Source organism: Brevibacillus ginsengisoli, assembly GCF_050113715.1.
In the GTDB taxonomy this organism is placed as follows: domain Bacteria; phylum Bacillota; class Bacilli; order Brevibacillales; family Brevibacillaceae; genus Brevibacillus_H; species Brevibacillus_H ginsengisoli.
In genome coordinates, this window is the sequence record NZ_JBNJQR010000003.1 from 284,070 (window position 1) to 341,740 (window position 57,671).

The window sequence follows — 57,671 nt, forward strand, 5'->3', positions numbered from 1 at the left end:
AGCGGTTGGACTTGAATATGTAAGCAAACACCACCAAGAAATCGGCAAAAAGGTTCTGAATGTTCCATACGAACTTGACGAAATGGTGGCAACGTATAAATTGGAAGCGCTCGGAATCAGCATCGACAAATTAACAAGTGAGCAAAAAGCTTATCTGGAGAGCTGGGTCGAATAATCCAAAACTGCGCTGACAAAACAATTAAAAACTTGAAGAAAAAAAACCTGCATACAAATGCAGGTTTTTTTTTATAATAGCAAATAGGTAATTGAGTGGGGAAAAGTGGGGGAAAGTGGTGCCCCTTGGGAGGAAAGTGGGGGATGGGCCGTGTTCATGGGAGAATATCAACATACCATTGACGATAAAGGCCGTTTGATCATCCCTGCGAAGCTCCGTGAGGGACTAGGATTTTCTTTCGTGATTACCCGTGGTCTAGATCAATGTTTGTTTGTCTACCCGATAGATGAGTGGAAGGCATTGGAAGAGAAGCTCAAGTCCCTTCCTTTTACCAAAGCAGACGCGCGAGCATTCACCCGGTTTTTCTTTTCCGGTGCAACCGAATGCGAGTGGGACAAGCAGGGAAGGGTAACAATACCAGCCAATTTGCGAGAGCACGCTCGTTTAGCCAAAGAGTGTGTGGTGATTGGCGTATCCAACCGCGTGGAAATATGGAGCAAGGATTCTTGGGATCATTACTTTACAGAATCGGAAGGCTCCTTCAGTGAAATCGCGGAAAAACTCGTCGACTTTAATTTGTAATCAACAACGGGGGGAACAAACTTGTTTCATCATATTACGGTATTAAAAGAAGAAGCTGTAAATGGATTGGCGATCAAACCAAATGGCGTGTACGTGGACTGTACCTTGGGTGGAGCAGGACACTCTAGTCTGATTGCTTCTCGTTTGGGAGATGGCGGACGATTGATTTCCATTGACCAGGACGATGTTGCCCTAGAGAATGCCAAGAAGGTATTAGCCCCATACATGGATCGTGTCACACTGGTCAAAAGCAATTTTCGCTACATAAAAAATGTGATCCAAGAGCAAGGACTCTCAGAAGTTGACGGCATTTTGTTTGATCTGGGCGTCTCCTCTCCTCAATTGGACGAGGGAGAGCGAGGATTTAGTTACAACGCCGATGCCCCACTAGACATGCGAATGGATCGAGATGCTTTTCTTACAGCTTATGAAATCGTGAATGAGTGGGATGAGCAGGAGATTGCCAAGATTATTTGGGAATACGGTGAAGAAAAATTCTCGCGCCGAATTGCCCGGCAAATCGTGACGCAGCGTGAACAATCGCCCATTGAGACGACCGGACAATTAGTAGAATTAATCAAAGCGGGAATTCCTGCCCCAGCTAGAAGAACGGGTGGACATCCAGCCAAACGGACATTTCAAGCGATCCGTATCGCCGTAAACGATGAACTGGGCGCATTTCGTGATGCGATTCACGAATCCATTCAATTGTTGAATGAGGGAGGAAGAGTAAGCGTGATCACCTTCCACTCGTTAGAGGACCGCATCTGTAAGCAAGTGTTTCAATCTTTTGCGCAGGGATGTACGTGTCCGCCTGGATTTCCACAATGTGTATGCGGGAACAAGCCAGTCGTGAAGATCATCGCCCGCAAACCGATTTTGCCAAGTGAAGAAGAATTAGCGCTTAATCCTCGTGCTCGCTCAGCCAAACTACGCATAGCCGAAAAACTATCCGATTAAGGGGAAGGAAGAAGGGAGATTACTTGTGAGCTATTATTACCGAGGAAATTTAGCCGTCGAGTTGGAATCGAAATCAAAATCAAAAACAACAACGCGCAAAAAACGTACGGTTGTGATCAAGTCAGCCATCCCGGTGCAGGAAAAGCTCTTATATATTCTTTTAGTTTGTTTGATTGTTTCTGCGGCAGGGTTTGTTGGCTACCGATACGTTCAAATTTCCGAATTAAATTACCAAATCCAAGCGACCAAGATCGAGATCAAGGATATACAAGAAAAGAATGCGGCTCTCCAATTGAAAGTAGATTCGATGAGTAGCCACGATGAGGTTGCCAGAGGGGCGCAAGAGATGGGGATGACATTTTCTCCAGGAGCTGTACGGGTGATCTCTCTGGATGGTTCTCAGTCCAAGAAGACAGTTGTTCAAGCAAATAACTAGCTACGATACTCTCGCGATCATTGTGCGGGAGTACTTTTTCTATCGGCACCATTGTTTCATGCTTGTAAATCATTGACGATCAGTAGTTTCAAGCGATGAACTACTTTTTTTGAGGTGAAGTGAGTGGATCCAAAAAGACGAATTAATAGTCGAGCATTATTGTTTGGAGCAGGACTGATTGTGCTGTTCATGGGACTTTTGGTCAGGGTATGGTGGATACAGACGGTGGAAGCCTCTTCAATTTTGGACAAAGCCAAGGACCAGTGGGAGCGGAACAAGAATATTCATGCGCAGCGCGGTTCGATACTGGATCGAAACGGCGGGATTCTGGCTTATGAAGGCAGGGCCTACACGGTGAACGGCGTCCTTCATCCGCGTAATGAAGACGAGGCCAAGCGTATCGGAGACGATTACGTGAAGGACCCGTTCGAAACAGCGCGGAAATTGGCTCCTATTCTCGGAGTCCCCATGGAGAATCTGACCAAAGTCTTAACACGACCTAATTCGCTTTACGTGACGTTCGGGCGTGAAGGGAATAAAATCACGGAGGACCAAAAAAATCAGATTGAGAATCTTCAATATCCAGTCGGAACTGATGGTAAGAAGAGTAAAGTGAATCAGATGCCGGGAATTTTCCTGACTGATACGACTCGTCGCTATTATCCGAATAACGCGTTTCTCTCCCATGTGCTAGGGTATGTCAACTATGAGGACAAGGGAGAGATGGGGATTGAGAAGCAGTTTGACAAGCAGTTAGCGGGAGAACCAGGGCAGCTTTCGTTAATAAAAGACGGAGCGGGCTATATTTTGCCAAACGGTGAACAACAATACAAGCCTGCAAAAGACGGCTCGGATGTGGTGCTCACCATCGACCAAAATATCCAGGGGTACGTCGAGCAAGCCATTGATATTACCGCCAAGGAGTATCAGCCACAGCAGATGACCGTTGTGGTGGCCGACCCCAATACGGGTGAAATTCTGGGGCTGGCTAACCGCCCTCAGTACAACCCCAATAAATATTGGGATATTAAGGACTACAAGGAACAACGCAATGTGGCCATCACCAGTATGTATGAACCAGGTTCCACCTTTAAGATCGTAACGCTGGCGGCTGCGATCGAAAAAGGCCTGTTTAATGAAACCGAAACCTATCCATCCGGTCAGTACACCAAATTAAAAGGTAAGCCCATCAAGGATCACAACGGTCGCGGATGGGGTACGATTAGCTTCTTGCAAGGGGTGCAACATTCGAGTAACGTTGCCTTCGTTATTCTGGGATACGAACGTTTGAAAAAAGACTTATTGAACACCTATTTCAATCTATTCGGTTTTGGCAAAAAAACCGGAATTGATCTGCCGGGAGAAACCGAAGGAAACATGGAAAGCTTCCTTCACCCGCGTTCCCAACGTGATATTGCGGTTACGACATTTGGACAAGGGATTGCCGTAACGGCGATTCAGCAGGTAGCGGCGATTGGAGCCATCGCGAACGGTGGCGAACTGTTGAAGCCTCTCATCGTCAAAGAATTGCGTGACCCGCATACAGGAGCGGTTGTAAAGAGTTATCCCAAACAGGTGGTTGGTCGAGTTGTCACAGAGGCTACCGCAAAACGCACAAGAGACATACTCGAGACTGTCGTGACCAGCAAAGAAGGAACAGGGGGCGCCTACAATATCCCTGGTTATCATGTTGCGGGTAAAACGGGTACAGCTCAGAAGTACAATGAAACAACAGGCAAGATCCTGGAGGGCCACTATATTGTGTCATTTATTGGATTTGCTCCAAAAGACAAACCTCGTTTGCTGGTCTACGTCATGGTGGATGATCCAGTAACCGATCAAGGTTATGGCACCTGGGGTAGACTGATGGTCGCGCCAATCTTTAACTCCGTTATGGAGAGAAGCTTGCAGTACCTGCAGCAGTCGCCAGATCTTACCCAGCCGAAAGAGGTGAGTGAGAAGCCACAGGAATTGACCATGCCTGACTTTAAGGGGATGGCCACTAGTGCTGCAGTTGCCAGAGCCAAACAGCAAGGACTTGATGTAGAGTCTGTTGGTACTGGCACCAAGATTGTCAGTCAGTATCCAAGCGCCTTGGAAAAGGTGTATCCTGGCAATAAGGTGGTACTGATTACCGATCGGGTAAAAGACGTACGCATGCCAGATTTTAAAGGAAAGTCCTTGCGAGATGTCATGGAGTTTGCTTCAATCGTCAACTTGAATGTCAACGTCACGGGGAATGGATATGTAGATACGCAGAGCATTCCACCTGGAACGGTGATCCCGCCCAAAGGGAATCTGCAAGTGACGCTTGTACAACCCGCTCCATAGTGAAGTCTTAAGACGAGGCTGTGAATAGTTCTAACAAGCCCCCTTGGCGAATAGGGTAAAGAAGACAAACCTATTCGTAAGGGGGTTTCTGCTGTGCGGGTATCGAATGTTACCGTACGCCGTAGAATCTTTATCGCTTTGGTCATTGGAATTGTCTTATACTCCGCCTTGATTACCCGGCTCGGTTACATCCAACTCGTTATGGGTCAGGATCTGCAAGATAAAGCGAATGATTTATGGAGGAGAAACATCCCGTTCGAAGCGAAGCGTGGCTTGATCACGGATCGCAACGGGAAGGTGCTGGTGCAAAATGTCAGTATGTTGACCGTTATCGCCATCCCCGTTCAAATTCAGGACCCGGCGAATACAGCGCGACAGCTGGCGACGGCACTCGGGCAAAAAGAAGTGGACATCTACAAAGCGATTACACAGCGGGAATACATTATTGATAAAATCCCTGGCGGTCGCAAAATTTCGCCGGAAAAGGCAAAGCTCATTCAGGAACTGGCGCTGCCTGGAATCTATTTGACCGAAGATTCGAAGCGGGATTACCCGTTAGGCGAGTTTGCTGCCCATCTGCTTGGGTTTACAGGAATAGATAATCAGGGGTTAACGGGTTTGGAGCGTGTCTACGACAAGTTTCTGCAAGGAACAAAAGGACATGTATCCTATCCCGCAGACGCCAGAGGCAAGATTATGCCAGGTGAATCGGAGCACTATATAGCGCCCATCAACGGAATGGACATGTACTTGACGATTGATGCCCAGATTCAATCATTTATTGAACGGGAGTTGGATCAGGCGGTTGTCGCCTACCAACCGGATGACGTGTTAGCTATTGCGATGAATCCCAAGACGGGTGAGATCCTGGGGATGGGCAGCCGCCCTAGCTTTAATCCGGCGGACTATAAGAACTACCCGGTTGAGAGCTACAATCGTAATCTGCCGATCTGGAAAACCTACGAGCCTGGTTCTACGTTCAAAATTGTGACGCTGGCCGCGGCCTTAAATGAAGGTAAGGTTGATTTGAAGGAAGCCTTTTTCGATCCCGGTTATATCACGGTAGCAGGCAGACCTCTTCGCTGTTGGAAGCGTCAAGGGCATGGCTCGGAAACGATGCTGGAGGTTGTCGAGAATTCCTGCAACCCGGGGTTTGTCACGATGGGGCAGCGTTTGGGCAAGGAAAAACTTTTTGAATATATCAGTAAGTTTGGTTTTGGGAAGAAAACAGGCATTGACCTTTTAGGGGAAGCAACCGGCATTCTATTTAAACTAAGCCGCGTAGGTCCGGTGGAATTAGGCACGACGTCGTTTGGGCAGGGTGTTTCGGTTACTCCGATTCAGCAGATGGCTGCGGTCGCGGCGGCGATCAACGGCGGCAAGTTGATGAAGCCCTACATCGCCAAAGAGTGGCATGACAGTGTCACCCACGATATTATTGGAAGAACAGAGCCGACAGTCGTGCGTCAAGTGATCTCAGAAGAGACCTCAGCCAAGGTTCGGTATGCGCTGGAGAGCGTCGTAGCCCAAGGTACAGGGGCTAAAGCGTTCATTGAAGGGTACCGAGTAGGGGGCAAGACCGGTACCGCACAAAAGGTTCGTAACGGTGCCTATTCACAAGGCGAATATATCGTTTCCTTTATTGGCTTTGCGCCAGCGGACGATCCGCAGATATTGGTGTATACAGCGGTAGATAATCCCAAAGCCCAGGCGTTTGGCGGATTAATCGCGGCGCCAATTGTACGAAATATAATGGAGTCCTCCCTGCACTATCTGAAAGTGCCGAAACGTCAGGGACAAATTGAACGCGAGTATAAGTATGGCGACAAGCGTTATCTGGAGGTCCCAGATTTAGTTGGGTTGAGCACCAAAGATTTAGCCGCATATGACTATACCATTCCACTAGATGTTTCCGGTAAAGGGACTTTTGTGGTGAAGCAATCTCCATCTCCTGGGGTAAAAGTTGAAGAAGGCTCAAAAATTCGCATCTTCCTTGGTGACAAAACCGGTAATTAGCTATACAATAATTCTTCGTGGAGAGGGTCTCCCTTCTGGAAGACGCTCTCCCGTCAACCAAACGCTCTTATCGGTTTGGTTTTGAAATGAACGTACTTTTGTCTATACTAGGTGGAGAATGGGGTGCCATACACATGCAACTGAAAGAATTACTCGCTCCTCTACTACTCGTACAAGTAAGTGGCGACGATAATAGAACCATCACTGGAATCAGCATGGACTCGCGAAAAGTAAAACCAGGGGATTTATTTATCTGTCTGACTGGTTTTACTGTGGATGGCCATGTATACGCAGAACAAGCGGTAGCCAAGGGAGCGGTAGCGATCCTTTCGGAAAGAAAATTGGATGTGAATGCTACGGTAGCAATTGTTCCTGATACGAGACGAGCAATGGCGATCGTGGCTGATTTATTTTTCCAATCCCCAACGAAAGCGTTGAAACTGATCGGGGTGACGGGGACAAACGGCAAAACGACGACCACTCATCTGATTGATAAAATTCTGAGTGATCAAAAAAAGCGAACCGGTTTAATCGGCACGATCCATATGAGAATCGGAGAGGTTTATGAGGAAGTAAAGAATACAACTCCTGATGTTTTGGATTTGCAAGGCGCTTTTGGGCGAATGAGAGAGATCGGAACCGAATATGCCATTATTGAGGCTTCTTCCCATGCTCTGGATATGGGACGTTTGCGTGGTTGCAACTTTCATACCGCTGTATTTACCAACCTGACGCAGGATCACTTGGACTACCATGAGACGATGGAGAGCTACAAGCAGGCCAAGTCGTTGTTATTCTCCCAGTTGGGCAATGACTACGATGTTCAAACGATGAAAACGGCTGTGCTTAATGCGGATGACCCGGCTTCTGAGTTATTTGCGCGTGTCACTGCCGCGCGAGTGATTACTTATGGAATCGAAAACAAGGCAGATGTATCTGCTACCGATATACGCGTTACGAGCAAAGGTACCTCCTATACGTTACATACATTTGCAGGCACTACGCAGCTTAACTTGCAATTGATCGGTAAATTCAATGTCTATAATACGCTGGCGGCAGTCGCTACGGCGCTCGCTGAGGGTATTTCCCTCGCCGATATTAAACAGAGTCTGCAAGAGGTAAAAGGGGTCAACGGTCGTTTTGAGGCTGTAGACGCTGGACAACATTTTACTGTGATTGTCGATTATTCCCACACCCCAGATAGCTTGGAGAATGCGCTGGGAACCGTGAAGGAATTCGCTCAAGGAAAAGTCTTTTGCATTGTCGGCTGTGGTGGAGATCGGGATAAAACGAAACGCCCAATTATGGCCAAAATTGCAACGAACTATGCGGATCTAACCGTCTTAACGTCAGATAACCCTCGCTCCGAAGAACCAATGGCGATTCTTCGCGACATGGAGGAAGGACTGAAGGATGTTGCGAGCGACAAGTACGTATCCTTGGTTGATCGACGTGAAGCCATTCAGTACGCCGTAAGCCAGGCGCAAGAGAATGATGTGATCCTCATCGCGGGTAAAGGACACGAAACCTATCAAATCATCAAAGGTGAGGTTCTTCCGTTTGATGATCGCGAAGTTGCTCGTACGTCAATCCTCTCCTTGAAGGAGAATTCCCAAATAGAGAAAAAAGCTTAGGTTAGGTGGAAAGGAGGTTGGGGCATGCCTTTTGACAATGTCCTCATCATCACGATTATTGCCTCGTTTTTAATTGCAGTACTAATCGGTCCTTTATTCATCCCGGTGCTAAGAAGGCTGAAATTTGGTCAAAGCATTCGAGAAGAAGGCCCCCAGTCCCATCAAAAGAAAGCGGGAACACCAACCATGGGAGGGACCATCATTTTGTTGGCCCTGGTGTTTACCGTCCTGAAGTTTGCGAATACCAATATTGAATTGATGTTCTTATTATTACTTACTCTCGGGTATGGACTTATTGGATTCTTGGATGATTACATCAAGATCCTAAAAAAGCGGAATCTTGGTTTAACCGCAAAACAAAAATTTGCGGGTCAAATTCTGTTGGCTATCATCGCGTATTATTTATTGATACGAATGGGACACGATACGTCTCTTCATTTGCCTGGAACTCCTTGGAATATTGAGTTGGGGTGGATGTACTTCCCATTCTTAATCTTTCTTTTGGTGGGAACGACGAATGCGGTCAATCTCACCGACGGTCTGGACGGCTTGCTAGCGGGGACAGGGGCTATCGCATTTGGAGCATACGCCATTATCGCTTGGCTTGCATATGATCCTGACACGGCGATCTTTAGCGCAGCAGTCGTTGGGTCAGTTCTTGGCTTTCTGGTGTTCAACGCGCACCCTGCCCGCGTCTTTATGGGGGATACAGGCTCCCTGGCGTTAGGCGGAGCGTTGGCTGGTATCGCGATCATGACCAAAACAGAGCTACTTCTCGCAGTCATCGGCGGCGTGTTTGTCGTTGAGACGCTTTCGGTCATTTTGCAGGTGATTTCGTTTAAAACCAGAGGAAAACGAATTTTTCGCATGAGTCCCTTGCATCACCATTTCGAATTGACAGGCTGGTCCGAGTGGCGTGTGGTTGTGACGTTTTGGCTGGTTGCCATGGTGTTTGCAGGATTAGGCGTTTATTTAGAGGTGGTACAATAATGGACACTTACAAGAATCAACAGGTTGTTGTAGTAGGTCTCGCCAAAAGCGGTGTAGCGGTTGCCAAACTGTTGCACCGCTTTGGTGCGCATGTGATTGTCAATGATAAGAAACCGCGCGAAGAATCAGTTGGTATAGAAGAATTGGAAGATTTGGGCATTCAAGTGATTACAGGCTATCACCCAGATGATCTGATCCATACGGGAGTTTCATTAGTGGTGAAAAACCCGGGGATTCCTTATGAAGCCCCTCCAGTCAAACAAGCAATCGAGCAGCAGATTCCAGTCATAACCGAAGTGGAGATCGCCTATCAGCTGTCAAAAGCGCCGATTATCGGAATTACCGGCTCCAATGGGAAAACCACCACGACTACACTGGTTACATTGATGCTGCAAGCCTCCCAGGTAGATGCGGTGGCTGGCGGCAACATCGGTACGGTATTGTGCGAATTGGCGGAGCAGATGAGTGCTGACCAGTTCCTGGTGGCGGAACTAAGCAGTTTTCAGTTAATGGGTACTTGTACATTTCGTCCGAAGATTGCGGCTCTCCTTAATCTTTTTCCAGCCCATTTGGATTACCATCACACGATGGAAGAGTACTTTGAGGCAAAAACGAAGATCTTTGCCAATCAGACAAGCGAAGATTTTGCCGTGCTTAATTATGAGCAGGAGAATGTTCGCCAATTAGCTGATTCGATCAAGGCGACACCTTACTTTTTCAGCCGTTTGCGGGAAGTTCCTGCTGGTGCTTTTGTAAGGGACAACCACGTGATTTTCCGCTCTCATACAGGCGAGGAAGAAACCGTTATTAAACTCGACGATATCGCTTTGCAAGGCAAGCACCATCTGGAGAACATTCTCGCTGCCGTGATCATGTGCAAGCTGGCGGGAGCCACAGCTGCTGGAATGGCGCAAGTATTGTCCACCTTCCAGGGTGTAGAGCACCGGACGGAATTTGTGACGATTGTTGAAGGGGTCAAATATTATAACGACTCCAAAGCCACCAATCCCCAAGCGGCGATTCAAGCGATCTCTGCTTTTCAGAATCCTGTTGTGCTGATTGGAGGCGGACTTGATCGGGGCATCGATTTTCAGGAGCTTGTGCCTTATTTATCCCAACACGTTCGGGCAGTGGTTACCTTTGGAGAAACTGCTCAGATTCTGTTGGATCGAGCCTCTGATGCGGGGATTAGCGACCGTGTTCGCGTCGATACTGTGGAGGAGGCTGTTCGCGCTGCCGCAGCTTTGGCAAATGCGGGCGATGTCGTTCTCTTAAGTCCTGCGTGTGCAAGCTGGGATATGTTCCCTTCGTTTGAGGTAAGGGGGAGCATGTTTAAGGAAGCCGTGCATAAACTTAGAACAAGCCTTGGATAAAAGCCCCTCGTGAGCGAGTGAAGGAGGGGCAGTGCCAGAAAGGATGGCTTGCGATGAGTAAGGTACGAACTGCTCCTGACTTCCTGATTATTTTCGCCACGTTATTTCTCTTAGGTGTCGGTATTGTCATGGTGTACAGCGCCAGTGCTGTTTTCGCCTTTAACAAATTTGGCGATATGTATTATTTCACCAAGCGGCAATTTATTTTTGCGATTTTAGGACTTGCTTCCATGTACGTCATGATGAATATCGACTACTGGGTTTGGAAGAAATGGGCCAAGACAGGATTTTTCATTTCGCTTGGACTTCTGGTACTCGTATTGTTCATCGGAAAAGAAGTGAACGGCGCCAAAAGTTGGCTGGGCTTCGGCTCATTCGGCATTCAGCCTGGCGAATTCGCCAAGTTTGGTGTGGCCGCTTTTCTTGCCATGTGGCTATCCGATAATCAAAAGGAGATTGTATTTTTCCGACAAGGACTTCTCCCAGCACTTATGGTCCCAGGAGCTTGTTTTGGGTTGATTATGTTACAGCCGGATTTAGGGACAGGTACCGTTTTGATGGGCATGGCGCTCCTGATGATTTTTGCCGCTGGAGCGAGAAATAGCCACTTCGTCGGTTTAGGAATGCTTGGCCTTGCCGGATTTGCGGGATTGGTTATCTCAGCTCCGTATCGGATGGATCGAATCACCGCTTTTCTTGATCCGTGGTCTGATCCGCGCGATACGGGTTATCAAATCATTCAATCCCTGTTTGCGATCGGGCCAGGCGGGCTGCTTGGACTCGGGCTTGGACAGAGCAGGCAGAAGTTTTCTTATTTGCCGGAGCCATATAATGATTTTATCTTTTCGATTGTCGCCGAAGAATTAGGGTTTATTGGGGCCTCTCTCGTATTGCTTTTGTTCCTTCTGCTCTTGTGGAGAGGGATGCGAGTCGCAATTACTGCCCCAGACCTATTTGGAAGTTTGCTCGCGCTTGGTATTATTGGAATGATTGCCATTCAGGTATTAATCAACGTCGGGGTTGTAACCGGCATGTTTCCTGTTACCGGGATTACGCTTCCCTTCTTAAGCTATGGAGGCTCATCCTTAACCTTGATGCTGACCGGGGTTGGCATTCTGCTTAATATCTCAAGGTTTTCCAGGTAAGAAGAAAAGTAAAGAAAACAGGTGATTTCATATGCGCGTCGTCTTGACCGGTGGAGGTACAGGAGGACATATTTATCCAGCGCTTGCGGTAGCAGAGGAGATTTTACGCCATGAACCGCAGGCTAAATTTTTGTATTTCGGGACAGCCAAAGGGTTGGAATCCAAACTGGTTCCCAAACATGGACTGCCGTTTGAACAGATTGATATTTCGGGTATCAAGCGTAAACTGACCCTGGAGAATTTGCGCACAGCGTGGAAGTTTATTCGCTCGGTTTCCAAGTCCAAAGAGATTTTACGGAAGTGGAAGCCGGATATTGTCATCGGGACAGGTGGTTATGTGTGCGGTCCTGTAGTGTATGCCGCAGCCAGATTGGGCATCCCGACCATGATTCATGAGCAGAACGTGGTGCCAGGGTTGACGAATCTGTTTTTAACGAGGTTTGTTAGCCGAGTAGCGGTTTCCTTTGAAGAATCCCTGCAACATTTTCCGAAGAACAAGGTTGTTTATACAGGCAATCCACGCGCGACGGAAGTGCTGCATGGACGAGCGGAGGAAGGCCAGAAACTAATCGGAACCCATAAGCCGATCATCTTGATTGTCGGCGGCAGTCGAGGGGCAAGACCGATTAACGAGGCTACCATCCAGTTGGTTCCCTTTATGAAAAAGCATCCGGATTATCATTTTGTCTATGTAACCGGGGACGTTCATTATGATAAAGTTTCGGCTGCGTTAAGCGAACAAGGGGAATTCCCTGAGAACTTGACACTATTGCCGTTTGTACATCAGATGCCCGATTTATTGTCAGCCACTCATACGATCGTCAACAGGGCTGGCGCTTCGTTTCTGGCGGAGATCACATCACTTGGCATTCCGGCCATTTTGATTCCGTCTCCTTATGTAACAAATAATCATCAAGAAAAGAATGCTCGAGGTTTGGAACGGGCGGGAGCTGGGGTAGTCATTCTGGAGAAGGATCTATCCGGTCAAACACTCCAAGACGCTCTTACACCGCTCTTAACCGATCCGAAATTGCATCATAAAATGCGTGAGGAATCACTCCGACTAGGAAAACAGGACGCGGCCTCTGCGATTTATCGTGTGGTCAAAGAGCTGGTAAAAGTCTAGATGGGCGTCTGTCACGCCCTTCTTGGAAGTCGCATATGATGAAGCAAACACGTGATAGCATTAGTTCCCACCGAGCATTTGTGTCAGGAGGTTCACTATGAAATACATCGCTGATGAGTTGATAAAAGCTGGTGTTGGAAAGGTCTGGGTCGATGAGCCTCTCGCCAACCACACAACTTGGCGAATTGGAGGTCCTTGCGACCTGCTAATACAGCCAAGGGATAAGGAGTCACTCATTTTAGCAGTTCAAATTATCCATCGTCACAATATTCCTTGGAGAGTAATTGGACGCGGTTCTAACCTTCTAGTGAGGGATGGAGGGATTAGAGGAGCCGTGTTCAAAGTGGCTGAGGGCTTAAGTCACTGTGAGTTTAAAGGTGAAGAGGTGCGTGTTGGTGCCGGGTATTCGATGATTCGTTTAACGGTGGAAGCAGGCAAAATGGGGTTGACGGGACTTGAGTTTGCGGGAGGTATTCCAGGCTCTGTCGGTGGTGCCGTCTACATGAATGCGGGTGCGCATGGATCTGATCTTTCACGTATTCTTAAAGAAGCCGAAATCCTCTTTGAAAATGGCGAGACCAAGGTTTTATCGAACGAGGAGATGCAATTTAGTTACCGCAATTCGATCTTGCAATCCCAAAAGGGCATTGTACTGGAAGCTGTCTTTCAACTGAAAACAGGAGATCGCAAGGAAATTGCCGCAGCTCTTGCTAAGTATAAGGATCGACGCAGACAGTCTCAGCCTTTGCAACAACCTTGTGCCGGAAGTGTGTTTCGTAACCCACCTGGAGATCATGCCGGCCGATTAATTGAAGCTTGCAATCTCAAAGGATACACGGTTGGAGGAGCACAAGTCTCCACGATGCACGCCAATTTCATCGTCAATTGCGGAGGAGCCACGGCTGCCGACGTCCTCACCTTAATGGAGCATGTTCAATCTGTTGTCCAAGAGAAATTTGGAGTGAATTTGCATCCGGAAGTTTTGGTGGTGGGCGAGGGGTAACACGGAGGTGAAAGTTTGGAGGCTTTTACTATCGAAGGTGGGAAACCTCTCTCTGGTACACTTCGGATCCAAGGTGCGAAAAATGCTGCCCTCCCGATTCTCGCCGCCGCTATTTTGGCAGAAGGGCAATTTCATATCTACGATGTGCCGCACTTAAAAGACATAGAAGTCATGCTCAAGATTCTCTCTTTACTTGGAGCTAAAGTTCAGCACACGGATGGATGTGTTAGCTTAGATACCACTTCATTATCTGTCTCTCATGTACCAGATGAATTGATGGGGCAGATGCGTTCCTCCATATTCTTGATGGGACCACTTCTCGCCCGCTTGGGAGAAGTAACCATATCCCGACCAGGTGGTTGTGATATTGGGGAGAGGCGGATTGATTTGCACCTGTCAGGCTTGGCGGCGTTGGGTGCCAAGAGTGAAGATTCAGAAGGATACATTACATTTCGCGCTCAAAAGCTGCGCGGTAGCACAATTTTTCTCTCGTTTCCAAGTGTGGGGGCAACAGAGAACATCATGATGGCCGCTGTTCTTGCCAAGGGGACGACTCGCATACACAATCCCGCCCGTGAGCCGGAAATTGTCGATTTGCAAAACTTCCTCAACGCGATGGGGGCAAGAATCCGCGGAGCGGGTACAGACACGATTGAGATTGATGGGGTTCCCAAGCTTCGCGGGGTCACTTATCGGATTATTCCGGATCGGATTGTAGCCGGTACCCATTTGCTAGCGGTCGGAATTGCGCAAGGTCACGTGGAGTTAGCGAATACACTTCCCAATCACCTCAATGCATTAATTGAAGTGGCGCGTACATGCGGTGTTGAAATCAAGACCCACCATGATATAATGGAAATCAAAAGCACGTCACGCCCACGGGCAATTGATCGAATCATGACGTCACCGTATCCGGGATTTCCTACCGATCTTCAAGCGCAGATTATGGTATTTCTAGCAATGGCTAGAGGTACGAGTGTGATCAAAGAGACGATTTTTGAAGGAAGATTCAAACACGTCAATGAATTAACGCGTATGGGTGCTTCGATCTATGTAGATTTGGGAACCGCCTTTATTCGTGGAGTTAGCAAGATGACGGGTGCAACGGTTGAAGCGACGGATTTGAGGGCTGGTGCCGCATTGGTGTTAGGAGGCCTGGCTTCCGAAGGGATCACGACGGTTGAACGAATCCATCATATTGACCGGGGGTACGAACGTTTAGAATGGCAACTTCAACAACTAGGCGCGTCTATTTCCCGGATAACCACATAGGAAATGACAATAGATGAAGAAGCGGCATATATCCATTATGCCGCTTTCACTGTTTTCAAGCAGAAGTGTCACATTGAACATTCGGAGGGGCGGACATGTCGGTTTATAATGAGCGCATCCCGCAAGTCAGGCAAATACCAGAACAACCCAAGAAAAAAGGAAGCCGCAGACTGCTCTACTTGCTCTTTTTCTTTTTTCTCATCATTTTGGCGGTATTGTTTGTGCGTTCACCTTACAGCAAAATAAGTGATATCCAGGTTTATGGCAATACGATCTATTCGTCGGATGAAATTATTCAGGCATCTGGACTTTCCAAAGGGATGCAGTTTTTCAATGTTTGGCAAAAAAGTGTACAAGCTAACACATCCGTGCTTCAAGGGGTAAAAGAAATCACCGTAACACGTGAGTTCCCTGGAGTTATTCAACTGCATGTCCAAGAATTCAATCGGGTGGCGCTTGTCGTTCAATCACCCATCAAGCAGTTTCCGTTACTTGAGAATGGTAAACTGTTGCAAGAAAAAAACTACAGCGGGAAGCTTATTGACAGACCTATCATACGGAACTGGAATTCTCCTGATCTGCTGGATCAATTGGGTAAGCAACTAGCCTTGATTCCCCAATCCATTCTCTCCCAGATATCCGATATCGTACTGACGCAGACGGCTTATGACAAGCAGCGGATTACGTTATACATGAAAGATGGAAACCAGGTACAAAGCGTCATTTATCTGCTAGCGAAAAAAATTATTTGGTATCCGTCTGTGGTAAAAGAAATTCCGCAGGGCGAAAAGGGCATTATTTATATGTTGGAAAGCACTTGGTATAGTAAATACGGCAGCACCCAAACTCCTGCGCAGGAAGGAACGGGTGAGGAGAAGGGGTCCTCCAATCTATGAAAGTACGCAAGTTTCACCTATATCTGTCGCTAGTTACAATCGCGACTGGATTTCTTGTGGCTAATTCGATTGAATCTACGAAGCTGCGGACTAAGGAAAGACAAAGTGACCAACAATGGCAGCAAGAAACCCAAATTAACGAGCGAATTCTGGCAGAGAAGGAACAGAACAACAAATTGGAAGTCGAATTGCTTGCGTTACAGAAGCAAGTAGGTACAGTCGAGGAAACGATGGCGAAGCAACAGTCAGCGGCTGCGGGTGTATTGAAAGAACTGGAAGCAGCGCGCATGCTAGCGGGAGTTGTTCAGGTAGAGGGACCTGGTTTAGTGGTGACCCTGCAGGACAATCCCAACGCAGCCAATTCAGGTGATGTTACCAAGTATATTGTTCATGAGGGGGATATCCGCCGCGTGGTCAATGAATTGTTTGCGGCAGGAGCGGAAGGGATTAGCATCAATAATCAGCGGCTGGTCAGCAATTCAGCTATTCGCTGTGTAGGCCCGACCGTCATCGTCAATGGTGTCAAGTCAGCGGCTCCGTTCGTGATCACAGCAATTGGGGATCCCATTACTATGGAAAATGCTTTGAAATTGCCGGGGGGAGTCATGAACCTTCTCGAGGGCTATGTACAAATTGATTTAGTGAAAAAGGAAATGGTCCAGCTGCCAGCATATGTCGGTGACACTAAAAATATCGGAAGCTCTTCATAAGGGATAGGGATGGTTTTTATGTTAACACAAAACCGCAAAATTACATTTATTCTCACAACTATTAGTGCTATTATAGGTCTTATGTTAGCTACTCAATTGCAGAGCAAGCATGACCCAAAGGTGTCTGAATCACGCAGTATAACTGAACTTCGAACCTCTCTCCAAAAAGAGTTGGAAAAGCACAAAAGCCTGCTCGTCGATATGTCCAAAAACGAGCAGCTTCTCTATGAATACGAAACTTCTTTAAATGCCGGAGACTCTGTCAGCGTCATGAAGGATCAATTGGAAAAGGCCAAGAGACTGGCTGGTCTGGTTTCTTCTTCAGGAGAGGGAATCGATGTTCGGATTGTCGATGCCCCTGTTCCTACTTCCCCATTGCCGACTGAAAATGGACAAGCTCCCTACCCGTCTACTATGGTGGTGGACGAAGACCTGCGCTGGCTGGTGAACGAACTGTTTGCCAATGGCTCCACAGCGGTCTCCATTAATGGACAACGACTGATTTCCACCAGTTCCATTCGTAATGTCGGACAAGAAATACAAGTGGATACGAAGCCGATTAGGCCTCCCTATGAAATAAAAGCGTTGGGGGTACCGGATAACTTGCTTACTGGACTGAAACTAGCAGGAGTAGAGGATAACTTCCAGCTTGCCAATAAACTCGTGATTATGGAAAAGCGAACGCATATGACGATTTCCGCGTATGAAGGAAACAGAGTCATACAGTATATGAAACCAGTTAAAGCAAAAGGAGACTCTTAAATCATGTGGTTGCCGATCCTTGGACTCATTGTTGGCCTGTCTGCGGGATTTTTACTTGACCTGCGTATCCCGCTCGAGTATAGCAATTATCTGTCGATTGCCCTGTTAGCCGGGTTGGATACGATTTTTGGAGGAATTCGTTCGTATCTGGAAAAAATGTTTAATGTACGAATTTTTATGTCTGGTTTTTTCTTTAACACTTTGCTTGCCGCAGGACTTGCATTTATCGGAGGATACTTAGGCATTGACCTCTATTTAGCGGCGATTGTGGCTTTTGGAGTGCGTCTTTTTAATAATTTAGCAGTCATACGTAGGATTATTTTATCAAATTGGTTGAGTAAAAGCGAATGAGTACCATGACTAAAGTAACATAATTAAAGATTTTATTAAAATTTCATGCTTGAAAAAAAGGGAATGATTGTCCAGTGTGGAATAGATTATGCAGATGTGTTCGCTATTGTTATGTCATAAGTAGGGAGGTGTCACAGGTTTGGTAAATAACCATAATGAACTCATTGTCAGCTTAGATATCGGTTCGTCCAAAGTCCGTGTAATTATAGGAGAAATAAACGGCGGAACGATTAACATCATTGGGGTGGGACAAGCCCACTCTGAGGGGATCAAAAAAGGAGCTATCGTCGATATAGACCAAACCGTGCATGCCATCCGGGAAGCAGTTGATCATGCTGAACGCATGGTAGACGTGACCATTGAAGATCTATATGTAGGGGTTAGTGGAAATCACATTGAACTGTATGAAACTCAAGGGGTAGTCGCCGTATCGAGCGAAGACCGTGAGATTAGAGAAGAGGATATACGTCGCGTCATTCAAGCAGCTAAGGTTGTTGCCTTTCCTCCAGACCGAGAAATTATCGAAGTGGTTCCCAAGGAGTTTGTCGTTGACGGGCTTCGAAGCATCAAGGACCCGCGCGGTATGATTGGGGTACGACTGGAGATGGAAGGAACGATTGTGACAGGGTCCAAAACAGTCATACATAATATCGTTCGTTGTGTCGAAAAAGCCAACTTAAACATTGCGGGTATCTTTTTGCAGCCTCTTGCCGCGAGTCGTGTCGCCTTGACTAAAGACGACAGGAATCTGGGTGTCGTTCTTGTCGATATCGGCGCGGGCTCTTCCTCGCTAGCCGTCTTCCAGCAAGGTCATATTGTGGCCACTTCCGTCATTGGAATTGGCGGTGATCACATCACCAATGATATTGCCTTGGGACTTCGCACACATAATGATGTAGCAGAAAAGGCAAAAATCAAGCATGGTTGCGCGCTGATCGATGAAGCGTCCGAAGATGAGAAGTTCAAAGTGAGCCGGATTGGCAGCGATGTCGAAAAACAGTTTACACAAGTTGATTTGGCCAACATTATTGAACCGCGTGCCGCCGAGATCTTCAATCTGATTGAAGATGAAGTGTATCGCTTGGGGTACCAAGATGATATCGCTGGTGGCTATATCCTCACCGGTGGGTCTGTCACAATGCCGGGAATGATTGAATTAGCGAAAGAAGAGTTTAATACACCTGTGCGTATCGCGATTCCGGACTATATCGGTGTACGTGATCCGCAATACACGACAGGAGTAGGTCTGATACAGTATGCTGCTGCTCATACCGAACGGAAAGCAGAACGTATCCCTACCAATACTCGTCCGGTCCAGAAATCTTCAGTAAGTAAACAGAAGGATTCGGGAATTATGGAAAAAGTAAAAAATTGGTTTAGTGAATTTATTTAATGACATGCTAATCGCTTCTCAAACAGGCAGATTTGTGGCGGTCTGCAAAGCTTCCGGCACAAAAAGTAAACATACTCCAAGACCTTGCTAAGGGAAGCTTTTCGTACGAACCAGTGAGGAGGAACCTTCGAAATGTTGGAATTTGACCTAGATTTGGAACAATTCGCGCAAATAAAGGTAATTGGTTGCGGTGGTGGCGGTAGTAACGCGGTGAACCGCATGATCGCTGGTGGTGTTAAAGGTGTAGAATTCATCACTGTCAATACAGATGCCCAAGCGCTCCAATTATCCCAAGCGGATATTAAACTGCAAATTGGTGAAAAATTGACGCGTGGCTTAGGCGCAGGCGCTAATCCAGAAGTGGGAAAAAAAGCAGCTGAAGAAAGCCGCGAATTGGTTGAGAACGCTTTGCGCGGTTCAGACATGGTCTTTGTTACTGCGGGAATGGGTGGAGGTACCGGAACGGGTGCTGCTCCAGTGATTGCGGAGATCGCCAAAGAACTCGGCGCTTTAACGGTTGGGGTTGTCACACGTCCGTTCTCTTTTGAAGGACGTAAACGTTCCTTGCAAGCTGACGCGGGCATTGCTGCTTTAAAAGAAAAAGTAGATACACTGATCGTGATTCCAAACGATCGTCTGTTGGAGATCGTTGATAAGAATACACCAATGTTGGAGGCGTTCCGTGAAGTAGATAACGTTCTTCGTCAAGGTGTTCAAGGGATCTCTGATTTGATTGCCACTCCTGGTTTGATCAATTTGGACTTTGCAGACGTAAAAACAGTCATGTTCGAGCGTGGCTCTGCTTTGATGGGAATCGGAATTGGCAGTGGCGAAAACCGCGCTGCTGAAGCGGCTCGCCGCGCGATTTCGTCTCCGTTATTGGAAACCACGATTGATGGAGCACGCGGTGTGATCATGAACATTACGGGTGGCTCTAATCTTAGTCTTTACGAAGTGAACGAAGCAGCAGATATCGTATCCTCAGCAGCTGACATCGATGTGAACATGATCTTCGGTGCGGTGATTAACGAAGAGTTGAAGAACGAAATTGTTGTAACCGTTATTGCTACCGGATTCGATCAAAACCAACAAGCGGCACAAGCTCACCGTCAGCAGCCGCAAGCTTCTTCCAACCGACCAGCGCAAACGGCTTCTGCGCAAGCTCCTTCACGCTCACGTGAAGAAGACAACGAGAAGATTCTCTCGATGAACAGCCTGGACAACCTGGATATCCCAGCATTCCTGAGAAATCGTCGTCGTAATAAGAAATAAGTATAAAATTAATACTTCTACGTTAAAAAGACTGCTGACGTTTATCGTTAGCAGTCTTTTTTTATTCTAAATCGCGAATTCATTGCCAAAATACAAGCGAAATGACGAATCAGGAAAAATTAAAAATTAAAATAAACAAAATAACTGTCAAGATCTGACAGACTTTGAATAAACATTGAGATATACTGTTTTTGCCGACGGGGGTGAAAACGGTATGGTGGTTTATCTCGATATCATTCTACTCCTGAATTTCGCAATTGATACCTTATTGTTGTGGTTTACGGCCTTCTTTCGAAAAGAACGAGTGATTTGGTGGAGGATGCTCTTGTCTTCAGCCCTTGGTTCCACCTATATCGCCTTCTTCTTTTTCCCTTCGTTTGCCGGCATGTATCAGTGGGCCGTCAAGCTGTTGTTTTCAATCGTCATGCTGCTGATCGCTTTTGGCTACTCCAGAATCTTCAGACTCATTCAGAACTTATGCATTTTTTACTTTGTCGCATTTGTTTTTGGTGGTGGTGTTTTTGGACTAGAGTATTTGATGTCGTCCCAAAGTGAAGTGGTAAATGGAATTCTACATACCCACAATGACAGCTTCGGGGTGGGGACGAAGCCAACCTTCTGGGTTGTATTGACGGGGTTTATCCTCATTTTTTTTCTGAGCAAAAGGAGTTATCAAGCCATTCAGGAACCGCGCCGAGTGGAAGCGTTTCTCGTTGACGTCAGGATTACCATTGCGGGTCAAAGCATTATCTGTCGTGGTCTGGTGGATACCGGAAATCAGCTTCATGAGCCAATCACACGAATTCCCGTCATGATGGTCGAGTCACAGCTCCTCACTCATATTCTACCGACTGCGCTCGTAACACATGTGGCGAGTAATGTCAGCAATTTGGACGGGTTAGACGAATTGCTCGCGGCAATGCCAGAGGAATGGCATACGCGGATTCGCTTAATTCCCTATCGGAGTGTTTCGAGGGGGATGGATTTCATGGTCGCAACGAAGCCGGATTTGGTTGTGATAACGTCAAACGGCAAGCGCTATGAAACGAATCGTGTCCTGATTGGTCTAAATCCCATACCGCTAGCAAGTGACAGCAAGTATCAAGCAATCGTTCATCCTGCCTTACTTCAAGAAAAAGAAGAATCCATTACGAGAGAACAGGAGGGTTAGCATGTTCGTAAAAATTCGTCTACATGCCCAATTGCTCTGGTATCGATTGTTGCTTTCCATTGGTGCCAAAGCAGAAGAAATCTACTACATCGGTGGTAGTGAGGCGCTCCCGCCACCGTTGACACGCGAAGAAGAAGAGATCCTGCTTGCTCGCCTTCCTTCCGGTGATGGAGCCGTTCGAAGCATGCTCATTGAGCGGAATTTGCGCTTGGTTGTTTACATTGCCCGCAAGTTCGAAAACACAGGAATCAACATTGAGGACCTGGTCAGTATTGGAGCGATTGGCTTGATTAAGGCTGTCAACACCTTCGATCCAGATAAGAACATCAAGTTGGCCACGTACGCGTCCCGCTGTATTGAAAATGAGATTTTGATGTATCTGCGGCGCAATAACAAAATACGTTCTGAAGTTTCGTTTGATGAGCCATTGAATATTGATTGGGATGGAAATGAGCTTCTCCTCTCCGATGTATTGGGGACTGAGAACGATACGATTTATAAAAATATTGAGGATCAGGTAGACCGAAAGCTGCTGCACAAAGCGTTGGATAAACTCACCGACCGCGAGCGGACGATCATGGAGCTGCGCTTTGGCTTGGCGGGCGACGAAGAGAAGACACAGAAGGATGTAGCCGACCTTTTGGGAATTTCCCAATCTTATATTTCTCGCCTAGAAAAGCGAATTATAAAACGCTTGCGCAAAGAATTTAACAAAATGGTGTAACGCATATTTTCCCAATCCAAGGAGATACTGTTCCTAAACCGTACCAGAAAGTGGTTGTCCTCTAGACATCCGGGATAGGAACTTTCTTCGCTTTGAGGAGGGAACAAGCGTGACACGCAACAAAGTTGAAATCTGTGGAGTAGATACCTCCAAGCTTCCCGTGTTGACTAACAAGGAAATGAGGGACCTATTCGAACGATTGCAAGGTGGCGAGCACTCTGCCAGAGAAAAACTGGTGAACGGTAACCTCAGACTTGTGTTAAGCGTCATTCAACGGTTTAACAATCGCGGGGAATATGTAGATGATTTGTTTCAGGTAGGCTGCATCGGATTGATGAAGGCAATCGATAACTTCGACCTAGGTCAAAATGTGAAGTTCTCAACTTATGCGGTTCCAATGATAATTGGTGAGATTCGCCGGTATCTTCGGGACAACAATCCGATTCGGGTCTCGCGCTCACTCCGAGATATTGCGTACAAAGCCTTGCAGGTACGGGATAACCTGACCAATAAGCATTCTCGGGAACCCACCATCATCGAGATTTCCAGTGAGTTGAATGTGCCTAAGGAAGATGTTGTATTTGCCCTTGATGCGATTCAAGACCCGGTGTCATTGTTCGAGCCGATTTATCAAGACGGCGGAGATCCGATTTATGTGATGGATCAGATAAGCGACGAGAAGAACAAGGATGTTCTCTGGGTGGAGGAAATTGCCCTTCGAGAGGGGATGCAACGCCTTGGGGAACGTGAAAAGATGATTTTATCCATGCGGTTTTATGAAGGCAAAACGCAGATGGAAGTCGCTGAAGAAATTGGGATTTCGCAAGCGCAGGTATCGCGCTTGGAGAAAGCAGCGATCTCCCACATGCAAAAGCACGTCCAAACATAACTTACGATCAGGGGCTTCCTAAAAAGAGGGGAGCTCCATTTTTTTACGTTATCTCACTTGTATTTGCAAAATATACAAATCAAGCTTCTGGCTTAAATTCACGACACTGGGATGCGTAAAGCTGCCTTTTTCCTTTACCAAAAAAATAAGCTGTCTGCGCATCGCTTCAATTTGCTCCATTAAACCTAGGTCTGTTAGAAGATTTTCTTCCAAATTTACCTGTATCACGAACAACCATCTCTTTCATCGAAACTTTTGTACTTAGGTATGGTAATATGTGGTGATTACTTTTGGACAGTCTACTTTTTTTCATCACTTTTTTAGTAGAAATTGTAAGACGAGGCAAAAACAAAGAGTATCTCTTGGGACGGAGATACTCTTAAGCGATTCGTTTGGAGTTAAGCATGCTGAAAAAGCAAATTCTATAGCGGCTCATCCTTTTACACAAGGTGAAACTGGACGTACTCCATTATCTGCTGAAACCACCGTTGGAATAGACATAGCGGCAATGACAATCAGCGCTAACAGAAGCTTCTTCAAATATGCTGGCCTCCCTTCCACGATTGTAATATCTCAAGATAGGTTAGCTGTTGTTTGAGAGTCGCATGCTGTCTGATTTGTTCATAGGTGTAGATCATGGCGCCTATCTCTTGAAACAGACTCATTCGATACGCCTTCATCGTCGCTTGAAGCAAGTGATCGATACCCGTCTCATACTCTTCTAGGTGGATATGCAAGAGCGAGAGAGAAAACTGAAGCTTCATACAGTACTTGTCTATCAATATATTATCATGAAATAATTTGAATTTTCCAGAAAAATCACCCATTACCTTTTTGGCCTTGGTGAACTGTTTGGCTTCCAGTAACTTCTTGAGTACGATGGATAGGCCAGACTCAATCTGGTCTTGTTTCTGCAACCATTCCAGGTACGAATCAATGTACGTTAACTGACCAGACTCGATTTGAATCAGCAAATGGTTTCCGTATCCGAACTCCTCAAAACCTTGTAGTTGTCGGTAGATGGAAGTTAACTGCAAGGCTTCCTCGTACTCGCCCAGTTCCTTTTTGGCGAAACTCTTGATCATCAAGCAGTGACCGTATAGATATTCGTCGACTCCATCGGTCAATTTCTCTAGGATTTGAGCGTAGGCAACCGTTTTGTTCCACTCACTTGCAAAGTAGAAATACGTGACCACACGATCGTATGCCTTAATTTTCTCGTTTATCGGCAATTTTTCGATAACGGAAAGTAGCATGACCAATCGTTCATAGGAGGTAGTTACATCAAAACGAGACATATAGTAGATACGAAAATAACAGATGGCTAACTTCTCTGATTGGAAGTCGGTTTCGTTTTGCGAATAGTACGTGTATAGAAACAGGCATTGTTCATATTCGGGTTCCTTGTAGGTTGGAAGCAAGCCATACTTTTCTTCGGCGGCATGAAAAATAGATTCAGCAACCAAGTAGATCAACTCGCGTTTTTTGGAGTCGTGTTCCAAAAGCAGTTCCAACAGCTGATAGGCCACATCGAATTTGCCAACCTCTAGGCATCGGCGGAGGAACTTTTCGAGCTTGTCCATGATAAAAACCGTACTGGACGTCTTCATTCGCTGCTCAATGCACTCCCCATAGAACAGGTGATAGAGATCTCCGGGCGGCATTCCAAATATTTCAGTGAGTTTCTCCAAAGTTTCAATCGTGAACAGTTGTGTGCCGCTAAGAGCTTTGGTGAATCCTGTTCGTCCGATCGCGATTCGTTTGGCGGTCACCGATTGATTTAGTTTATGATGATTCATATATTTTCGTATCGTATCTCGCAATTCCATGCGAACGACATCGACATCGTAAACGTTCATGAAGAACTCACCTCCAAGAGCCCCAATAAAAACCGCTAAATTGCGTTCATAAGGCAAACCGTCATGACATGAACAATAGTAGGAATGAACAATATTTTATAAAAAATGCGGAAGATTGGCAAACGACCAAAGTTATGGGAGACCAAGGTAGTGGGAACAAAGGCTTGGTTAAATTAGTAATTTCCTCTTATATCCAATTATGTGTTTATTTGAAATAATTATATGTAAATACATTTATTGCAATAGGAGGAAATGATGCAAAAGAAGACTCTTATTTTAACGGCTACATTCTTGATGACTCTCCTCATTCCAACTGCATTGGGGGCTGCTGGAATGAACATCAGCGCGATTCTTTCTCCAGAGATTAAATTGGTAAATAACGGACAGATCATTGATACGACCTCGAATACCCCTATCACCTATAATGGTAAGACTTACGTCCCAATACAATTAGTAAGTAACACTTTGGGCTACCAAGCTGCTTGGGATGCAAAAAATCAAACGATTCAACTATCACCAGCAGAGAACCAATACCCACTGATCGGTATGCCGGGCTTTCAGTTTATTTCGATTGAACCGAAGTATGAAATCATGACAAGTATGGATGGACAAAGATGGTTAGGTAGTATCAAACTTGAATATGTATATCAAAATGATCAAGCCCTGAAACGGCCGCCAGTACTGGTGATAGAGATGGTCAATAAAGACAAAACTGTACTGGCAACCAAAACGACTCTCCTTGAAAATAAACAAGGAACCCACAAAGGGTCTACATTGGGAGAATATATCCGCTTACCGTACAGTATGAAGACAAGCAGTGAAGCAGTGGTAAAGCAAATGTCCACTGATTATTATTACCGTATTAAATTAAAATAGTGTCCAACACTCTGCTGTCGCCAAAAGCTCGGAAATCTCCGAGTTTTCTAATGAACATGTCAATTACTGCTTGGATTGGCATATAGATAGGTAAGGGCGAAAGCAGGTGAATTGAATGGTAAAGATCTCCGACTTTCAGACGAAAGAAGTTGTCAATATTTTAGATGGCAAACGGTTGGGACAAATCACGGATCTGGAAATTGATTTGCGAAACGGACGGGTCGATGCCATCATCATACCGGGGCCAGGCAAGTTCCTGGGATTCTTCAGCGCCGGCAACGATTATGTCATCCCGTGGCGCAACATTGTCAAGATTGGCAAAGATGTGGTATTGGTCCGTTTGGAAGAACCAATTCGGGTCGATGCCAAGCAATCCTATCAGGATGATTATCCGAATTGAGACACGATCGAATTCGTGTCTTTTTGGTTTGAAGAAGAGCTTTGCTTAACGCTTGGTTAGGATATCGGGATTTGTTGCGATTTGGCGGGGAAGCCGTTAAGATGAGAAAGGAATGGTCTATTGTGGGAGGAAGGGATAAAGTTGGAGCCTTTTGTACACACAGATACGACAGATGCACTGCATCTAAGAGAATGGGAAGAGTTGTGCCCGGATCTGGTCGTCGGGTTTTCACTTCGGACAAGTGGCTTTAGTGAAGCTCCTTATGCTTCTTGTAACCTAGGGCTGCACGTGGGGGATGACCCTGCAAAAGTCATCGAAAATCGCCGGTCTCTTGCCAACCGCTTGGGATTTGAATTTGACGCCTGGAGCTGTGCGGATCAGGTGCACGGCAACCAGATTTCACAGATAACGAAAGAGTTGCGCGGAAGAGGCAGGGAGAACCATCTTGAGGCGATTGAAGGGACAGATGGCATCTTCACTAATGAGACAGACATTCTGCTTACCTCTTTTTACGCAGATTGTGTCCCCTTGCTATTCCTTGATCCCGACAAACGGGTGATTGGGCTGGCACATGCTGGCTGGAAAGGAACAGTGGGACTCATTGCCGAGGAAATGATTAAGGCGTTTCAACATCAATTTCAAACGAAACCAGAACATATACGTGTTGCGATTGGACCATCAATCGGAGGCTGCTGCTATGAGGTAGACGAGAATGTGATGCAGCATGTGCGCCAAATGATCCCGAATTGGCAATCCTGTGTGACCGCTTCAAAAGGTGACCGATTCATGCTTGATTTACGAGCATGCAATACTCGGGTATTGGAGCGCTTGGGCGTTCTAACGGAACATATCACGCGAACTTCTTGGTGTACGAATTGCCGCACTGATCTTTTCTTTTCTCACCGAAAAGAAGCTGGCAAAACAGGCAGGATGGCGTCCTTTATCGGATGGAGAAAGAAAGGGGAGGACTAGGATGAAACCAACCACTACAGAGCATGAAATTCGGGAGCGTCTAGAACAAATTGAAGAGAGAATATCTGCCGCTTGCGAGCGGGCTGGCCGCAACCGGGATGAAGTGAAAATCATAGCGGTAACGAAATATGTAGATACGCCTGCGATTGGCGAAATTCTGAAGGCTGGGATCGAACATATTGGCGAGAATCGCATCCAGGATGCCTTACCCAAGTACGAGGAATTCGGACATCAAGGTGTCTGGCATTTCATCGGCCACTTGCAAACCAATAAAGTGAAAGATGTCGTGGGACGATTTACGTATATCCATTCGCTGGATCGATTGTCGCTCGCGGAAGAAATCGAGAAGAAGGCAAGCGCATTAGGAATTACTGCTCAATGCTTCTTGCAAATCAACATCTCTGGAGAAGAGACAAAATTTGGGCTAAATCCAGCTGATGTCTTGGCTTTTGTAGAAGAAACAAGTAATATGAAACATATACGGATTGCAGGATTGATGACAATGGCTCCTGCGACCCCGAACCCGGAAGATGTTCGATTGATTTTCCGAGAGTTAAAAGAATGGCAAAAGCACCTGCAACAATTGGCGCTGCCGCATGTGACAGTAGAAGAGCTGTCGATGGGGATGTCGGGGGATTTCGAGATTGCGATCGAAGAAGGAGCTACTTTCGTACGACTAGGTTCCGTCCTCGTTCGACCTGAATAAGATACCGGGAATTTTGAACAAATCAACGTAAAGGGGGGCAACGCAATGGGAGTTATGAAAAAAGTGATGGGTTTTTTCGGACTCGATGATAATGATGAGTATTATGAAGAAACCGTTGAAGAGCAGCATGAAGAGGAAGAGATCCTGCCGAAGAAACAAGCGGCGGCATCCAAGATGAACAATGTCGTCAGTCTTCATTCCGCTCGTGAACAAGCGGGCATTCGCTTGATGTTGTTTGAGCCGCGTCACTACAGTGATGCGCAGGATATCGCGGATAACTTGCGTCAAAGAAGACCTGTCGTCATCAACTTACATAGGGTGGACAAGGAACAAGCGAAGCGTATTGTCGATTTTTTAAGCGGAACTGTCTATGCGCTGAATGGGGATATTCAAAAAGTTGGCGATTCTATTTTCGTCTGCACACCTGATCACGTAGACATTCAGGGAACGATCTCCAGTGTTATCGAAGAGTAGCTCATCAGAAAGACGTGAGGTGAACGAATGGCAGCCTACATTCTTTACAAGATCGTGAACTTTCTTTTTAATGTGTACTATTACATGGTCATTGCCTATATTTTGATGTCTTGGGTTCCGCAAATGCGGGATACCAAAATCGGTCAGTTGCTCGAACGACTGGTCGAACCGTTTCTGGCTCCGTTCAGAAGGTTCATTCCTCCACTGGGAATGATTGATATTTCTCCGATTGTTGCGTTAGCTGCGCTATATTTTGCGCAGAGCGGGGTTATTACATTAATCCAGATGATTTTCACCTAGAGGACAACCAGTATGAGTATCTATAATCATTTCCGCAAAGATGAGATGCCTTTCGTGGAACGGGCGCTGGAGATGCTTTCGCTGGTTGAGCGTAAGCAAACCATGCGCCTGACTGATTTTATGGACCCAAGACAGCTTTTTATTATGAAGAGCTTGTCGTCTCAAGTAGACGATGTGTGTGTCCAATCCAACGGCGGATGTGAGGGAGCGGAGCGTACACGCGCGCTGCTTTTTCCTTCTTACATGGAGCCCTCCTTGGAGGATTACCAGATTGTACTAGCTGAGATTAAAGGGGATCAACGCTTCATCAAGCTGGAGCATCGGGATATTCTGGGCTCGATTCTGGGAATTGGATTGAAGCGGGAGAAGTTTGGCGATATCTTGCTTGGCGAGGATGGTTGCCAGCTGATCCTTGCGCGTGAGGTGTTTGACTTTGCCCGACTACAAATCACCCAAATCCACCGCATACCCGTAATTCTCGAAGAAGTGGATTGGACAAGCATTCGCCTGCCAGAGCCTAAATTAACAGAAAAACAGGTGACAATCCCTTCTGAGCGTCTGGATGCCGTGATTGGTGAGGTCTATCATCTGTCGCGTTCCAAAGCGCTTGTGCCGATTCGAGCCGGCAAATGCAAAGTGAATTGGAAAGTGATCGAAGACCCCTCCCATCAAGTGCAGGTTGGGGATGTCTTGTCTGTTGGTGGCTTTGGAAGATGCAAGATTATGGAGATTCAAGGGCCAACCAGAAGTGGCAGACTCCGAATGACGTTAGGGATTTTTGGATAAAAGTTCTTGTTAATTTGCCAAATTAGCAGGAAAAAGGTAGGAACCTGTCGAAACAAACGAAACGATAGATAACCTGTAAAGTGGGGTGTTCTTGTGCCGTTAACGCCATTGGACATACATAATAAGGAATTTAGCACCGGATTTCGTGGATATAATGTCGATGAGGTCAATGAGTTCCTTGATCAAATTATCAAAGATTTCGAGCTTTTGATCAAAGAGAAAAAAGAGATGGAAGAACGCATTGCCATTCTCAACGAAAGAGTAGACCACTTTAAAAGCCTGGAAGAAAACCTGAGCAAGTCTATACTGGTTGCACAGGAAACGGCTGAAGAAGTGAAATCAAATGCCAGAAAAGAAGCGCAATTGATTTTGAAAGAATCCGAAAAGAACGCAGACCGGATTGTGAACGAAGCATTAGCCAAATCTCGCAAGGTAGCGATTGAGATTGAAGAATTAAAGAAACGCGCTTCGGTATATCGCATGCGTTTCCGAACATTATTGGAAGCACAATTAGAGATGCTGGAAAACGGCGATTGGGATGAGTTAGATAAAGCTACCTCCCAGGTTGAAATTAATGAATAATGATTTGACTTGAGGTCAAAAATGGGGTTATAATAACCTCCAACTTTCTTTTTTTATATCAACAGACGATGAACGGGACGAGTAAGTAAGGTTGCGCTGTCAAGAGAGCTGGGGCAGAGGTGAGATCCTAGCCAGACGCACTTGCCGAATATCACCCGGGAGTTCAATAGACTGAACCTGACACAGGGAATCCGCACTACTATAGTAGATGTGTTAGCAGTAAGTGAGCGCGTCATTCACGTTACGAATGAAGAGTGGACGATTTTTAGGCGTGAAAATCGTTCAATTGGGTGGTACCACGGGAGTCTTTCTCGTCCCTTTGCGGATGAGAAAGGCTTTTTTGTTTATGTGTGGTTTGTAACTTATCAATGGAAAGGCTGAGTGAATCAAGATGAGTATCGATTACAGTAAATCACTAAACTTGCCAAAGACCGAGTTCCCGATGCGAGGCAATTTGCCAACTAGAGAGCCAGAGATCCAATCCTGGTGGGAAGAAATTGACATCTACAAGCAAGTGCAAGAGCGTACCAAAGGACGTCCATCCTTCGTTCTTCACGATGGCCCTCCGTATGCCAACGGTGATTTGCATATCGGGCACGCCCTGAATAAAATCCTCAAAGACATGATTATTCGCTTTAAATCCATGTCCGGCTTCGATGCGCCGTATGTACCTGGATGGGATACTCACGGTTTGCCAATCGAGCAAGCCATTATCAACGCGCAGAAGCTGGATCGTCGCAATATTGAAGTGAACGATTTCCGCAAACGCTGTGAAGAATACGCGTGGAGCTATGTGGATAAGCAACGCAGCCAATTCAAACGTCTTGGCGTGCGTGGAGATTGGGAAAATCCATATGTGACCCTGCAGCCTGAGTATGAAGCTCGTCAAATTCAAGTGTTTGGCGAAATGGCGAAAAAAGGCTATATCTACAAAGGCCTTCGTTGCGTGTATTGGTCTCCTTCATCGGAAACCGCGCTTGCGGATGCGGAGATTGAATACAAAGATAAACGTTCTGCTTCCATCTATGTCAGCTTCCCAGTAAAAGAAGGAAAAGGCAAGCTGGATACAGAAACCGGAATCGTCATCTGGACGACAACACCATGGACCATTCCAGCCAACTTAGGCATAAGCATTCATCCTGAATTGGAATACGCCCAAGTGAAAGTGGGAGATCGCAAATTCTTGCTCGCATCCGGCTTGCTCGAAGCGGCATCCAAAGAAATCGGCTGGGAGCAGTCAGAGGTTCTTGCCACATTCAAGGGCAGTGAGCTTGAAGGGGTTGTCGCGAAGCATCCATTCTATGACCGTGAATCACCAGTATTGCTTGGCGAACACGTCACATTGGATGCTGGTACCGGTTGCGTGCACACAGCTCCCGGACACGGGGAAGACGACTTCGCGATTGGAGCGAAATACGGTATCGGCGTACTTTGCCCAGTGGATCACGAAGGAAAAATGACCAGTGAAGCTCCTGGCTTCGAAGGGTTGTTCTACGAAGACGCCAACAAATTGGTAACCGAGAAGCTGAATGAAGTGGGCTCACTCTTGAAGCTTGGCTTCATCACTCACTCTTATCCGCATGACTGGCGTACGAAAAAACCTGTTATCTACCGCGCAACCGAGCAATGGTTTGCTTCTATCGATGGTTTCCGTCAACAATTGCTGGATGCGATCAAAGAAGTAAAATGGGTTCCTGCATGGGGTGAAACCCGGTTAGCTAACATGGTCGCAGATCGCGGTGACTGGTGTATCTCCCGTCAACGCGTCTGGGGTGTGCCAATCCCAATTTTCTATTGTAAATCTTGTAACGAACCAATCATCAATGACGAAACGATTCAACACGTTTCTGATTTGTTCCGTAAAGAAGGCTCCGGTGTATGGTTCGCCCGTGAAGCCAATGAGTTGATTCCAGCGGGTCTATCTTGCCATAAATGTGGAACAACCGAGTTCCGTAAAGAAACGGATATCATGGACGTATGGTTCGATTCTGGCTCCAGCCACGTGGCTGTGCTTCAAGAACGCGGCATGAGCTATCCGGCTGATCTGTACCTCGAAGGATCTGACCAGTATCGTGGATGGTTCAACTCTTCGCTTTCTACTGGTGTTGCCGTTACAGGACACGCACCGTATAAAGGCGTGTTGAGCCACGGTTTTGCCTTAGATGGTGAAGGACGCAAAATGTCCAAATCACTTGGAAACGTCGTGATTCCACAAGAAGTTACCGATAAACTAGGAGCAGACATTCTTCGTTTGTGGGTAGCATCCGTTGATTACCAAGCGGACGTGCGTATCTCCGATGCGATCCTGAATCAAATTGCTGAAGTATACCGCAAAATCCGCAACACCTTCCGTTTCTTGCTCGGAAACCTGGACGGATTTGATCCGAAGAAAGATCGTGTAGACTACAACCAATTGGGCGAACTGGATCGCTATGTACTGGCAAAAGAAGCACAAGTCGTAAACCGCGTACGCAAAGCGTATGAAGAGTATCAATTCCATTCCGTATTCCATGCGATTCATAACTTCTGCACAATTGACTTGTCGGCGTTCTACTTGGATATCTGCAAGGATCGCTTGTACGTAGAAGCGCCAAATAGCGAGAAACGTCGAGCGGCACAAACCGTGATGTACGATTGCCTCGTTGACTTGGTTCGTCTGGTTGCTCCGATCCTGTCACATACTGCGGATGAAGTATGGCGCTTTATCCCAGGTGTATCGACTGTAAGCGTACAGTTAACCGATATGCCAGAAGTAAACGAGCAGTATCTCAACGCAGGCAAAGAACTGGAAACCAAGTGGGACAACTTCCTGGCTGTTCGTGATGAAGTACTCAAGGCGATGGAAGAAGCTCGCCGCAATAAGGTATTTGGTAACTCTGTCGATGCCAAGCTGGTGCTTTATCCGAATGAACAAAGCCAAGCTGCGCTTGCGGCAATGGAAGATTTGGCCGATCTGTTTATTGTAGCGGATGTGGAACTTCTTCCAGCGGGTACGCCTGCGGATGAGAAAGCGGCGAAGTTCGAGAGCATTGCCGTTCTTGTCCTTCCAGCTGAGGGCGTGAAGTGCGAGCGCTGTCGCGTTGTGAAACAAGACGTTGGCAAAGTGGAGAAGCATCCACAGCTTTGCGAGCGCTGCGCAGATATTGTAGACGAACACTACGCGGACGCTTTACAATCTTAACCTTAAATCACCTACTAAAATAGCCAAGACAGCCAAAACGTACGGATTCGTTTTGGCTGTCTTTTTTTCTGTTGTTGGCGTGCTGAAATGATGAATGGTACAATCTGATCGAAGACACCCTCATCATACTATGTCACCAATCCTTTATGATTGGAACGTACCGTCAAGAACTCGAGAAGAAACAGTTAGGATGAGATTAATGATTAAGGTATTAGTTGTAGAAGATGATCCGATGGTTGCAAAATTTAACCAGCTTTATTTGGGAAAAGTAGATGGATTCATACTTGAAGGTATTTCTTCCTCCTATGATGAAGCCTTGCGAGTTTTGCACCAAAAACCAATTGATCTGGTTCTCTTGGATATTTACATGCCTGGAAAAAGTGGACTAGAATTGTTAGCCGAGATCCGAAAGCTAAACCAAAAAGTAGATGTGATCTTGATTACAGCGGCAAGTGATATCCAAACGGTGAATAAGGCCTTACGTTTCGGGGTTGTAGATTATTTAATCAAGCCATTTGAATTTGAACGATTTAACGAGGCGCTTTCTTCCTACCGCGAAGAGTTCAAGTTTATTCAAGAATTAGAGAATATCAACCAGGAAGATTTAGATAAACATCTTTTATATAAGGATCGGCCAGCTATAGCGACCGGGTTGCCTAAAGGTCTTACCCAAAGCACATTAAAAATGGTGTGGGATCATATTGAAGGGAAGAGCGAGCCATTCTCGACTGAGGAGATTGCGGCTGACGTCGGCATCTCACGTGTCTCCTTACGGAAGTATCTCAAGTTTCTCAGTGATATCGGGATCGTAAACATAGAGATCGTCTACGGTTCAATCGGCCGTCCAGTCTACCTGCATCAAATCATCAAAGAAAAGCGTGATCTAATTAAAAACTATTTGTAGCAAAAAGAAAAACGACTCGTTAGGGGTCGTTTTTTAATATGACCTAAAGCGCTTTCAAAAGTTACAAAAACTATAATTATTTTATGAAACCGCTATCATGAAGGAGAAAAGCGAAAAGGGGTGTTTATATGGAGAACACGAGAAATTTGAATGCGGTTTCATTTGTACCTACAGCTAGACCTACTTTTTTCTCCAAGCTATCCAGTCTAAAAGTTGGAACTCTTCCGCTACCCTTATATGTAGTTTTGGCTCTTATCATTTATGCGGCGTCTGTTTATAACAAGCTACCGACGGATATGATTGGCGGGTTTGCCGTTATCATGATCATGGGAATTCTGCTCGGTGACATCGGTCTTCGTGTCCCGATTTTAAAAGATATCGGCGGTCCAGCAATCCTCGCCTTGTTCGTTCCGTCTGTGATGGTCTTTTACCAGGTGATTAATCCGCCCGCTCTTGAAGCGATTACGAATTTAATGAAGAAATCCAACTTCTTGTACCTCTACATTTCCTGTTTGGTGGCTGGCAGTATCCTTGGGATGAATCGCAAGGTGTTGGTTCAAGGTTTTATCCGGATGTTTATTCCGCTGGTCGTCGGTACGCTTGCCTCTATTGTAACAGGTGTCCTGGTTGGTTCCTTGTTCGGTTATGACATGAAGCATACATTTTTCTATATCGTCATTCCGATTATTGGCGGCGGTATTGGTGAAGGAATTCTGCCTCTTTCTCTGGCCTATTCGGAAATTCTCAATAAACCGGCGGAAATGTTTGTTTCCCAGATGATTCCTGCGGCGATTATTGGGAACCTAGTTGCGATCATTGGTGCGGGTATCTTGAAACGCCTAGGTGAAAAGCGACCGGATCTTACGGGCAACGGCGTTCTGGTTCGGACAGGAAAAGATGACTTGGTAGGTATGAATTCAACGATTGATAAGCCTGTAAACTTCTCTTTGATGGGAGCGGGACTCCTGTTGGCTTGCAGCTTTTACATTTTTGGAAACCTGGCGCATTCATTCGTGGATATTCCGGGAGCAATCATCATGATTTTAGCCGCAGCTGTTGTGAAGTATTTGAAGCTTCTGCCAGAGCAAATGGAACAGGGAGCCTATCATTTGTATAAATTCATCTCGACTAATTTAACTTGGCCGCTCATGGTTGGTTTGGGAGTGCTTTACATCCCGTTAAAAGATGTAGCGGCTGTTGTAACACCAGCATACGCCATTATCTGCGCATCCGTGGTTATTGCCATGGTTGTATCCGGATATTTTGTCGGCAAACTAATGAATATGTACCCGGTTGAATCGGCGATTGTTACCGGATGTCATAGTGGTCTTGGCGGAACGGGAGACGTAGCGATTCTTTCAGCTTCCAACCGTATGGAATTAATGCCTTTTGCCCAGATTTCTACGAGAATTGGTGGAGCTGGCATGATCGTATTAGCCACATTGTTAATGAAATTTTTCAGTTAGGAGCGTTAATATGACACCGGAAATGTTACAAGAGCGTTCATTGAGATTGCATAAAGAATTAGTCGGAAAAATTGAGGTTGTAAGCAAAGTGGAGTTGAATACCGCAGAAGACCTAAGTTTGACGTATACACCAGGTGTAGCCGAGTCGTGTAAAGTGATCGCAAAGAACAGTGAGGCTGTCTATGAGTATACGGCGCGTGGCAATATGGTTGCCGTCATTTCGGATGGAACCGCTGTATTAGGTTTAGGGGACATTGGTCCAATGGCCGCATTGCCGGTAATGGAAGGAAAATGCATTCTATTTAAACAGTTTGCCGGAGTAGACGCGTTTCCGCTGTGTGTAAACACCAAAGATGTAGATGAAATTGTAATGATCGGGAAGGCGTTAGAACCAACGTTCGGGGGAATTAATCTGGAGGATATCTCGGCTCCACGGTGCTTCGAAATTGAGCGGCGGTTGCGTGAAGAGACGAATATTCCTGTATTTCATGATGATCAGCATGGGACAGCCATTGTCGTGTTGGCAGGTCTTCTGAACGCGTTAAAAGTTGTCGGCAAGAAACAGGACGATATCAAGCTGGTTCTGAATGGAGCGGGTTCAGCCGGCATCGCGATTACCAAGCTGTTGTTGAAAGCTGGCTTAAAAAATATTACGCTGGTTAGCTTAGAAGGAATATTGTGCTCAGGGGAAAGCTGGATGAATCCAGCACAAAGGGAAATCGCGGAGCGTACCAATCATGATAATATCCGTGGGACTTTGATGGATGCGATAAAAGGCGCAGATGTGTTCATTGGAGTCTCAGGTCCAGGAGCCTTAACCAAAGAGATGGTTCGCTTGATGAACCCGGGAGCCATTGTGTTTGCCTTGGCTAATCCAACACCAGAAATTTTTCCAGAAGAAGCACTGGAAGCGGGCGCAGTCGTGGTAGGTACTGGACGCTCGGATTACCCGAATCAAGTCAACAATGTGCTCGCGTTTCCAGGGATTTTCCGGGGAGCGCTCAATGTGCGAGCATCAGACATTACGGAAGAGATGAAACTTGCAGCGGCTTACGCTATTGCCAATATCATCGCTCCTGACGAATTGAATTCCAACTACATTATACCGAATCCGCTCGATACTCGGGTTGCTCCTCGAGTTGCGGATACTGTAGCCAAGGCGGCGATCGAATCAGGGGTAGCACGAGTTCACAATCACCAATAGAGTGACCATAAATGATTTGAGAATCAAGAACATTCTTTCCATTTGCGCAAGCCCGCTAAAGAAAAGACTTCGTCCGCTTAAAGTCTCCTTGGAAGTGACGCTTAGTGAAGGAGAGGAGAATGGGATAAAAGGCGCCATCCAACCCGAAGGGCGCGAAGCGTTTGGCGACTTCCTTTCGGATTGAGAGAGCGAACTATTTAGCATCCTTGCGAGCTTCCACAGAGCGTAAAGGGACGAAGTCTTTTCTTCGATTTTATTACTTTAATACTAAACAACATTTGTGCGTTAGCGTAAAATCTTGCCTGATGAATGTATAGGGATTACGATTGAATAATTCACACATCTAGGACAAGGAATGAGAAATTATGCACGCTGAATTATCGTTTGCACTTCTTTGCTTTACTTCATTTCTTACATTGATCAATCCGTTAGGGGTTATGCCAGTTTTCATGACCATGGTGTCAGATTACGACAATGCAGTCATTAAAGCCACGGCAAGAAAAGCGTTAATGGTGTCATTTCTCACGCTTCTTGTGTTCGCGTTCACCGGTCAATTGCTGTTCAAATTTTTTGGCATTTCCGTGAACAGCTTAAAAATTGTGGGTGGGGTCATTTTCTTTTTTATGGGACAAGAGATGCTGCAAGCTCGACTTGTCAAAACGAAGGTGGCTGAGCCGGAACTTAAAAAATACGTCAATGACATCTCCATAACGCCTCTGGCCATACCAATGATCTGCGGTCCCGGGGCGATCACCAATTCCATCGTGCTTATGGAAAATGCTCATAACCTGATTGAAAAAGGCATTCTTGTTCTTTCCATTCTGTTCATTTGTGTTTTGACGTATGTTGTTCTTCTGAATTCCTCCCGTTTGATGCGTATCCTTGGTGAAACAGGCAATACCGTCTTAATGCGTTTAATGGGACTGATTGTGATGGTGATCGCGGTCGAATTCTTCCTGGGTGGATTAAAGCCTTACCTTCTGGATATTTTGTCCCATCTTCCGAAAGCATAGCTGCACGTAATTCCTCTCACTGCTGGTGTGTAAGAACTGCCAGTAGTGGGGGGATTTTTTTTGCGCATACTACAACCAAGATTTTAAGCAAAAGGATGGTGCTACCGTGGACAAAGCGAAGATTGCCCGTCTGAAGGAACGCATGCTTGAGGAGAAACGGGACCTGGAAGAACGTCTAAAAGAGAATAACGAATATGACTTGAATAATTCCATGTCTGGTTCGATACAGGAATTCTCCATGTACGATAATCATCCGGCCGACGTCGGGACCGAGATGTTTGAACGTGAGAAGGATCTCTCCTTATATTTACTAGACCGCGAGCAATTGCGTGAAATTGATCAGGCTTTGGAACGGATTGAGAATGGCACCTATGGAATCTGTACGGTGAGTGGCAAACCGATTCCTGAGGAACGTTTGGAAGCCATTCCATGGGCAGCTACGACCAAGGAACATGCGCCAGCTCCCAACATCAACTACCAACGGCCGATTGAAGAGGAGTTTTTAAAGCCGCCGTTTGGACGAACCTCACTTGATGAACGGGACGACGCCAATTTCTTCGATGGAGAAGACGCCTGGCAGATCGTGGAGGCGTGGGGAACCTCCAGTACGCCGTTCTCTTTTCTTGATAACGATAAGACCGACTACAAGGAAATGTACATTGAATCTGATGAAAACGAAGGCTTCGTGGAGGCTGTTGAACAGATTGGCTATACCGATATACACGGGTATCACGGGCCAGATAGTGTCCATTTCATGCGTAGCGGAACGTACGAAGAGTACATGCGCAAACAAGAAGGCAAGGGAAATTATCTCGATTATGAAGAGTACATCAAAGAAAAGGCTGATCGCCAAGGCCGAGATGATCTACTGTAAGCCTAAGCGGTAGAAGGGGAGGAGAAGACGCGATGAAAATCGATCGAATTGAGACCTTTCCTTGTCTGTATCGGGTACCCAAACCATACGGTGACGCCAATGGCTTAAAGAAGTACCGAAGCTGTTACATGATTAAAATAACAACTCGATCTGGTTATACCGGCTGGGGAGAATGCATCGATTGGCTACCTACACTTGTGAAGGGATTTCAGGACAGAATCATCCCTTATTTGATGGGCAAAGAGGCTACCGATCATCATCAGCTGGTTCAAGTGATTGGAAAATGGCATAAGCGCTCAGCGACAGCAGTCAGCATGGCGCTGACAGAGATACTCGCCCAAAAAGCGCGACTCTCTGTCTGTGAGCTTTGGGGCGGTGCTTTTCATACAACCATTCCTGTTTATGCTTCCATGCAATCTTATTCACTCGATACCAATTGGCAAATGGATCACTCCTTGTCGCTGGTTGGAAAGGCCATGCAGGAAGGGTTTCAACAATTTAAAGTCAAGATTGGGGGACGTACTCTCCGAGAAGATCAGTCCCATATTGAACTGCTACAGGAATTATTGGGCTCTACCGCTTTAGTGGCTTTGGACGCCAACCAGAGCTATGATTTGGCAACTTCCCGGATATGGACAAGGTTTCTGGAGAATTGGCAAAACACTCTCTGGCTGGAAGAGCCGATGCCACTCGATCAAATCAGCGACTATCAAGCCCTGCGCTCGTATTCTTCTATTCCGATAGCGGCTGGTGAGAATTTGCAAAGCCCAGTCAAGTTTTTGCCGTTTCTGAGGTCTGGCGCTCTTGATATCATTCAACCAGATACCATGCATGAGGGTGGGATTGACGATTTTCGAGATACCTTGAAGCTAGCGCGATATTTTGGAATCCGGTGCTCTCCCCATGCGTTTGATGGAGGGTTATCGCGGCTATATGCTATTTTTGCCCTAGCGTGTATGAACCAATGGACCAAGATGAACCAGGACCCCATTGAATCGCTGGAATGGGATGTCATGGATAATCCATTATCGTATATTGTCACATCAATCAAACCACAGCAGGGTAAAATAATAGTCCCTAACGGAATTGGCATAGGCGTTGAAATCGATCAAGAACGAATAAACCATTATCTCTGGGACTATCGCCCATATCATTAAGAGGTGAGGAGTGGACATGGCTCAAGACACAAAAAATCTAATTGGCTTAGCAGGTGTTCCACTTGTGATGGTACTTGGGAATTCCATGTTGATTCCGGTACTTACCACGATGAAGAATAAAATGGATTTAACACAGTTTCAAACCAGCTTCTTGATTACCTCTTTTTCCATCGCCGCAGGTCTGGTAATTCCGTTGGCGGGGTATTTATCCGATCGCTTTAATCGTAAATTGGTGATTTCCATCGCGTTAAGCCTGTATGGTCTTGGCGGACTTCTTGCTGGTTTGGCCTCCATATGGTTTGACCATCCTTACATGCTAATTATGGTGGGGAGGGTTTTACAGGGAATTGGCGCTGCCGGGACTTCTCCCATTGCCATGGCACTGGTTGGGGATTTGTTCAACGGGGCAGCCGAAAGCAGAGCGCTTGGATTATTGGAAACCTCTAACGGCTTAGGAAAGGTGCTAAGTCCGATTTTTGGTTCTCTTTTAGCTCTCATCGCTTGGTATATGGTGTTTCTCGCCTTTCCCGTTATATGCGGTGTGGTTCTCTTAATCTTTTTGTTTCTGGTCAAGGAAAAAAAGCAGAAAAAGGAACCCATGCCTGTCAAACAATATCTTCACTCGATCAAGCACGTTTTTCAGAAAAACGGCAAATGGCTGATCCCCGCATTTTTTATCGGGAGTATTTGCTTGTTTACGTTGTTTGGGGTGTTGTTTTATCTCTCTGACTTGTTGGAGGAGCAATATAAAATTGACGGGTTAATCAAAGGGGGTATTCTCGCCATTCCTTTGTTAGCCATGAGTATAACGGCCTACATTACGGGTTCGGTTATCAAGAAAAAACTCGGCCTGATGAGGACATTGATTGTAACCGGGATGTTAATGCTCGCGGCCTCTTATCTGATTGCAAGCTTCATCCAAGGAATTTACCTGCTGATTGGTGTGTTGATGATCGGAAGTATTGGCACGGGCTTAATTCTTCCCTGTCTCAACAGCATGATAATCGGTGCGGTCAAGAAAGCCGAGCGCGGGATGATTACTTCCTTGTATAACGGGGTTCGCTTCATTGGAGTTGCGGTGGGGCCTCCTGTGTTTACCTGGCTGATTGGCATTTCCAAAAACGTGATGTTTTATTCAATCACAGGGCTTACCCTCTTGTTTGCGATCATTGGGTTTTATTTTATCAACCCTGAGAAAAGCAACAACAAGCATCTTACCGCCGCGGGAAAGCAGCAAGCGGTCAATAAACCTGTAGACAATTTGGCCATGCAGCAAATCTTGGAGGATATTCGTGACCAGGATCCCGCACAGCAGCAAAATGCTGAAGAAGAGGAAAGCACGACGGATAAAATTTACGAATCTCTAGGTTTCAATCCGAAGCAGCCGATTAGTACGTTTCTTAAGCGAGGCAAGGCAAAAGCAAAAAGGTAATGGCTTGGAATTATCGGGTTCCAAGCCATTCATTCGTGATAGACAGGATTCAATTAGAGGAGAGGCGTTCGGGATAGTAAGGGTGTTGCTTGATCCTCTCCAACGTCCGTGGATACACCTCATCATACAGGAATCGGCTGAATCGGGGATCTTTTTTGACATGGAGCGGAATTTCATCAAAGAGCACCATGCCCCCTACATTTCCTTCCTTTTTGTAAGGGACCTCTTTTTCTACTTTGGCGACGTAAATATCCTTCACAATGGTGTCATTCACGATGTACTGTCCGATTTTTTCGATAGCCGACAGGACACAGCCTGTTTCCTCGTAGGTTTCTCGGATGGCCGCAGCAATACTGGATTCTCCCGGTTCCACTTTTCCTCCAGGCAACTCAATTCCACGTATGGTATGTAGGGTAAACAGCAATTTTTCCTGATAAAAAGCGAAAATGAGTACATGGCCTGCAGTTCTCTTCGAATAGATGGTTTCATCGTAGGTAAGTGTTACTGGCAAGCCAAAATCGTCCGTAAACTGATACATAAGCTTATATCTCCTTCAGACGCAGTGAAATGTGCTTGACGGCTTTCATGGCTTGCCCCGCAGCAAGCGCAAGACTAGCGTAAGCAGCTCCGTTGGTAAGATCACCGATGGCATAAATCCACGGCTGATTGGTTAATTGATGTTCATTTACTTGTATGAAGCCTTCCTGATCTCGGACAAGGAGATCGGTAGGAATTAAATTCCCTTTTACGCCGATACGTTGAAGAATCCAATCGACCTCTAGAAAATGAGGCTCTGCTCCGTTGGTCTTCAGTAAGACACCTCTGGTCAGTGGATCTTCTACTGTTCCCACGAGCTCTGTCTGATAAAGAATCGAGACATTGGCGCAAGTTTCAAGACGCTTGGTCCATTCAGGACGCGCGCGTAATTCCTTGCCCCGGACCGCCAACCAAATCTGCTTGGTATAGGAAGAAAGATTGTAACTGCTCTCAACGGCGCGATCCCCACCGCCAATAACGAGTACCCTCTTATCTTCAAGCAGATAACCTTGAGCCGTGGTGGAAAAGTTGTCGGGCAATACCATCGAAGAATGCTCAAGAGTAACAAGCGTATTGGGTCGCACTCCTGTGGCTAGAATGACGTAGTCCGCCTGATACGTTTGCTTGCTCGTTCGGATCACCTGTCGCTTCGAATCAATTTCTTCAAGGGATTCGTTCAAACGGCAATCAAGCTGAGCGACATCAATATTTTTTCTCAACTCGGTTAAGAGTGCAGTCCCATTGGCAAACGTGTTGGGAGGATAATCCCAAATTTCATTTTTGATTTGTTTTAATTGACCACCGATGTGGGGTTCTTTTTCGATGAGGACAGCCTGGAGCCCCAGACGCTTGCACCAGATTGCGGCTGAGACGCCTCCCATGCCGGCGCCAATAATCAACACCTGTACTTTTTCCACAGCGCTTTCCCCATTTCTTTCACATGACCGTCTTTCTATTGTATAGTCTAATTCCATAATCAGCAAAGGATTCCTGTCTTGTTATGTGCTTGAAGTACCCCTTGTATTGCGGATGAGGCCCATGAGCAATACTCCTATTACGACCAGCCCGACAAATCCCCAATACACCAGTGGAGAGGTGAAATAGGGAGCGAGCCTCGGCTCATCTGTGATCATTCGAGCGGCAGTAAATGCAAGGACCGCTGACCCGATATACATAATTAAGGGATGACGCTCAATCATATGTAAGATGATGGTACTTCCCCAGACAATGACAGGGATGCTGATCATTAATCCGAGCATGACCAACCAAATGGAGCCCTGGGAAGCTCCCGCTATGGCGAGCACATTGTCAAGACTCATCACGACATCGGCGATAATGATCGTCCTGATGGCAGCGAACGTTCCTGTCCCTGTTTGAATAGAGGGTTCATTTTTATTATCCATCATGAGATTGTAAGCAATCCAAATCAAGAGGATTCCTCCCATCGCAAGCAAGTAAGGAATTCGAAAAAACCAGGAAACGAACAGAATCAATAGAGTTCGCACGATGATGGCTCCAACGGTTCCGAATAAAATGACCCGATTCTGGATCGTCTTGGGTACCGTTCTCGCAACCATACCGATTACGATCGCGTTATCTCCAGCCAGTACCAAGTCAATGATGACAATGCTAAAGAGAGAGAGGAAAAATTGCGCGGGGGAAAATTGTGTGGAGAACAGATCCAAGGAAGATCACCTCAGAACTTATGATGTCCCCCGTTACATGAAAAAACTCCACAGGGTAGACCTGCGGAGTTATCTTCTCTTGATACGTCCTGATCCGCTTTTCGTGCGGGGAGGGGACTTACTGCGTGGTTGGAAGGTTGGCGACTTGTAGTTGCTGGATGAATCCTGGTCGATGGTTGAACCGTTACTGGATCTGGTTATTTTGCCAGAGGATCCAGAGTTAGACGTGGTACCGGAATAATCAGTACCGGATGATTTCGTGTTGGAGCCTCGTTTGATAATGGAACCACTTCCCGATTTGGTGATCGGAGGAGCGGCCTTTTGTTCGGATTTGGTCGGCACGTGATACTCTCCGACGGGTTTGTATGTGTCCCGAGTCGTGTATCCTCGATAGTGACCCGAAGATCCTCTGAGTGCATCAAACAAGTTGCCGATGATGCTTGCCGTAATATATCCTTCCAGGAAGGAATTATCGTAGTTCTTCTTGACAAATTCTTTGCTGTCTACCTCGATTAAGGTATCTTCCGGCTTTTTCTCGTCTTGCTGAACGTGATACCATTCGTCTGAATAAACGAGAAACATGTGCTTCGGATCATCTTTGGATAACTCGTCAGGCTTCCGCTGATCGGCGAGCTGATGAGCAACCTCTGGTACGGTTTGGTTGGCCGCGCGGTAAATCCGTGATGTTTGTCCGCCGTCCTTATTGGTTACGGATTCGAGGGGATAAGACGAGCCAACCGACGAGTCACCACATCCAGCCAACATCAGCATCAATAGTGCAGGCAGCAGGATCAACTGAATCACTCGCTGGAGATGTTGTTTCATCTATTGTCACCTCCTTTATTGGTTAGTAGGTTCTTATGATCGTTCCATGCGGTTAAAAGCTTCTTAAGCTCCGCGCAGTACTTGTACATCAGCTGGAATCACGAATTCACCCTCATACAGCATGAATCGTCCATCCTGCCATTCAATCCGAAGAAGCTTGCGGTTATCCGATTGGTACTGCCAGACGTACTGATCGCCTGCATTTGCAAATGATGTCTTGCCCACAGTGGTTACCATACCATTATACTGCTCTTCTAAGTGGTAGACAGTATCCTCCAGCTCAATTGTCGTCGGAACTTCATCAACACTATCCAATCTGCCGTCAATCGCCGAATAAAGTTCATACTCTGTTCGTTCCCGATCCTCGATGTGCAGGTAACGCAAGGTATTGCCGTCTTGGAGAGTGAGGAAGATAGAGTTGCGGCTCGAATTACGGGTTTGCCCCGTTACCGTATAAGTGACAAGGGAGACTTCGACTACATCTCCAGGGGCGACTGTCAGAATGCTTTTCTCCATTTTTGGAGGTTCAGGCTTTGCCAAAATGTTTTTGATTCGATTAAACAGACTCATTCGTGAGGCTCCTTTCAAGGGGATGACAAATTCGAGCATTCAAGAGAAAAAAAGGGGTACCGCACATGGCGGTTTACCCCTCATATTTCTTCATAAGCGCCGCCAATTCATCCTCGACTTGCTGATCTTTATTCAAACTTGCGATTTCGTCATCCAAGGATTTTTCCTTTTTGTAGATTTCACCGCTCGCTTCAGCTTCAGCTTCCAATTGAAGAGCCTTGTCTTCCATACGCTTCATGCCAGCCATCGCACTGTCGGAGTTGAATCCGCTCATCGCTTTGTTAATGTTTTTCTGAGCTTTCGCTGCATTCACGCGAGCGACAAGTGTTTCGCGTTTGTCTTTCAATTCCTTGATTTGTTTGCGCATTTCTTCAAGCTTTTCACGGAGATTGTCAGCAGCTAACTTGTTTTGCTCATAGCTTGCTTTGTATTCAACCATTTTTTGTTCAGCCGCTTTTTTCTCTTCCAAAGCGCGACGAGCCAAGTCGATGTTTTTCGCTTGAGCGGCAATGTTCGCTTGCTCTTCACGCTTGTTCACCAATTGTTCGCTTTCTTCATAAAGCTGTTTGAATTTCTTTTCGAGAGCGATTTGAGCGGCAACCGCTTTTTCTGCCTCTTCCAAATCGTCCTGCATATCGCGCAAGTACTGGTCCGTCATTTTAATTGGATCTTCCGCTTTTTCAATCAGAGAGTAGAGGTTAGACATGGTAAGATCACGTAAACGTTTGAAAATAGACATCGTTAAATTCCTCCTAAAAGGGTTTGAATTAGTGTAAGCCCCCAACCACCGACGCTAAACTAAAATCGTGTGGCTGTTCATATTAGGTAATACGACTTACGTTGCAGATAGTTTCACAAAAAATTCTCAGGGAAAAAATTCTCTATAGGAATGCGTTTGGGTTTAAGAGAAAGATGGACAACGACATAGGCCTACAAAACCGATATAATAGAGTTGGTTTGAACTGATTGATAGAGGAAGAATCGATGAAAGAGAAGATTTAGTTAAGGAGCGATACAGTCTTGAAGACACTTATCATTGCGGAAAAACCCGATATGGGGCGCAACATTGCAGCCGCAATCGATCCAAAAGCAAAAAATCACCGTACTTATATAGAAGGTGAACAATATATTATCACTTGGGCGATCGGTCACCTGGTCGGATTGGCCGAACCGGAAGCCTACGATGACAAATATAAAAAGTGGAATATCAACGACTTGCCGATCATTCCAGCTCAATTCAAGCTGGTTCCGAACAAAAAAACCAAGGATCAGCTAAAAGTGATCGCCGAGCTTGCCAAACGGAGCCATCTGCTGGTAAACTCCTGCGACGCCGGGAGGGAAGGGCAGCATATTTTTTCGCTGATTCAGCGCCACTTGAAACTGAGGCAGCCGGTCAAACGTCTGTGGATTTCGGATTTGACTCCCGAAACGATTCGTAAAGGGTTCGCCGAGCTAAAAGACGGTGCCGAGTATGAAAACTTGACCAAAGCCGCAAGGTCCAGAAGTGAAGCGGATTGGCTAATCGGGATGAATGGTTCACGGGTGTTTACCACCAAGCATAATGAGCTAATCTCAGTAGGTAGAGTGCAGACGCCCGTTCTCGCGCTAATTTATGATCGACAAAAACAGATAGAAGCATTCTCCTCGCTCAAGTTCTATGAGGTAGAAGCCCATTTCTCACAAAATGAAATGACTTATAAAGGGATGTGGCAAGGAGATCGTCTGACCGATTCCGGCAAAGCGGAAGCGCTGGCTGCCAAAGTAAAGGGCAAGCCCGCTCGGATTGACTCTTATGAAGTGAAGGAGACCAAAGAATATCCTTTCAAGCTGTATGATCTGACGCTGTTGCAGCGCGAGGCGAACGGCAAATATGGCTTCTCCGCGAAGAAGACCTTGGATACGGCACAGGCTTTGTACGAGAAGCATAAAGTCATCTCTTATCCAAGGACCAATTCCAACTATGTCACGGAGCAAAATATTCCCGAAATGCACAAGACCTTATCCGCTTTGCAAGGTACTGCCTATGATGAGCTTGTTCGAGGCGCCAACCGCAATCTCGTTCATAAAGGGAACAAATTCATCTGCAACCCGGCCAGGGTAGAGGATCACCATGCCATCTTGCCCACCTATCGCAAGGCAACGGGGCTTAGTGTGGATGAGCAGAAGCTCTATGATCTGATCGTGCGTCGCTTTCTCGCGCAGTTTTATCCCGCGGCCGAATATAAGGTGCATACCGTTCTCACCGAAGTAGAGGGTGAAAGGTTTAAAACTACGGTAAAAGAACTGCTCAGTCTTGGCTGGAAGGTCATTTATGCCGATCAGAAGAAGGATTCCCCCAAAACGTCCAAAGCCAAAGAGAAGGATGAGGACGAAGACGAGGAAATGGAAGTAAACGAACCCTTCTCTATTCAAAGAGACGCGGAAGTGAATTGCACAGATGCGCTCGTGAAGGAAAAAGAGACGCAACCTCCCAAGCATTACACGGAGGGCACATTGCTAAAAGCGATGGAAAGCGCGGGCAAACAGATAGAAGATGAAGAATTGCGTGAGGCGATGAAGGATTCAGGTTTAGGCACTCCAGCGACGCGTGCCGCGACCATCGAGCGGCTAAAAAAAGTGGGCTACCTGCAAATGAAAGGCAAGCGGATCGAAATCACGCAAAAAGGTCGCACGGTCATTCAACTGATCCGAGGCGCCGGGATTGATCTTTTAACCTCTCCTGAGATGACCGGACATTGGGAGCGACGACTAACCGAAATCTCCCGTGGAAGTGCTTCTGACGAGCAATTTATGGTGAACGTCAAGAAATTTGCCACCATGATTGTGGACAAGGTTCGGCTGCAATCGCGAGCGGACAAGAACTTGTTTGTCAACGAAGCGTCGAATAAGACTTCAAGAACTTCAAGCAAGCCGGCAACCGCAAGCCGATCAACCAGAGCCAAAAGCAGCCAATCAGCAGAGGACGCCAATGCTGCACTAGGTATCATCACCAATTGTCCACGTCCAGGCTGTGGGGGGGCCATTTTCATGGGGCGCAAAGGTTACGGCTGTTCCCATTACAAGGAAGGCTGCAAGTTCGTCATCTGGAAAGAGAATTATGGACGCAAGCTCACCGATACGCAAGTAAAGGCATTAATTGAAAAAGGCAAAACCGCCAAGCTCAAGCTGGTACTTCCCAACGGCTCTGCGACTGAAGGGCGAATTGTGCTGAATAACACTGAAACCGGCGAGCTGACGGTTGAGGCAAGTACAGCGACATAATCGCAACCCTACATTTATAAATCCTTAACATTTTATACACGCTAACCCGACTCTATGAAGCAGAGTCGGGTTTTTTATTATTAAAGAATGCCGAAAACACTTTATTTAGATAAAGTGTTTTCGGCATTCTCTCCATTCGCGTTAGCCCACCGAAGAAAAGACTTCGTCACTCACAGCTCATTTTAAGCGATACCAAGCGTAGAGAACGTAGGAAGGAAAAGAGTCGGCATTCTTTACATCAGACTGAGAAACTGAGCGATTTTCTTGCCGACTCCCTTCCGAAGTGAACGGAGCGGACAGAAGATGCTACATGCGAGCTTAAACAGAGCGACGAGGGACGAAGTCTTTTCTTCTTTTCGACACCCACAGAGAAATAGACAAAAAAGCAAGCTACCCTCGACAAAAGAAGAAATTGTGTGCGTCCAGCGTTCGACACCCTTCGTTTTCCAGCTACGCTATACTTTTTTATGTTCAATCAAGATTGTTCTCACGAATGTAAATAATTGCCACAAACAAGCGTGATTTAGTTGGCTATTGCTGTGGATATTGTCAGAAGGGAGCGCTGCTCATGATCGATAAAATTATGGAACTTCGTGCACAATCATTGCCAATTGCTGAAATTGCTCGCAGGTGCGGATTAACCGTTGGACAAGTCAAATATCAGTTGAAAAAGAGCAAGCGCTATTCCATGGGAACCTCCATACAAGCGGATGCGAAAGGTACAACAAGCCAACAGAAAGAACAAAGCAACACGTATCCGTGGAAGCTGCCTTCTTTTTATGGAGATAACATGATCAAGTTGATTCCCCAGGGGCCGACTGTTTTGTTTGCTTATTGGGAGATTACTTGGTCAAGAATGCGAATGGTCGCCACCTATCTACAGACGGACTACCGCATGATTCGCAAGGGAATCCGGCTTTATGATGTGACGGACCGTTATTTTAACGGGGCCAATGCTCATACATATCGTGACATTTTCGTTCAAGAGGAAGGAGCGTCAAGCTGGTATATTCACGATTGTCAGCCGGGACGCACGTATATTGCCGATTTCGGATTGTTTCACGAGGGAAGGTTTTGCCCGATCCTTCGTTCTGAACCGATTGTAACGCCACGCGACAGGCAAGCACCATGGGGAGATTCACTGGTTTCCTCTGCGGCTACTAGTGAATATCCTGCTTGGTTTGAGAATTTCAGTTCCTATACCGTGTACTCCAAATAAGCGAGGTGCAAAAATGAATCAAGGGTATTTATGTCTCGTCCTGCATGCTCATCTGCCATACGTCCGTCATCTGGACCGGGAGGACTATTTGGAAGAGAAATGGCTGTATGAAGCGTTGGTCGAGTCCTATATTCCCCTCTTGATGGGGTGGGAGAGGCTTGTGGCCGAGAATGTTGATTATCGGGTGACGCTCTCACTCTCCCCGACTTTGCTCACGATGTTGGCTGATCCGCTCGTTCATGAACGGACAAGAAAATATTTGGCCTCCCGACTTGAATTGGCATTAAAAGAAGGGAAACGCACGGCGCAGCATCCAAAAGAATACCGTTTAGCCAAAATGTATCAAGAGCGATTTCGCGAAATCGCGTCTTACTGCAATAAATACCAATACAATTTGATTCCAGCATTCGCCAGACTGCGCGATACCGGTCGACTTGAGTTGATCACGAGTACGGCGACACATGCCTTTCTGCCGTTCATTGAGACAGAAGAAGCAATCCGAGCGCAAATACTGAATGGAATCGAGACGTTTGATCAGGTGTTCGGGTATAAGCCGCAGGGTATATGGCTGCCGGAGTGCGGATATTCGCCAGGTGTTGATAGACTGTTGCGTCAAGCGGGAATTCGTTATTTCTTCGTCGACCATCATGGAATTGAACATGCCACCCCGAAGCCTAGAAGAGGAATACATGCTCCGCTTTTAACCGAGTATGGCGTGGCTGCATTTGCTCGAGACCCGGAATCATCCGAGCAGGTGTGGAGTTCGTATATCGGTTATCCGGGCGATTACGATTATCGCGAATATTATCGGGATATTGGCTTCGATTTGGATTTGGATTATATCGCTCCCTATATTCACCCATCCGGCATCCGAGTGAACACAGGTCTAAAGTATCATCGGGTCACTGGAAATAATGGGGAGCCCAAAGCCTATTATCATCCGGGCAGGGCAACAGAGAAGGCGGCCAGTCACGCGGGACATTTTCTTTGGCAACGCGAACAGCAGGTGCTTAAGCTTTGTGAGAAGCTGGACCGGGAACCGATCATTGTTGCTCCCTATGATGCGGAATTATTTGGGCATTGGTGGTATGAAGGACCGCAATTTCTTGAATTTCTCATGAAGAAGATTGCCTATGACTCGGATGTCATCCACATGATAACTCCGACTGAATATTTGGATAAATATCAAGAGAATGATTGCGGCAGGCTCCCGATGTGCTCCTGGGGGCGCAACGGCTACGGGGAAGTCTGGTTAAATCAGACAAATGATTGGATGTATCGACACTTGCATCAAGCGGAAAAGCGGATGGTCGAGATGGTCACCACTACAACCAAGCCCACCGAATTGGAACAGCGAATGCTCCAGCAGGCCGCTCGTGAACTAATGCTTGCCCAAAGCAGCGACTGGGCTTTTATTATGGACAACAAGTCGATGGTGGAGTATGCCATCCGGCGATTCCATGATCATCTCTCCCACTTTACTCAATTGTACGAGAATTGGAAGCAAGGACACATTGATGAGCAGAAACTGTCTGTGTGGGAGAAGCAGTTTCCGATCTTTTCAGGCAATAATCCAGCGTACTATATCCCAAGACATGCGCATACATTGAACGTAGCTCAAAATCATGTTGCTGCCGGAATTGCCCTATTCCCTGCGGATCCATTCGATACGCCTAAACTGCGCATCTTTATGCTCAGCTGGGAGTTTCCGCCTCACTCCGTTGGTGGCTTATCCAAAGCCGTCTATGATCTATCTCGTTACCTAGCATTGCAGCATGTAGAGGTACATCTTCTAACGAGTTACGTGGAAGGGGCGGAGGAACACGAGGTGGTGGAGGGCGTTTATGTCTATCGTTTGCGTACGCATCAGCCGCCTTGGCAAACCGAGTTTTTGGATTGGGTCTTCCAACTGAATCTCGCCATGATCGACAAAATGGAGCAACTGCTAGAACAAGGACTGGAAGTGGATCTGATTCACGCTCATGATTGGCTCGTCGCTTTTGCGGCAGAGGAGGCCAAAGAGCGGTTCAGTCTCCCTATTCTCACGACCATTCATGCGATGGAGCACGGGCGAAACCAGGGGATTCACACTCCGCTTCAAGCGAACATTCACAGGATTGAACATCGTTTGGTCGATCACTCGGATCGTGTGATCGCATGCAGTCAATATATGGCCTCGGAATTAAGTCGTCATTTTGATGTGCCGTTCGACAAGATAACGGTTGTCCCGAATGGGATCGAGGTCCCTCAAGGACTCAAGCAGCCAGAAGAGTTGAGTAACATCCGCTTGCAAATTGCATTGCCCGAAGAACGAATTGTTTTTTTTGTTGGACGAATGGTGCGGGAAAAAGGAGTCCAGCTATTGCTTGAAGCCGCTCCACGAATTCTTAGCGAGCACCCTGAAGCCAAGTTTGTCCTCGCCGGAAAAGGCCCAATGCTTGAAGAACTGCAGTTAATAGCTCAAGAGCTTGGACTCTGCGATAAGGTTTTGTTTCTCGGATTCATCGAGGATGAGTTGCGGAATGCGATTTTCCAGTTGGCGGATGTGGCGGTATTTCCCAGCTTGTATGAGCCGTTTGGGCTCGTCGCGCTAGAAGCGTCTTCTTTTCGCACACCGCTTTTGGTAGCGGACACAGGTGGGCTGTCCGAGATCGTGACGCACGGGCTTAACGGTCTCAAGGTTTATCCAGGAGATGTTGCCTCCTTAGAAACACAGCTGATCTGGCTTTTGGATCATCCTGAACAAGGGAAGGGAATGGCGCTTGAGGCCTATCAGTCGATGCAGGCAACCTATAACTGGACGCAAATCGCGAAAGAAACGATTGATCTGTATCACCTCTTATTACCCGAGAGAGAGGTTCTCTCAACCTAAGGAGGAAAAGCAATGAAGGCTGTAATCATGGCTGGCGGCAAAGGAACCCGCCTACTCCCGATGACGTCCAAGACACCTAAGCCGATGGTTCCCTTGTTAAATCGTCCTTGCATGGAATATATTATCGACCTCTTAAAAAAACACGGAATAACAGATATCGCAGTGACTGTTCAGTATTTGCCAGAAGTGATGAAAAGCTATTTTGGTGACGGCTCGTCGTTTGGCGTCTCGATGACCTATTTTGAAGAGACGGTTCCGCTTGGGACGGCGGGAAGCATCAAGAATTGTGAAGAGTTTCTTGATGATCGCTTCATTGTCATTAGCGGGGACGCGTTGACGGATATCAATCTGACGGAAGCCATTGACTACCATCTGGAAAAAGAGGCGCTCGCTACTCTTGTTTTGACACATGTGGAGAATCCGTTGGAATTCGGGATGGTCATGACCGATGACGATGGTCGAATTGTTCGTTTTCTGGAAAAGCCGACATGGTCAGAGGTGTTTACCGATACGGTAAACACAGGCATATACATCTTGGAGCCGCGTGTGCTCGCCTATATCCCAAAAGATCAAGAGTTTGATTTTAGCAAGGATCTGTTTCCGCAATTGCTGGCTCAGAATAATCCTTTATACGGGATGGCTTCGAATGGCTATTGGTCTGACATCGGTTCCATGGAGATTTATCGTCAAGCGCAATTTGACATGCTCGATGGTCATGTCAATGTATCGATTAAAGCTCAGGAGATCGCTCCACGCATTTATCTTGAGCCTGGAGTCCGCATCGATTCCTCCGTAAGGATTGAGGGTCCCGCCTATATTGGAGAGAAGAGCTATCTTCAAGTAGGATCGTCGGTAGGTGCCTATTCCGTTGTAGGGAGCAATGCCCTCATCTCAAGCGGCGCCAAGTTGACCCAAACAATCCTTTGGGAAAATGTGTATGTGGCCAAACAAACAGAGGTAACAGGAGCGACGATTTGCCGTAACTCCAGCATTTATGAGAGTGCTTCTGTCCGCGATGGAGCCGTGATTGGTGACCATTGCCGAATCGGTGCCAAATCCGTGATCAATCCCAATGTGAAAATATGGCCGCACAAAGAAGTGGAAGAAGGAGCGACGGTCAATTCTTCCATGATCTATGGAAGCAAGTTTACCAAGAACCTGTTTGGGAACCGGGGTATTAAAGGTGTCGCCAACGTGGAGTTGACACCGGAGTTCGTCAGTCGTCTGGCTGCGGCATACGCTTACCTGATTAAACCGGGAAGCAGGATTGCGGTTTCTGCTTGCCCTCATCCGTTTGCCCAGCTTTTGAAGCACAGCCTGATGACGAGTCTGTGTTCAGCCGGCATTGATACTGTTGATTTCGGGGTGACCAATACTCCTGTTACCCGATACGGAATTCGCAGTTTCGCTTGCCATGGCGGTATCCACTTGATGATGAAGGAGCAGGGCGATGAGAAAATGATGCTGATGGAGTTCTACGATCATCAAGGACTGCCGATCTCGCGAGACTATCAAAAGCGGATCAACAACGCCTACTGGCAAGAAACCTATGCGAGAAGCTTAACCGATCAACTGGGGAACCTCTCTATCGAACATGGGGTAGAGCAAGCCTATTTGCAAGCCATTCTTGGCGATCTGGACGCCGACTCCATTCGTCGTCATCGGATGAAGGTAATGGTGGAGGGCGACCAACGGTATGTACCCGCGTTTTTGACTCCTTTTTTAAATCAGATTGGCGTTGAGGTCATCTATCGTCCGATTCAGGAAGGGGTCGTCAAGCATCAGGCGGACCTGGGAATTCAATTAGAGCGAAGCGGGGAGCAATTCTACCTCTTTAGTGAAACAGGCGAGCGGATTCTGCCGGAGAAGCTTTTGGCCCTTCAACTATTGGCGTGCTTTCAGAAGAAATCAACCGTTCGTATCGGGCTGCCGGTGAGTGCGCCGCTTGAATTGGAGCATATTGCCCGGATTGCCAATGTGGAGATTGTACGCACAAAAGTGACACCACGCGCCATGATGGAGGTTTCCTCAGAAGCCCGATTCCAGCCGTTGTTCGACGCGATCTACAGCTTGGTGAAAATTATCGAGCTGATGGCGGTTCAAGAGAAAAAGCTGAGCCAACTGATCGCCCCGCTTCCCTCATGCTTTATGGAGCGGAAAACCGTCTTCTGTCCGCTCGCCTCTAAAGGCAAAGTCATGCGCAAAATGATGGAGGAAATGAAAGGCGAACAGCTTGAGCTTGTCGACGGAATAAAGGTATACGATCCAAGCGGATGGGTGTTGATCCTGCCAGACGCGGATGAAGCAGAGGTGGCGATCATTTCGCAGGGGAATAGTCAGCAGCAGGCATCCTCGTTAGTCTCCTCGTACGCCAAGCGGGTATATGAGTTTCAGCAAACGTAACAGCAAACGTAAGGACTAGATCCAACGAATGAGAGGAAGTGACCTGGGTGCCAAGACCTCTCGTAATCGGAAATGGCAAGATGCTCATTAACTTTGACGAGAAGCTGCAAATGCGTGATCTCTATTATCCTTACGTCGGTCAGTTAAATCATATCGGCGGTCAGTTCAACAAGGTAGGGGTTTGGGTAGATGAACAATTCAGCTGGCTGGATGAGGACAGTTGGGAGCGTAAGATCGGCTATCAGGCTGAATCGCTTGTCACGGATGTTCAAGCAATCCATCACCAGTTGGGCGTGAAGCTGACGATTGCCGATGCCGTCCATCAGCGGGAAACCATTTATCTAAAGCGCGTGAAGATTGAGAACCTGCTCCCTCATGATCGGGAAATCCGTCTGTTTTTTCATCTGGATCTAAGCTTAAACGAGTCGGAGGTGGGGGATACGGCTGTTTACGATCCCCTGCTTCATACTGTTTATCACTATAAACGCAACGTCTATGTGCTCTCAAACGGCTCCACTCCTCAAGAGGGGATCTTTCAATACAGCGTGGGAATCAAGCGCTTTAATCACGCGGAAGGAACCTGGCGGGATGCGGAGGATGGCCGCCTGGAAGGGAACCCGATTGCCCAGGGTTCCGTGGACAGTACGATTTCCTTTCGCTTGCGGGTACCTGCGGGAGATTCCCAAACCCTCTACTACTGGATTTGCGTTGGAGATTCCTACACTAAGGTCAAGGAACACAACCAATATGTATTGGAGAATCAGCCAGAACGTCTGTTGAATCGGGTCCAGATTTATTGGCGGGAATGGGTGAATAAAAACAAAAACTCTTTCGCTAATCTGTCAGATGAACTTGTTCAACTTTACAAACAAAGCTTGCTGATCGTCCGGACACAGATTGATCAACACGGTTCGATACTTGCCGCCAACGATTCCGATATCCTGCAGTATAACCGGGATCACTACAGCTACACCTGGCCGCGCGACGGAGCCTTGATCGCTTATGCGATGGGGCAGGCGGGATATGACGGAGCGGTGAACAATTTTTATGAATTTTGCAGCCGGGTATTGTCCCAAGAGGGATATTTGCTGCATAAATTCAATCCGGATGGTTCCCTTGGCTCCAGCTGGCATCCCTACATTCAGGACAAGGAAGTTCAGTTGCCGATTCAAGAGGATGAGACGGCTCTTGTGTTGTTTGCCTTGTGGGAACATTATCGCAAAACGAAACAGATTGAATTCTGTCAATCCCTGTATGCCTCGTTTATTCGTCCGGCAGCCAAATTTCTGCATACCTATCTTCATCCAGAGCTTGATCTTCCATTACCCAGTTATGATTTATGGGAGGAGCGCCGCGGAATTTTTACCTTCACCGCATCGACGGTTTATGCGGGACTGATGGCGAGTGCCAACTTTGCCAAGCTGTTTGGAGATGAGCATCGACACATTCGCTACAAGGAAGCGGCTGAGCGGGTGAAGCGTGGGATGCTTTCTCACTTGTACGATGAGGCGGCAGGGCGGTTTTTGCGAGGGATTTATCTGGAGCAAGACGGAAACTACCGCAAGGATTACACCGTAGAGAGCAGCTTGTTTGGCGTTTTCTCATTTGGCGTATTGCCAGCCGATGATCCGCGGGTGGTCAGTACGATGGAAGTCGTGAAGAAAAGTCTCGTTGTCCAATCTCCAATCGGCGGTTACGCGCGTTACCAGGGAGATTATTATTTTCGCAAATCCCCAGACATTGCGAGAATTCCAGGGAATCCGTGGATCATCTGCACGCTGTGGGTAGCGGAGTGGGAAATCGCCAAGGCAACATCTCTTCAGGAATTGGATGAGCCTTTGCAAAAGCTGGAGTGGGTCTTACGCCATGCAATGGAAAGCGGCGTTTTGCCTGAGCAGCTTGATCCATATAGTGGTGCCCCGGTATCTGTCGCTCCATTAACCTGGTCGCATTCTACATACGTCTTGACGGTCGTGAAATACGTGGAAAAACATTGCCAAATTCGCTTGGAACAGGGAGGAAGCCAATGAAGAAAATCGCTTTTGGAACAGATGGTTGGCGCGCGATTCTGGCCGATCAGTTTACGTTGGAAAATGTGCGAATTGTCGCACAAGCCATCGCTTCCTACACCTTGGAGAACGACTTGCAGGAGCAAGGCATCCTGGTCGGACATGATACTCGTTTCATGGGGCGTTCCTTTGCTTTAGAGGTGGTAAGCGTACTGACCGCCAACAACATACGGGTAATGCTGGTCAACGAGGCGACTCCAACCCCTGTGCTTGCTTTTGGGGTCAAGCATTTCGCGGCAAGCGGAGCGGTGATGATTACAGCCAGCCATAATCCGCCGGAATATAACGGGATCAAATATATTCCAGAGTATGCGGGGCCTGCCCAGCCAGCGATTACGAAGCGGTTGGAAGAATGGATTGACCGTATTAGTCGTACAGGCAATATGAACAAAATCAGCTTGGAGGAAGCCTCCAGCAAAAGGCTGATGCAGTACATTTACCTGCGTCCTCATTATGAAGCGCATGTGAGACGAATCGTTCATTTTGACAAAATCAAAGAGGCCAATCTGCAATTCGTTGTCGATCCGATGCATGGGGCAGGGATTGGCTACACAAGCTCTTTGTTTCAGGAAGCAGGAATTGAAGTGACCAGCATTCATGAGGAAGAGGACCCGATGTTTGGAGGAGGTTTGCCGGAGCCTAATGAGAAGCATCTCAGGGAATTGAAGGAAGTCGTGCTGGCCCAGAAAGCTGATCTGGGACTCGCCAATGATGGGGATGCTGATCGTTTCGGAGTGATTGATCGTTTCGGACAGTATGTCCCGCCTAATCAGGTGATAGCGCTCCTGACTCGACATCTCGTAAGAAATCGGGGCTTGACCGGGCGAATTGTG

General features: G+C 46.8%; 52 protein-coding genes and 1 other annotated feature (2 of these 53 cut by a window edge). Of the genes, 44 read left to right on the plus strand and 8 right to left on the minus strand.

From position 1 onward, the window contains the following. The 22 genes from ACQCN2_RS08545 to sigG all read left to right on the plus strand — a co-directional run. Positions 1-175 carry the end of an adenosylhomocysteinase gene (locus tag ACQCN2_RS08545; protein WP_426928469.1) on the plus strand. It extends 1,085 nt beyond the left edge of the window, so the window shows 175 of its 1,260 coding nt (coding positions 1,086-1,260); its start codon lies off the left edge, out of view; its stop codon occupies positions 173-175. A 150-nt stretch (positions 176-325) separates the two neighbouring features. After that, positions 326-757 (plus strand): division/cell wall cluster transcriptional repressor MraZ, encoded by a 432-nt coding sequence (gene mraZ / locus ACQCN2_RS08550; protein ID WP_426928470.1) that lies wholly within the window; start codon positions 326-328, stop codon positions 755-757. Positions 758-778: 21 nt separating this feature from the next. After that, entirely contained in the window at positions 779-1,717 is a 939-nt protein-coding gene (gene rsmH, locus ACQCN2_RS08555; protein ID WP_426928471.1) for a 16S rRNA (cytosine(1402)-N(4))-methyltransferase RsmH, read from the plus strand. Positions 1,718-1,742: 25 nt separating this feature from the next. Next, on the plus strand, positions 1,743-2,153 hold the full coding sequence (ftsL2, locus tag ACQCN2_RS08560; protein ID WP_426928472.1) for a cell division protein FtsL: 411 nt from the start codon (positions 1,743-1,745) through the stop codon (positions 2,151-2,153). A gap of 123 nt (positions 2,154-2,276) precedes the next feature. After that, complete coding sequence (locus ACQCN2_RS08565) at positions 2,277-4,484, plus strand: penicillin-binding transpeptidase domain-containing protein (RefSeq protein ID WP_426928473.1); 2,208 nt, start codon at positions 2,277-2,279, stop codon at positions 4,482-4,484. 93 nt (positions 4,485-4,577) lie between these two features. Further along, positions 4,578-6,500 carry a stage V sporulation protein D gene (locus ACQCN2_RS08570; protein WP_426928474.1) on the plus strand — a complete coding sequence of 641 codons (1,923 nt, stop codon included), beginning with the start codon at positions 4,578-4,580 and terminating at the stop codon, positions 6,498-6,500. A gap of 134 nt (positions 6,501-6,634) precedes the next feature. Beyond that, positions 6,635-8,134: a UDP-N-acetylmuramoyl-L-alanyl-D-glutamate--2,6-diaminopimelate ligase gene (locus ACQCN2_RS08575; protein ID WP_426928475.1), complete on the plus strand. Its 1,500-nt coding sequence runs from the start codon at positions 6,635-6,637 to the stop codon at positions 8,132-8,134. Between the two features lie 24 nt (positions 8,135-8,158). Further along, positions 8,159-9,124, plus strand: a complete 966-nt coding sequence (gene mraY, locus ACQCN2_RS08580; protein WP_426928476.1) for a phospho-N-acetylmuramoyl-pentapeptide-transferase — start codon at positions 8,159-8,161, stop codon at positions 9,122-9,124. Beyond that, entirely contained in the window at positions 9,124-10,497 is a 1,374-nt protein-coding gene (gene murD / locus ACQCN2_RS08585) for a UDP-N-acetylmuramoyl-L-alanine--D-glutamate ligase (RefSeq protein ID WP_426928477.1), read from the plus strand. The genes mraY and murD overlap by 1 nt, the downstream gene beginning before the upstream one ends. 53 nt (positions 10,498-10,550) lie before the next feature. After that, a complete protein-coding gene (gene spoVE / locus ACQCN2_RS08590) occupies positions 10,551-11,642 on the plus strand; it encodes a stage V sporulation protein E (RefSeq protein ID WP_426928478.1) in 1,092 nt (363 codons plus the stop codon). A gap of 31 nt (positions 11,643-11,673) precedes the next feature. Continuing rightward, a complete protein-coding gene (gene murG / locus ACQCN2_RS08595; RefSeq protein WP_426928479.1) occupies positions 11,674-12,768 on the plus strand; it encodes an undecaprenyldiphospho-muramoylpentapeptide beta-N-acetylglucosaminyltransferase in 1,095 nt (364 codons plus the stop codon). Positions 12,769-12,865: 97 nt separating this feature from the next. Continuing rightward, the gene (gene murB, locus ACQCN2_RS08600) at positions 12,866-13,771 is read left to right on the plus strand and encodes a UDP-N-acetylmuramate dehydrogenase (protein ID WP_426928480.1); all 906 of its coding nucleotides are present in this window, start codon (positions 12,866-12,868) and stop codon (positions 13,769-13,771) included. Positions 13,772-13,786: 15 nt separating this feature from the next. Then, entirely contained in the window at positions 13,787-15,043 is a 1,257-nt protein-coding gene (gene murA / locus ACQCN2_RS08605) for a UDP-N-acetylglucosamine 1-carboxyvinyltransferase (protein ID WP_426928481.1), read from the plus strand. Between the two features lie 95 nt (positions 15,044-15,138). Further along, positions 15,139-15,939, plus strand: coding sequence for a cell division protein FtsQ/DivIB (locus tag ACQCN2_RS08610; RefSeq protein WP_426928482.1), 801 nt, complete (start codon positions 15,139-15,141; stop codon positions 15,937-15,939). After that, positions 15,936-16,649: a DUF881 domain-containing protein gene (locus ACQCN2_RS08615; protein ID WP_426928483.1), complete on the plus strand. Its 714-nt coding sequence runs from the start codon at positions 15,936-15,938 to the stop codon at positions 16,647-16,649. The genes ACQCN2_RS08610 and ACQCN2_RS08615 overlap by 4 nt, the downstream gene beginning before the upstream one ends. An 18-nt stretch (positions 16,650-16,667) precedes the next feature. Continuing rightward, the gene (locus tag ACQCN2_RS08620; protein ID WP_426928484.1) at positions 16,668-17,411 is read left to right on the plus strand and encodes a DUF881 domain-containing protein; all 744 of its coding nucleotides are present in this window, start codon (positions 16,668-16,670) and stop codon (positions 17,409-17,411) included. A gap of 3 nt (positions 17,412-17,414) precedes the next feature. Beyond that, positions 17,415-17,762: a small basic family protein gene (locus ACQCN2_RS08625; protein WP_426928485.1), complete on the plus strand. Its 348-nt coding sequence runs from the start codon at positions 17,415-17,417 to the stop codon at positions 17,760-17,762. 139 nt (positions 17,763-17,901) lie between these two features. Further along, a complete protein-coding gene (gene ftsA / locus ACQCN2_RS08630) occupies positions 17,902-19,155 on the plus strand; it encodes a cell division protein FtsA (protein WP_426928486.1) in 1,254 nt (417 codons plus the stop codon). A 132-nt stretch (positions 19,156-19,287) separates the two neighbouring features. After that, entirely contained in the window at positions 19,288-20,427 is a 1,140-nt protein-coding gene (ftsZ, locus tag ACQCN2_RS08635; protein WP_426928487.1) for a cell division protein FtsZ, read from the plus strand. A 214-nt stretch (positions 20,428-20,641) separates the two neighbouring features. Further along, positions 20,642-21,598, plus strand: coding sequence for a sigma-E processing peptidase SpoIIGA (spoIIGA, locus tag ACQCN2_RS08640; protein ID WP_426928488.1), 957 nt, complete (start codon positions 20,642-20,644; stop codon positions 21,596-21,598). Position 21,599: 1 nt separating this feature from the next. Beyond that, positions 21,600-22,322 carry an RNA polymerase sporulation sigma factor SigE gene (gene sigE / locus ACQCN2_RS08645; RefSeq protein WP_426928489.1) on the plus strand — a complete coding sequence of 241 codons (723 nt, stop codon included), beginning with the start codon at positions 21,600-21,602 and terminating at the stop codon, positions 22,320-22,322. A gap of 109 nt (positions 22,323-22,431) precedes the next feature. Beyond that, positions 22,432-23,211, plus strand: coding sequence for an RNA polymerase sporulation sigma factor SigG (gene sigG / locus ACQCN2_RS08650; RefSeq protein WP_426928490.1), 780 nt, complete (start codon positions 22,432-22,434; stop codon positions 23,209-23,211). 48 nt (positions 23,212-23,259) lie between these two features. On the opposite strand, the gene ACQCN2_RS08655 is transcribed toward sigG, so the two are convergent. Together ACQCN2_RS08655 and ACQCN2_RS08660 are read right to left on the minus strand one after the other, a co-directional pair. Then, entirely contained in the window at positions 23,260-23,439 is a 180-nt protein-coding gene (locus tag ACQCN2_RS08655; protein ID WP_426928491.1) for an aspartyl-phosphate phosphatase Spo0E family protein, read from the minus strand. Positions 23,440-23,747: 308 nt separating this feature from the next. Beyond that, complete coding sequence (locus ACQCN2_RS08660; protein WP_426928492.1) at positions 23,748-25,070, minus strand: helix-turn-helix domain-containing protein; 1,323 nt, start codon at positions 25,068-25,070, stop codon at positions 23,748-23,750. Positions 25,071-25,325: 255 nt separating this feature from the next. Here ACQCN2_RS08660 and ACQCN2_RS08665 point away from each other — a divergent pair, with 255 nt between their 5' ends. From ACQCN2_RS08665 to ACQCN2_RS08740, 16 genes are all read left to right on the plus strand, one after another. Then, positions 25,326-25,946, plus strand: coding sequence for a stalk domain-containing protein (locus ACQCN2_RS08665; protein ID WP_426928493.1), 621 nt, complete (start codon positions 25,326-25,328; stop codon positions 25,944-25,946). 115 nt (positions 25,947-26,061) lie between these two features. Next, complete coding sequence (locus tag ACQCN2_RS08670) at positions 26,062-26,346, plus strand: YlmC/YmxH family sporulation protein (protein ID WP_426928494.1); 285 nt, start codon at positions 26,062-26,064, stop codon at positions 26,344-26,346. 141 nt (positions 26,347-26,487) lie between these two features. Further along, positions 26,488-27,318, plus strand: coding sequence for a peptidoglycan editing factor PgeF (pgeF, locus tag ACQCN2_RS08675; RefSeq protein WP_426928495.1), 831 nt, complete (start codon positions 26,488-26,490; stop codon positions 27,316-27,318). 1 nt (position 27,319) lies between these two features. Further along, positions 27,320-28,024, plus strand: a complete 705-nt coding sequence (locus tag ACQCN2_RS08680) for a YggS family pyridoxal phosphate-dependent enzyme (RefSeq protein ID WP_426928496.1) — start codon at positions 27,320-27,322, stop codon at positions 28,022-28,024. A gap of 45 nt (positions 28,025-28,069) precedes the next feature. Further along, a complete protein-coding gene (locus tag ACQCN2_RS08685; protein ID WP_426928497.1) occupies positions 28,070-28,498 on the plus strand; it encodes a cell division protein SepF in 429 nt (142 codons plus the stop codon). 27 nt (positions 28,499-28,525) lie between these two features. After that, positions 28,526-28,798 carry a YggT family protein gene (locus ACQCN2_RS08690; RefSeq protein ID WP_426928498.1) on the plus strand — a complete coding sequence of 91 codons (273 nt, stop codon included), beginning with the start codon at positions 28,526-28,528 and terminating at the stop codon, positions 28,796-28,798. A 12-nt stretch (positions 28,799-28,810) separates the two neighbouring features. Beyond that, positions 28,811-29,584, plus strand: a complete 774-nt coding sequence (locus ACQCN2_RS08695) for a YlmH family RNA-binding protein (RefSeq protein ID WP_426928499.1) — start codon at positions 28,811-28,813, stop codon at positions 29,582-29,584. 93 nt (positions 29,585-29,677) lie between these two features. Then, positions 29,678-30,166: a DivIVA domain-containing protein gene (locus ACQCN2_RS08700; protein ID WP_426928500.1), complete on the plus strand. Its 489-nt coding sequence runs from the start codon at positions 29,678-29,680 to the stop codon at positions 30,164-30,166. 59 nt (positions 30,167-30,225) lie between these two features. Beyond that, positions 30,226-30,488: a binding site (T-box leader), on the plus strand. 75 nt (positions 30,489-30,563) lie between these two features. Then, complete coding sequence (ileS, locus tag ACQCN2_RS08705) at positions 30,564-33,347, plus strand: isoleucine--tRNA ligase (protein ID WP_426928665.1); 2,784 nt, start codon at positions 30,564-30,566, stop codon at positions 33,345-33,347. 199 nt (positions 33,348-33,546) lie between these two features. Continuing rightward, positions 33,547-34,251 carry a response regulator gene (locus ACQCN2_RS08710; RefSeq protein WP_426928501.1) on the plus strand — a complete coding sequence of 235 codons (705 nt, stop codon included), beginning with the start codon at positions 33,547-33,549 and terminating at the stop codon, positions 34,249-34,251. A gap of 128 nt (positions 34,252-34,379) precedes the next feature. Next, positions 34,380-35,717, plus strand: coding sequence for a 2-hydroxycarboxylate transporter family protein (locus ACQCN2_RS08715; protein ID WP_426928502.1), 1,338 nt, complete (start codon positions 34,380-34,382; stop codon positions 35,715-35,717). Positions 35,718-35,727: 10 nt separating this feature from the next. Continuing rightward, a complete protein-coding gene (locus ACQCN2_RS08720; protein WP_426928503.1) occupies positions 35,728-36,921 on the plus strand; it encodes an NAD(P)-dependent malic enzyme in 1,194 nt (397 codons plus the stop codon). A 365-nt stretch (positions 36,922-37,286) separates the two neighbouring features. Further along, positions 37,287-37,934 carry a MarC family protein gene (locus ACQCN2_RS08725; RefSeq protein WP_426928504.1) on the plus strand — a complete coding sequence of 216 codons (648 nt, stop codon included), beginning with the start codon at positions 37,287-37,289 and terminating at the stop codon, positions 37,932-37,934. 106 nt (positions 37,935-38,040) lie between these two features. Then, the gene (locus ACQCN2_RS08730) at positions 38,041-38,808 is read left to right on the plus strand and encodes a TraR/DksA C4-type zinc finger protein (RefSeq protein WP_426928505.1); all 768 of its coding nucleotides are present in this window, start codon (positions 38,041-38,043) and stop codon (positions 38,806-38,808) included. Positions 38,809-38,840: 32 nt separating this feature from the next. Beyond that, positions 38,841-39,965 carry a mandelate racemase/muconate lactonizing enzyme family protein gene (locus ACQCN2_RS08735; protein ID WP_426928506.1) on the plus strand — a complete coding sequence of 375 codons (1,125 nt, stop codon included), beginning with the start codon at positions 38,841-38,843 and terminating at the stop codon, positions 39,963-39,965. 16 nt (positions 39,966-39,981) lie between these two features. Further along, on the plus strand, positions 39,982-41,397 hold the full coding sequence (locus tag ACQCN2_RS08740; protein ID WP_426928507.1) for an MFS transporter: 1,416 nt from the start codon (positions 39,982-39,984) through the stop codon (positions 41,395-41,397). A gap of 49 nt (positions 41,398-41,446) precedes the next feature. On the opposite strand, the gene ACQCN2_RS08745 is transcribed toward ACQCN2_RS08740, so the two are convergent. From ACQCN2_RS08745 to ACQCN2_RS08770, 6 genes are all read right to left on the minus strand, one after another. After that, positions 41,447-41,935, minus strand: coding sequence for an NUDIX domain-containing protein (locus ACQCN2_RS08745; RefSeq protein ID WP_426928508.1), 489 nt, complete (start codon positions 41,933-41,935; stop codon positions 41,447-41,449). Between the two features lie 4 nt (positions 41,936-41,939). Beyond that, positions 41,940-42,851 carry an NAD(P)/FAD-dependent oxidoreductase gene (locus tag ACQCN2_RS08750; protein ID WP_426928509.1) on the minus strand — a complete coding sequence of 304 codons (912 nt, stop codon included), beginning with the start codon at positions 42,849-42,851 and terminating at the stop codon, positions 41,940-41,942. Between the two features lie 81 nt (positions 42,852-42,932). Beyond that, complete coding sequence (locus ACQCN2_RS08755) at positions 42,933-43,619, minus strand: TerC family protein (RefSeq protein WP_426928510.1); 687 nt, start codon at positions 43,617-43,619, stop codon at positions 42,933-42,935. A 69-nt stretch (positions 43,620-43,688) separates the two neighbouring features. Beyond that, positions 43,689-44,444, minus strand: a complete 756-nt coding sequence (locus ACQCN2_RS08760; RefSeq protein ID WP_426928511.1) for a DUF4247 domain-containing protein — start codon at positions 44,442-44,444, stop codon at positions 43,689-43,691. A 63-nt stretch (positions 44,445-44,507) separates the two neighbouring features. Next, a complete protein-coding gene (locus tag ACQCN2_RS08765) occupies positions 44,508-45,014 on the minus strand; it encodes a DUF4178 domain-containing protein (protein WP_426928512.1) in 507 nt (168 codons plus the stop codon). A 73-nt stretch (positions 45,015-45,087) separates the two neighbouring features. Further along, positions 45,088-45,753 (minus strand): PspA/IM30 family protein, encoded by a 666-nt coding sequence (locus ACQCN2_RS08770; RefSeq protein WP_426928513.1) that lies wholly within the window; start codon positions 45,751-45,753, stop codon positions 45,088-45,090. 281 nt (positions 45,754-46,034) lie between these two features. On the opposite strand from ACQCN2_RS08770, the gene ACQCN2_RS08775 reads away from it, so the two are divergent. The 6 genes from ACQCN2_RS08775 to ACQCN2_RS08800 all read left to right on the plus strand — a co-directional run. After that, positions 46,035-48,275, plus strand: coding sequence for a type IA DNA topoisomerase (locus ACQCN2_RS08775; protein WP_426928514.1), 2,241 nt, complete (start codon positions 46,035-46,037; stop codon positions 48,273-48,275). Positions 48,276-48,843: 568 nt separating this feature from the next. After that, the gene (locus tag ACQCN2_RS08780) at positions 48,844-49,494 is read left to right on the plus strand and encodes a DUF4912 domain-containing protein (RefSeq protein ID WP_426928515.1); all 651 of its coding nucleotides are present in this window, start codon (positions 48,844-48,846) and stop codon (positions 49,492-49,494) included. 13 nt (positions 49,495-49,507) lie between these two features. After that, a complete protein-coding gene (locus ACQCN2_RS08785) occupies positions 49,508-52,366 on the plus strand; it encodes a 1,4-alpha-glucan branching protein domain-containing protein (RefSeq protein ID WP_426928516.1) in 2,859 nt (952 codons plus the stop codon). A 12-nt stretch (positions 52,367-52,378) separates the two neighbouring features. Beyond that, positions 52,379-54,769 carry a sugar phosphate nucleotidyltransferase gene (locus ACQCN2_RS08790; RefSeq protein ID WP_426928517.1) on the plus strand — a complete coding sequence of 797 codons (2,391 nt, stop codon included), beginning with the start codon at positions 52,379-52,381 and terminating at the stop codon, positions 54,767-54,769. A 47-nt stretch (positions 54,770-54,816) separates the two neighbouring features. Further along, on the plus strand, positions 54,817-56,799 hold the full coding sequence (locus ACQCN2_RS08795; RefSeq protein ID WP_426928518.1) for a glycoside hydrolase family 15 protein: 1,983 nt from the start codon (positions 54,817-54,819) through the stop codon (positions 56,797-56,799). Continuing rightward, positions 56,796-57,671 carry the 5' portion of a phosphoglucomutase/phosphomannomutase family protein gene (locus ACQCN2_RS08800; protein ID WP_426928519.1) on the plus strand. Its footprint extends 549 nt past the window's final position, so only the first 876 of its 1,425 coding nucleotides appear in the window; the start codon lies at positions 56,796-56,798; its stop codon lies off the right edge, out of view. Before ACQCN2_RS08795 ends, ACQCN2_RS08800 begins: the two co-directional genes overlap by 4 nt.

Excerpts from the sequence above, each read along its gene's own strand:
- ACQCN2_RS08575 (WP_426928475.1), top strand. The coding sequence starts at position 6,635 with ATGCAACTGAAAGAATTACTCGCTCCTCTACTACTCGTACAAGTAAGT.
- ACQCN2_RS08685 (WP_426928497.1), top strand. The coding sequence starts at position 28,070 with ATGGGAGTTATGAAAAAAGTGATGGGTTTTTTCGGACTCGATGATAAT.
- ACQCN2_RS08785 (WP_426928516.1), top strand. The coding sequence starts at position 49,508 with ATGAATCAAGGGTATTTATGTCTCGTCCTGCATGCTCATCTGCCATAC.
- ACQCN2_RS08710 (WP_426928501.1), top strand. The coding sequence starts at position 33,547 with ATGATTAAGGTATTAGTTGTAGAAGATGATCCGATGGTTGCAAAATTT.
- ACQCN2_RS08765 (WP_426928512.1), bottom strand. The coding sequence starts at position 45,014 with ATGAGTCTGTTTAATCGAATCAAAAACATTTTGGCAAAGCCTGAACCT.
- ACQCN2_RS08690 (WP_426928498.1), top strand. The coding sequence starts at position 28,526 with ATGGCAGCCTACATTCTTTACAAGATCGTGAACTTTCTTTTTAATGTG.
- spoVE (WP_426928478.1), top strand. The coding sequence starts at position 10,551 with ATGAGTAAGGTACGAACTGCTCCTGACTTCCTGATTATTTTCGCCACG.
- sigE (WP_426928489.1), top strand. The coding sequence starts at position 21,600 with ATGTTCGTAAAAATTCGTCTACATGCCCAATTGCTCTGGTATCGATTG.
- mraY (WP_426928476.1), top strand. The coding sequence starts at position 8,159 with ATGCCTTTTGACAATGTCCTCATCATCACGATTATTGCCTCGTTTTTA.
- ACQCN2_RS08720 (WP_426928503.1), top strand. The coding sequence starts at position 35,728 with ATGACACCGGAAATGTTACAAGAGCGTTCATTGAGATTGCATAAAGAA.
- ACQCN2_RS08725 (WP_426928504.1), top strand. The coding sequence starts at position 37,287 with ATGCACGCTGAATTATCGTTTGCACTTCTTTGCTTTACTTCATTTCTT.
- murB (WP_426928480.1), top strand. The coding sequence starts at position 12,866 with ATGAAATACATCGCTGATGAGTTGATAAAAGCTGGTGTTGGAAAGGTC.
- murG (WP_426928479.1), top strand. The coding sequence starts at position 11,674 with ATGCGCGTCGTCTTGACCGGTGGAGGTACAGGAGGACATATTTATCCA.
- ACQCN2_RS08680 (WP_426928496.1), top strand. The coding sequence starts at position 27,320 with ATGAAACCAACCACTACAGAGCATGAAATTCGGGAGCGTCTAGAACAA.
- ACQCN2_RS08620 (WP_426928484.1), top strand. The coding sequence starts at position 16,668 with ATGTTAACACAAAACCGCAAAATTACATTTATTCTCACAACTATTAGT.
- ACQCN2_RS08615 (WP_426928483.1), top strand. The coding sequence starts at position 15,936 with ATGAAAGTACGCAAGTTTCACCTATATCTGTCGCTAGTTACAATCGCG.
- ACQCN2_RS08790 (WP_426928517.1), top strand. The coding sequence starts at position 52,379 with ATGAAGGCTGTAATCATGGCTGGCGGCAAAGGAACCCGCCTACTCCCG.
- ACQCN2_RS08660 (WP_426928492.1), bottom strand. The coding sequence starts at position 25,070 with ATGAACGTTTACGATGTCGATGTCGTTCGCATGGAATTGCGAGATACG.
- spoIIGA (WP_426928488.1), top strand. The coding sequence starts at position 20,642 with ATGGTGGTTTATCTCGATATCATTCTACTCCTGAATTTCGCAATTGAT.
- ACQCN2_RS08610 (WP_426928482.1), top strand. The coding sequence starts at position 15,139 with ATGTCGGTTTATAATGAGCGCATCCCGCAAGTCAGGCAAATACCAGAA.
- ACQCN2_RS08745 (WP_426928508.1), bottom strand. The coding sequence starts at position 41,935 with ATGTATCAGTTTACGGACGATTTTGGCTTGCCAGTAACACTTACCTAC.
- ACQCN2_RS08625 (WP_426928485.1), top strand. The coding sequence starts at position 17,415 with ATGTGGTTGCCGATCCTTGGACTCATTGTTGGCCTGTCTGCGGGATTT.
- ACQCN2_RS08740 (WP_426928507.1), top strand. The coding sequence starts at position 39,982 with ATGGCTCAAGACACAAAAAATCTAATTGGCTTAGCAGGTGTTCCACTT.
- murD (WP_426928477.1), top strand. The coding sequence starts at position 9,124 with ATGGACACTTACAAGAATCAACAGGTTGTTGTAGTAGGTCTCGCCAAA.
- ACQCN2_RS08695 (WP_426928499.1), top strand. The coding sequence starts at position 28,811 with ATGAGTATCTATAATCATTTCCGCAAAGATGAGATGCCTTTCGTGGAA.
- ACQCN2_RS08770 (WP_426928513.1), bottom strand. The coding sequence starts at position 45,753 with ATGTCTATTTTCAAACGTTTACGTGATCTTACCATGTCTAACCTCTAC.
- ACQCN2_RS08670 (WP_426928494.1), top strand. The coding sequence starts at position 26,062 with ATGGTAAAGATCTCCGACTTTCAGACGAAAGAAGTTGTCAATATTTTA.
- ftsZ (WP_426928487.1), top strand. The coding sequence starts at position 19,288 with ATGTTGGAATTTGACCTAGATTTGGAACAATTCGCGCAAATAAAGGTA.
- ACQCN2_RS08780 (WP_426928515.1), top strand. The coding sequence starts at position 48,844 with ATGATCGATAAAATTATGGAACTTCGTGCACAATCATTGCCAATTGCT.
- ACQCN2_RS08665 (WP_426928493.1), top strand. The coding sequence starts at position 25,326 with ATGCAAAAGAAGACTCTTATTTTAACGGCTACATTCTTGATGACTCTC.
- ACQCN2_RS08760 (WP_426928511.1), bottom strand. The coding sequence starts at position 44,444 with ATGAAACAACATCTCCAGCGAGTGATTCAGTTGATCCTGCTGCCTGCA.
- ACQCN2_RS08715 (WP_426928502.1), top strand. The coding sequence starts at position 34,380 with ATGGAGAACACGAGAAATTTGAATGCGGTTTCATTTGTACCTACAGCT.
- ACQCN2_RS08735 (WP_426928506.1), top strand. The coding sequence starts at position 38,841 with ATGAAAATCGATCGAATTGAGACCTTTCCTTGTCTGTATCGGGTACCC.